Genomic DNA, 57,671 nt, shown 5'->3' with positions numbered 1-57,671 from the left:
CAAGGCGTCGCATAGATGCGCCGGCCGCCGTGTCGCGCTTCACGAAGGCAAGCGGGCTCTTCTTTTCCTCGGCCCTGTTCGCCGTCTCGATCTGAATCAAGCGACGCAGCACCTTCTCGTCGTATTCGCTCAGCCTGTCTTCCATCGTCAGCGCATCTCCTCGTATCCGCCGTCATCGGCGGCGGCCCATCCCGAATCGTGAATCAGTCGGCAGTATATCGCACGCAGAGAGGATTTCGCCATTTCGTGCCGCAGCGCTCCGCCCTTAGGCGATGCCCGCCGCCTCGAGCGATCCAGTCTCCAGCAGCCGCAGCAGATCCGCTTCGGAAAGCACCGGAACGCCCAGCGCAACGGCCTTGTCGTACTTGCTGCCGGCGGCTTCGCCCGCGATCACGTACCCCGTCTTCTTCGACACGCTGCCCGACACCTTGGCGCCCATGGCTTTCAGCCGCGAGCCCGCCTCATCGCGCGTCATGCCGCTTTCGACGAGCGACCCCGTCAGCACGAACGTGATGCCCGCAAGCGTCTGGGGCACGTCCTCGCCCTCTGTCCGCACGTCTTCCATGCGGACGCCGAGCACCCCCAGCCGATGGATGACTTCGCGGTTGTCGGGCGTCTCCAAGAACGCGCGGATGCTCTTGGCGATGATGCCTCCGACGCCGTCGATGGCCGCCAGGTCTTCCTCGGATGCCTGCATGAGCGCGTCCATCGAAGGATACGCGGCGGCGATCTGCGCGCCCGTGGTCTTGCCGACATGACGAATGCCCAGGCCGAACAGCACGCGTCCGAACGGTCGCGCCTTGGATGCCTCGATCGACGCAACCAGCTTGGCGGCGATGGTCGATCCCAGATGAACGGGTTCGCCCTCCTTGTTGATGCGCCCCGTCTCAAGCGTGGCCAGGTCGTATTCCGAAAGGTTGTAGTAATCCGCAACGTCGGTCAAGCGCCCCGATTCCACCAGGCGCGCGACGATCTCCTCGCCCATGCCGTCGATGTCCATGGCGCCGCGGCTCGCCCAATGGATGAGGCGTTCCGTCGCCTGAGCAGGACAGTCGATGGAAACGCACCGGAACGCAGCCTCTCCGTCCTCGCGCACGAGCGGGCTTCCGCAGCTCGGACACATCGCAGGCATTTCCCAAGGAATCGCGCCTTCCGGACGCAGCGAAAGCACCGGGCCCAGAACCTCGGGAATCACGTCCCCGGCCTTGCGCACGATGATCGTGTCGCCGACGCGCACGTCTTTGCGGTGCACCTCGTCGAGGTTATGCAGCGTCGCACGCGCAACTACGGAACCGTCCACGCGCACCGGATCGAGCTCGGCCACCGGCGTGATGGCTCCTGTGCGTCCGACCTGGACCGATATGTCGCGCAGCACCGTAGTCTTCTCTTCGGGCGGGAACTTGTAGGCGATGGCCCACCGCGGCGCGCGGGCCGTGAAGCCCATCTCGCGCTGGATCGCGAACGAGTCCACCTTCACCACCACGCCGTCGATGCCGTACGGAAGCGAGTCGCGCCGGTCGGCCACCTCTTCGCAGAAGCGATGCACCTCTTCGGGCGTGTCGCAGCGCTTGACGTCGGGATTCACGTGGAAACCGCAGTCGCCGAGCCATTTCAGCAGATCCCACTGCGATTCGGCGCGCACCGGAGCGTCGTCGGCGATGGCGTATAGGAACGTGGAGAGGTCGCGCCCTTGCGTGACGGTCGGATCCTTCTGGCGAAGCGAACCGGCGGCGGCGTTGCGCGGATTGGCGAACCCTTGCCTGCCCTGCGCGGCTGCGGCCGCGTTCAGCGACTCGAAGCTCCGTTTCGGCATGTAGACCTCGCCGCGGACCTCGATGCTCGCATCGGGATCGACAAGTCCCTCGATGCCCGCATCGCGCAGGCGCAACGGTATGTCGCGCACCGTGCGCATATTGACGGTGACATCTTCGCCCGTGGTGCCGTCGCCGCGCGTCGCAGCCTTCGTCAGCACGCCCGCCTCGTACGTGAGCGCGATGGACGAGCCGTCGATCTTAAGCTCGCAGCAGAACGGCACCGGATGCCCGATGGCTTCCACGGTGCGCGCGAGCCATTCGTCGAGCTCTTCCAAGCCCATGGCGTTGTCCAGCGAATACATGCGCACCGCATGGCGCACGGGCGAGAACTGCTCGCCCACGTACCCGCCGACGCGCTGCGTCGGGCTGGTCGGATCGATGAGCTCAGGATGGGCTTGCTCGAGTTCGCGCAGTTCGCGCATCAGCGAATCGAACGCCGCATCGGAGATTTCCGGCGCATCCTTCGCGTAATAGAGATACGTGTGGTGCTCGATTTCCTTGCGAAGCGCCCGAACGCGCGCACGGGTCCCGTCGGCGTCCAGAGCCTGGCCGTCCGACCCGAAAAGGCTGTCCTGATCCATGATTGAAGAAATCCTCCGTTTGAGGGCTACCAGAGCCGGTTGGTGTGATCGATGCCGATAGGCAGGCTGAACGCGACGAGCGAGATTCCGTAGACGATGCCGACGAGCCCGATGATGAGCCCCAAGCTGCCAGGCCAGATGCACATGGCTCCGCCCAGAACGATCTCGAAGACGCCCGACGCGAGCTCGACGACGCACATGATGCCGCCGAAAGAACGAAGCTGCACGCCGACGAACATCTGCACCAGGCCGAATACGACGAGCCCGAGGCCGACGATCCACGCGGCGATCGTCACGCCGATGAGCGGATGCGCGCAGAGCACGATGCCGAAAACGAGCACCGCAATGGTCGTGAACAGGGATATCCCGCCTTTTTCCTGCAGCGTTCCCCGCACGCGCAGATACGAGACGAGCATGACGGCGCCGACGAACAGGAACCCGACGCCCGCCGCGTACGACAGGCCCGCCAAGAACGTTTCCGGATTGAGAACGCTCGCGATGCCGAGCAGGACCAAGACGATGCCCGAGATGAGAAGCGGTGCGTTCACGGGCCCGCCGCTGCGCCCCGGCAGGAACTCGTCGCGAGAATCCAGAAGCGTGACTTTGATATCGCTCATGACGTTCTCCTCATGAATCGGCCCGCAGCCTGCGGCAAGCGGTCGAGCACATCTTCGGCCGTCGGCCCGAAGGCCAGGCCTTCTCCCGCCATCCGTCCCGCGCACGCATGGATGTGCGCGCCGAGCACGGCCGCTTCGAGCGGCATCATGCCGTACGCAAGCAAAGATCCGACGACGCCGGCAAGCACATCTCCGGTGCCCGCCTTCGCAAGCGCCCAGGTGCCCGCATCCACGATATAGGTCGAACCCTCGGGCGTCGAAATCCAGACATCGGATCCCTTCAGCATGCAGATCGTCGAAGTCGCTTCGGCGATGGCCTGGGAAAGCGCCACGGGCGCGAGATCCCCGTCTAGACGCATCACCTGGGCGATGCGCGCCGCCTCGCCCAGATGCGGCGTGATGACGGCGGTCGTGCGGCCGGTGCGCTTTTCGAGCAGCGCACGCACGTCGCCCGATCCCATGGCATCCAAGGCGCCGCCGTCCAGAAGCACCGGACAGTCGGAACGTTCCAGCACGCGTGCGATGCTCTCGGGCGAACATGCCGCGGCGGGCCTTTCGGAAACCGAAGGGACCCCTTGGGCGCACGCACGGCTCAGCTCGCGCAAGAGGCCGTCGCGCGCCGTCGAAGAGGGAAATCCGCATCCGACGACCACCGCGCGCGGGCGACGCGGCCCATCCTCATGCCGTGCCTCGGCGAACGACGCATGGTCGCGCACCACGATCGAGGGGCTCTGCGCCCGCAGGGCCGCCCGCGCCCTCGATGTCGTGTACGCGATAACGTATCCGCAAGCCAGCTTATTGGCGGCACAGGAGGAAAGCACCGCCGCGCCAGGATAGTCCTTGCTTCCGACATACAGCTCGCACACGCCGCGCGAATACTTATGGGCATCGGCAGGTATCCGAGGCACGAGGTCGGCCACCGCTTCGGGCGGCACCACGCAGGAACTCCCGCGCGCAGGACGGATGTCGTCTAGCAACGTCACGCCCGATCACATCCTTCGATGGCTTCCGCGGTTTCCGAGCCGAGCTCGTCAAGCATGCTGCGCGCTTCCTTGAATCGGCTTGCGAGCTCGGCCTTCACATCGCGCCGACGTTCCTTGTCCTCTTCCGCCGCCTTCGTGATGGCGACCGCGTTCGCGACGACGACCGCATGCGTGTATGAAATCGAAAGGGGGATATCCGTGATTCCCTGCTCCCGGGCGAGCTCGGCCGCCCGCCCATGCAGCACCGCGACGGGCTTGCCGCGCCGGTCGTGCGAGACCTCGACGTCCTTCATGCCGATGCCGCAGGCCAGAATGCCTGTTCCAAGCGCCTTGCACACCGCTTCCTTCGCCGCGAAGCGGGCGGCGAACCGCGCGGCGGCATTGCCCTTGGATTCGCAATACGCACGCTCCTCGTCGGTGAAGACCTTCGAGACGAACGACGACGTGCGCGCAAGCACACGCTCCATGCGCTCGATTTCGACGATATCGACCCCAAGTCCGACCGGCATGCCGCGCCCCTATTCGACCGTGACCGATTTGGCCAGGTTGCGAGGCTGATCAACGTCGCAGCCACGTTTGATGGCGATAGCGCGGGCGAAGAGCTGCAGCGGCACGCTGACCGTGACGGCGCTGAAGCAGTCGCGCACCTTCGGCACATAGATCACATAATCGGCGTGTTCCTTGATGTCCTCGTCGCCTTCGGTGGCCACGACGACGATGCGCGCGCCGCGGGCCTTGCATTCCTGGATATTGGAAACCACCTTGTCGTACGTAGGGCTCTGCGTCGCCACCGCGATGACGGGGAACCCCTCGTCGAGCAGGGCGATCGGCCCATGCTTCATCTCGCCGGCGGCATAGGCCTCCGCGTGCAGGTAGCTGACCTCCTTGAGCTTGAGGGCGCCTTCGTAGCAGATCGTGGCTCCGATGCCGCGCCCGACGAACAGGGCGCTCGTCGCGTCCTTGCAGGCCTCGGCCGCCTCGTCGATGGGCGCGAGGTCGGACAGGATCTCTTCCACCTGCAGCGCCGTGTCGGCGAGCTCGCGGAAGAGCATGCGGATCTGCTTGGTCGTCAGAAGACCGCGCACCTGGCCGAGCAGCATGGACAGGAGCGTCAGCGCGACGACCTGGCCGAGGAAGCTCTTGGTGGCGGCCACGGCGATTTCCTTGTTCGCCTTGATGTAGATGACGCCGTCGCTTTCGCGGGCGATCGGGCTGCCCACGACGTTCGTGATGCCGAACACCTTCGCGCCGCGGATGCGCGCGTCGCGGATGGCGGCGAGCGTATCGGCCGTCTCGCCGGACTGGGATACGGCCACGACCAGCGTGGACGGCGTGACGATCGGGTTGCGGTAGCGGAATTCGCTCGCCACCTCGACTTCGCACGGAATGCGGCTCCAGCCTTCTATCAGATTCTTCGCGACGAGGCCGGCATGGTAGCTGGTGCCGCATGCGATGATGTAGACGCGATCGATGGCCGCGAGCTCTTCGAAATTGAGCGTGAGCTCGTCGAACTTCAGATGGCCGTTCACCATGCGCCCCGCAAGGGTGTCGCGGATGGTGCGCGGCTGCTCGAAGATCTCCTTCATCATGAAGTCGGGGTACCCGCCGCGCTCGGCGGCCGAGATATCCCAGTCGACATGCATGACCTCGGGTTCGATCGCCTCGCCGTCGAAGTCGCGATAGGAGATTGAAACCTCTCCGTCCACGCAGGCCATGCGCGCGAAGGTATCGTTCTCCAAGACGACGGCATCGCGCGTCTCGTCCACGATGGCCACGATATCGCTCGCCACGATCGCGCCCGTCTCGCCGGCGCCGATGATGACCGGAGAATCCTTGCGCGCGGCCACGATGACGCCGGGCTCGAACGTGCAGGTGACGGCCAGGCCGTACGCGCCGACGAGCCTGCGAGCGGCCATGCGCACGGCATCGAGCAGATCGCCTTCGTATGCCTCCTCGATCAGGTGCGCGATGACCTCGGTGTCGGTGTCGCTTCTGAACTCGTGCCCGCGCCCGGCAAGCTCTTCCTTCAGCGCGGCGAAGTTTTCGATGATGCCGTTATGGACGACGGCGAAGCGTCCCGAGCAGTCGGTATGGGGATGCGCGTTGCGCTCGCTCGGGCGGCCGTGGGTCGCCCAGCGCGTATGCCCGATGCCGCAGGTGCCTTCGATATGCTCGGACGCGACGATGGCTTCAAGGCCGGATACCTTCCCCACCTTGCGCCTGACCACGAGACCCGCATCCGTCTGCACCGCGATGCCTGCGGAATCGTAGCCGCGGTATTCCATGCGCTTCAGGCCGTCGATCAGGATATCTGTGGCCTGCGAGGTGCCGGTGTATCCAACGATGCCGCACATCTTACGGTTCCTCCTTCAGGCGCCTCCGCGATCGCGGACGCGCTCGGATCAATACGCCCCGATGGGCTCGATGCGAGAAGCGACGACGTGCGTCGGCGCACGGCCTCGTGAAAGCCGGCTCGCATGCGTTTCGGTCGATAGGATATTGTAACGCCGAAGACGGGCGCCCATCTGCCCGTCTGAAAACATCCTGAATCACGCCAGACCCGAGAGAAGCGGGGTCGCCGGACCCTTCGAAAGGACCGTCAGGCGGCGCGTCGCACGCGACAGGGCGACATAGAGGCAGCGGCGCGCGATATCGTCGTCGGGCGGATAGGCCGAAGACGATGCGTCGGGGATGACGACGTGGTCGAATTCGAGCCCCTTCGCAAGGGAGACCTCGAGCGCGACCATGCCGGATTCGGGAAGGGGCTCGTCGCCGCGCATGACGCGAGGCGCGTCCTCGCCCAGGATGCGCTCGATACGCTTCAGCTCCTGCTTCGACCGGGCCACGAGCGCCACGAGCCCGTCGCCCGACCGCGCATCGCGAACCGCTTCGCAAAGGGCCTGCGCATACGCTTCATCGGATGCCGCCTCCACGAACGCGGGCGCCATGCCTTCGGGCTGCACGGAATTGACCTCGATGCGCGCGTCTGCATCCAGAAGACCTGCGAACAGGGCCGTGATCTCGGGAGACGAGCGATAGCTCGTCATGAGCCGGCATTCATCCGCCGACCCGAACGCACGCGTGAACAGGCGGCGGATCTCGCCGTAGGTCGCGGTATGCGCGACGACGGCCTGATTCTCGTCGCCCAGCAGCATGAAGTGCGCCGAGCGGAAGTACCGCGCCAACACTGCGAGCTGGGCCGATGTATAGTCCTGCACCTCGTCCACCATGACGTAGCGCGCCCAAGGATCCCCCATGCCCGTGATGGCCGTCTTAAGGTAGAGCCATTCCGCCGTGGTCAGATTATCGCGGCCGATCAGGCGGCGCGCGACGCGGTCCACGTTGAGCCATCCGAAGGTCTCGAGCGTCTTGAAGGCATCGGCATGCAGGTCGTCCAGGTAGATGCGGATGCGCGATGCCGTTTCCTCGTCGGACAAAGGGTCGCCGTATTCGTTGAACAGGCGGCGCTGCTCGCCTTCGTCGAGCCCGAGCATCTCGTCTTCCGCCCATTCGGTATGGGCCGCCTGCTTCACGCGGTTGGTCAAGCGATCGAAAAGCTCTTCCTCGACCGCAGCGAACAGACGCGGACCCGCGGGTATGCGCCCGAATTTATCGAAGACGCCCTGGATCTGGGCAGCCGTGAGCACCGCGCGTCCGGTGCGAAGCACGACGGGACGGAAGTCGCCGACCTCGAAGCGGAACCCGTCGAGCATTTCATCGATGCGCGCAAGGTCGTCCGCGGACAGCTCGTCGGCACGCATGCCGCGATCGGTCGCGCCGAGGGATCGCGCGAACCGCGCCCAGGTCGTCGAATGCGGATTGCTCTCGCCCATCTGGGGAAGCACGTCGTCGATATAGCGCCTGAACACCGGGTTCGGCGTGAAGAGATGCACATCGGACGGATCGAGCGTCTCCCGTTCGCGGTAGAACAGATAGGCGATGCGCTGCATCAGCACCGACGTCTTGCCGGATCCCGCAATGCCGTCGACCAACAGCACCGGTACGTCTTCATGGCGGATGACCTCGTTCTGCTCCTTCTGGATCGTGGCCGTGATGGCCTGCATCCGAGCGGACCGGTGCTTCTTGAGGGAAGCGAGCAGCAAAGGATCCTCGATCGCGACCGACGTGTCGAAGTACGCGTTCAGACGGTCGGCCTCGATATCGAATTGGCGACGGTTCTCCAAATCGACGACGATGGTGCGCCCGTTCGCCTCATACGAGGTCCGCCCCATGTCGCGGTTGTAATACGTCTCCGCGACCGGAGACCGCCAATCGATGACGAAATGCCGCCGGTTCTCGTCGGTCATGCCCGTCGATCCGATATAGATGTCCTTGACCGGGTCGGTCGGCTTGAACCGAAGCTCGACCTTGGCGAAGTACGGCTGCGCAAGGAGCTGGCGCGCGCGGGAGAGGTTTTCGGAAGCCACGCGGGCCGCGGCGTTGTATTCGTCGATGACCTGGTTCATTCCCTCGAGTTCCACCTGAGCTTCGAAGGAATGGTCCAGATCGGCCGTGTCGAGGCCGAGATCGTCGCTCATCGAGCTCTTATCCGCCGCAGCGGCGCGCATGATGTTCGCAAGCTTCGCGACCTGCGCATCCTCTATGCGCTTGAGCTTCGCATGCGTCTCGCTCAGATGCTCCTGCTCTTTGACGAAGATCGGATCCGCAGCGCTTCCCGGTGCGTTCATTCCGCATCTTCTTCCGAGAGCTTCGCCGCCACGATCTGGCTGATCTTGTCCACATCGAAGAACACGTCGCCCTCGTCGATGATGTCCTTCAGCATGACGCCGTCGACGTAGTCCTCGATGACGCGGTCGAGGCCGATCCAGAACTTCACCGAAGCGCAGTCGGCGATGCGCGCGCAATCGAAGGTCACGCCGTCGCATGACGACACGGGAAGGATGTTCCCCTCGGCCGCGCGCAGGATGTCGCCCGCACGGATCGCGGCGGACGGCTCGGCGAGCACGTAGCCGCCTCCCTTCCCGCGCACGCTTTTGAGCAGGCCTGACCTGACCAGTGGACGGGCGAGCTGCTCGAGGTACTTCATCGAGATGCCTTCGCGTTGGGCCACGGCGCGCAGAGAAAGGGGCGTTCCCTCTTTCTCGAAATGGTGAGCGACGTCCGCCATGAGACGCATGGCATAGCGCCCTTTCGTCGTGACAAGCATCCTCGCTCCTTCGATCGAAACGCACCTAGATGCGTAGCAATTGTGTTTCGGTCGTGCGCGACGCGGGTTTTCCCGCCTTTTGCGCGCTGTCCATATTGACATATGGAGCCGTCCGTTTATTTTAATCATATAATTTTTATAGGAATTAAAGCTCTCCGGAAAGGCTTTCCCATGGCGCAACCGCTTCTCAAGATCAACGACCTGTTCGCATCGGTCGACGACAAGCTCATCCTGAAGAACGTCAACCTCGAGCTCGCCGCCGGTGAGACCCATGTCCTCATGGGCCCCAACGGCACGGGCAAGTCGACGTTCGGCCACGTGGTCATGGGCGATCCCGTCTACACCGTCAATGGCGGCTCGATCGAATTCGATGGCCAAGACATCACCGGCCTCTCCCCCGACAAACGCTCCCGCGCCGGGCTCTTCCTGAGCTTCCAGGCTCCGGTCGAGATTCCCGGCGTACCCCTGTCCAGCTTCCTGCGCGCATCCGTCGCGGGCCGAGAAGGCGCCGACCTCAAGGGCAAGCAGTTCCGCAAGCTCCTGAAAGACCTCTGCGAAGAGCTCGACATGGATCCGGCCTGGCTCGATCGCGAGCTCGGCGTCGGCTTCTCCGGCGGCGAGAAGAAGAAGGTCGAGATGCTCCAGCTCCTGCTCCTTCAGCCTAAGCTCGCCATCCTCGACGAAACCGACTCCGGCCTCGACGTCGATGCCCTCGGCGTCGTGTCCCGCGGCATGGAGGCCTACCGCCGCCGCTGCAACGGCACGCTGATGGTCATCACCCACAACACGCGCATCCTCGAACACCTGAGCATCGACCGCGTCCACGTCATGATGGGCGGGCATATGATCGCCGAAGGCGATGCGAGCATGGTCCAGTCCATCGACGAGAACGGCTTCGAGCAGTTCGCCGCCGCCGAAGCGGAAGCCGCATCCCATGACGAAGAGCTCCTGGCCGCGCTCATCGAGCGCGCCGCGGCGGACGCCGAATAGGAGGCTTCCCCATGCCTAAGAAACGCACCGAGGTCGCCGACATCGACCGTTCGATGTACGATTTCCGCTACGAAGAGAAGGATTTCGAACGCGTCGACGCCGGCCTGACCCCTGAAATCGTCGAAGAGATCTCGAGCCGCAAGGACGAGCCGCAGTGGATGCTCGACTTCCGCCTGAAGTCCCTCGAAACCTACCATCGCATGGCGACCCCCGACTGGGGTCCGTCGATCGCCGGGCTCGACATGGACAACATCGTCACCTACGTCAAGCCCAACACCGACCAGAAAAGCGACTGGGAAAGCCTTCCCGACGACGTGAAGAACACGTTCGACCGCCTGGGCATCCCTCAAGCCGAACGCGCCTACCTCGCGGGCGTCGGCGCCCAGTACGACTCCGAGCTCGTCTATCACAGCGTGCAGGAATCCGCCGCCCAAATGGGCATCGTGTACTCCGGCATCGAAGAGGCCCTGCACGAGCCCGAATGGGAGAAGCTCATCCACGAGAAGTTCATGACGCTCATCCCGCCCACCGACCACAAGTTCGCCGCGCTCCATGGCGCCGTATGGTCGGGAGGATCGTTCGTCTACGTCCCGAAGGGCACGCGCCTTGACTTCCCGCTGCAGTCGTACTTCCGTCTGAACGCCAAGGGCGCAGGCCAGTTCGAGCATACGCTCATCATCGTGGAAGATGACGCCGACCTGCACTTCATCGAGGGGTGCTCGGCGCCGAAGTACAACGTGGCCAACCTCCACGCCGGCGCGGTCGAGCTCTTCATCGGCAAGGGTGCCCACCTGCGCTATTCGACGATCGAGAACTGGTCGAAGAACATGTACAACCTCAACACCAAACGCGCCCGCTGCGACGAGGGCGGCTCGGTGGAATGGATATCCGGGTCGTTCGGCAGCCACGTGGGCTACCTGTATCCGATGTCCATCCTCGCAGGACGCAAGAGCCGCTGCACCTTCACCGGCATCACCTTCGCCGGCCAGGGACAGAACCTCGACACCGGCTGCAAGGTCGTGCTCGCGGCCCCCGAGACCTCGGCGGCCATCGAGACGAAGTCCATCTCCAAGGGCGGCGGCGTATCCACGTTCCGCAGCTCGGTGGTGGCCGCGCCGAACGCGACCGATTCCGCAGCCAGCGTCTCCTGCCAGTCGCTCATGCTCGACGACGTCTCCCGATCCGACACCATCCCCGCGATGGACGTCCGCTGCAAGAAGGTGGATATCGGACACGAGGCGACGATCGGCCGCATCGGCGACGACACCATCTTCTACCTGATGAGCCGCGGCATCTCCGAGGAAGAGGCCCGCACGATGATCGTCAACGGCTTCGCGGACCCGGTCTCCAAAGAACTCCCGCTCGAATACGCGGTCGAAATGAACAACCTGATCAAACTCGAAATGGAAGGGGCGATCGGCTAGCATGGACGCCATTACCCTGCAAAACGCCAGCCCGATGCCCGCTCCCACGTGGCATCGCCTGAGCATGAACGGCGCGGACATAGAAACCCCCGCCGACCTTATCCAGGCGCATGACGCCGTCGTCGAAGTGCCCGAGGGCGAAAGCGCGCTTTCCGTGACCGCCGTCGCGCTCACAGGCCTTGAAGGCGATGCGTTCGATACGGCCGTGGACGCGCTTTCGGCGCGCACCTATGCGACGCACGTCAGCGCGCAGGATCTTGCGGGCGAAGCCGACGACGACACCGACGGCGTGCGCGACACGGCATATTCCCGCTATCAGATCGATGCCGCCGAAACCGAGCGCGCAGCGTCCGTCGCCGCCGCGTTCGAGACGGGCATGGGCGCGGATGCGCGAGCATTCCTGCTCCAAGCCGCCGGCGAGGCCATCGTCGTGGAAGCCCCCGAAGGCTCCGAAGGCGCGGCGACCGTCCGCCTCAACGGCATCGACGGGGCGGTCAACGCGGCCGCCGTCGACGTCGTGGCCCACGAGGGCGCGCACGTCGATATCGCGATCGCCTTCGACACCCCGACCGAGGGAGTCGGCGCCATCGGTGCGACGCTGCGCGTGTTCGCCGGCAAGGACGCCGTCGTCCGCGTGACCACCATCCAGACGGCCGACGATTCCTGGCAGTGTTTCGACGACGAGGGCTATGTGCTCGACGAGTCCGCGAAGGTCGAGGTCAGGCATACCGTTCTGGGCGCCGGGGAATCCTACACGGGGCTTGCCTGCGACCTGCGGGGCGCCTCCTCCGACATCGACGTGGACACCCGCTACCTGGGCCACGGAGAAAACGAGCTCGACTTCAACTACGTCATCCGCCATCACGGCCAACGCACGATGTCCGAACTGAACGCCAACGGCGTGCTGGCCGGCGAAAGCGTCAAGACGCTCCGCGGCACGATCGACCTGATCCGCGGCTGTAAGGGCGCCAACGGCCATGAATCGGAAACGGTGCTCATCGCCGATGACGGCGCGCACAACCGCACGGTTCCCGTCATCCTCTGCTCCGAAGACGACGTCGCCGGCAACCATGGCGCGACGATCGGGCATATCCGTCCTGAACAGAAGTTCTATCTGGCATGCCGCGGCCTTTCCCCCGATGCGGCCGAAGCTATGTTCGCGCGTGCGCAAATCGAAAACGCCGAGATCAATGCCGTCGACGAGACCATCAGGGCCAGTGTCGTGCGCCTCGGCAAGACGCTCCTCGGAGATTACGAGGGGGTCGAGCAATGAGCGGCCCCAAGTGCATAGCGTTCGATCCGACCGACCTTTCCACCAGCCCGTTCCGCTGCGATTTCCCGCTGCTTTCCCTGCACCCCGAGCTCGCGTTCCTCGACTCGGCGGCCACGGCCCAGCGGCCCTCCGTCGTGCTGGATGCCCAACGTTCGTTCTACGAGACCATGAACGCGAACGCCCTGCGCGGGCTGTACAAGCTGTCGTTCGAAGCGACGATGGCCATCGGCGATGCCCGCAAGAAGACCGCGGAATTCATCGGCGCGCATGAAGCGAACGAGATCGTCTTCTGCCGCAACGCGTCGGAAGCCCTCAATATGGCGGCCAAGGCGTTCGCACCCACCGTGCTCGAACCGGGCGACGAGGTCTGCATCTCCATCATGGAGCACCACAGCAACCTCATCCCCTGGCAGCAAGCCTGCCGTGCCGCAGGCGCCACGCTCGTCTACCTGCGCCCGGACGACCAAGGCGTCATCACGGATGAAGAGATCGCCGCGAAGATCGGGCCGAAGACCAAGATCGTCTCCGTCGTGCACATCTCGAACGTGCTCGGCGTGCTCAACCCCGTCGATAGGATCGCCCAGGCGGCGCATGAGGCTGGAGCGTACATGATCGTCGACGGCGCGCAGTCGGTCCCCCATATGCCCGTCGACGTGGAGAAGATCGGCTGCGATTTCTTCGCGTTTTCCGCCCATAAGGCCTTCGGTCCCATGGGCATCGGCGTGCTCTGGGGCAGGAAAGAGCTGCTCGACGCTATGCCGCCGTTCCTCACGGGCGGCGAGATGATCGATTCCGTCACCGAGGAAGATGCCGTCTGGTCCCCTGTTCCCGAAAAGTTCGAGGCCGGCACGCAGGATGCGGCGGGAATCTATGCCGCAGGCATGGCGCTTTCCTATATCGATTCGGTCGGCTTCGACTACATCCAGGCGCGCGAGGCCGCGCTCGTGGCGGAATGCATACGCCGGATGGCCGAGCTTCCGTTCATCGAGATCGTGGGGCCGGACGACGCGGCCGCGCATCACGGCGTGGTCAGCTTCAACGTCAAGGGCGTGCACCCGCACGACGTGTCGGGCATCCTCGACGGTGAAGACGTCGCCATCAGAGCCGGACATCACTGCGCCCAGCCGCTTCTCACCTGGCTCGGCGTGCCGTCCTGCTGCCGCGCGTCATTCGCGTTCTACAACGAGCGCCGCGATATCGATGCGCTCATTCATGCGCTCAAGACCGTTTGGAGTATGTTCAATGCCTAGCATCTATACCGCCGCGCTCATGGAACACAACGCCCACCCCGACTACAAGTACGATCTGGAAAACGCGACCCATGAACACGAGGGAATCAACCCGAGCTGCGGAGACGAACTCGTGCTGAAGCTTCGCCTCGGCGATGACGGCCGCACGATCGAAGAAGCGGCGTTCACCGGGCATGGCTGCGCCGTTTCGCAGGCGTCGGCCGACATGATGGCCGATCTCATCACCGGCGAAAGCGTTGAGGAAGCCCGAAGGCTGTGCGGGCTGTTCATCGGGATGGTCCAGGGCAAAGAGCTTTCCGACCAGGACCGAGAGGATCTGGACGAAGCCGCCGAGCTCGAAACCATCTCGCGCATGCCCGCACGCGTCAAATGCGCCGAACTCGCCTGGCGCACGCTCGAAGGGATGCTTGCCGAGCAGGTGTAGAGGCTTTTCCCTTCAGTCCGACCGCCTCGTCTGCGGATACATACGACGGTGCCCATATGTCCAAGCGATCGAAAACCTTTCTTGTATAAAAATAGCATGATTCATGTCATAATAGTGCCCATTATCATGACATGAATCAGGAGACCGTATGCCGACGTGCGTTCCCATCAAAGACTTGCGAGACACTGCCTCATTCGACAAGATGGTCTCTTCCAGTTCGTCCCCCATCATCGTGACGAAGAACGGCTACGACCGCTTCGTCTGTGTGAAGAGTTCTGATTTCGCCCGGTGGGAGCAAGCGGATGCACGGGCGCGCCTGCTTGAGCGAATCATGATTTCAGAACACGAGCGAACCGAAGGCCTGCATTGCGATGCACTTGAGGCGACCGCAGCTCTTAAGGAAAAGCATGGCCTGTGAGGTGCGCATCCAGCCTTCCGCTTTGCGAGAGCTGGAGGATATCGTCATGTATCTTTCGAGCTTCGGCTCCGCAACGGTGAAATCGTTCCTTGTCGAGTGGGAGAAAACCCTTGAAGAGCTACGCGATGGCACCGTGAAACATAGGCTCTCGAGAATGGATGTTCTCGCCCGACTGGGATACCGCACCGTCTTGCTCGGAGGCTACGTGGTCCTTTTCTTCCAAGATGGCACCGACATGATCGTCATCGCACATCTCTTCCATCAAAGCCAAGACTACGCCGATCTCGTGCTTCATGGAATCTAGACTCGAGCTCGTTGCTTCATTTCTCTCCCATTGTTCAAAGGCAGGAAATTGACCTGGCAATATAAACACGCCATGCATCATGCAGCCTGAAAGTTCCCTTGATAACGCACCTGCCGAACCTTAGATGCAGCCTCACGATTCGAGCGGCAGCATGACGAGCTGCAGCACGTCATCCACAACAAAACGCTTGGCGGACATCCGGTAAACCTTCTCTATAAGATCCGCGCGCAGTATCTCATTCGGAGTGCCCGTGTCGACTACGGCACCATCGTCAAGAACAGCCAGGTAGTCGCAATACCGAGCAGCAAGATTCAAGTCATGCAAGACGACCACCGCCGAAAGGTTCTTCTTGCGCACGGTTTGAAGGATCTTATGCTGCTGAAAAACGTCAAGATGATTCGTCGGCTCGTCTAGAAGAAGAACATCGGTTTGCTGAGCTAGGGCTCGTGCCAACATAGTGCGCTGGTATTCGCCGCCGCTTATCCCCGTGATCGGACGGTTCTGGATTTCTTCTATCCCCAGCTCAGCAAGAGCCTCATCCACAATGGACTCATCCTTTGCGGTGAAGCCTTCGAACACGTTGCGATACACCGCGCGCCCAAGGCGCACATACTCGCGAATCGTCAGCGGGATCGATGCAGATTCCGTCTGCACCACGACGGCCATCCGTTTTGCCAGCCGCTTCGTGGAGTAGCTGCTCAGCGCATCGTCCATGAACACGATATCACCGGATGTCGGGTTCAAAGAACGGTACAGGCATTTCAAGAACGTGGATTTGCCCGATCCGTTCGGCCCGATTATCCCGAAGACGCAACCGTGCGGGATAGAGAGGCAAACCCCACTCAGCGTGGGATTTGCCTCTCGGGTTCCCGCATAGCGGAACGTTACGTCTTTGCAGTCGAAGAGCGCCATGAATTCCTATTTCAGAGCATCGGAAATGGTCTGCATCGCATCCATCATTTCCGGCGTAGGCCAGGTGTTGTGGTTGGAGATGCCGATGATCTTGCCGTCCTTGACCGCCTTCATGGTATCGGCGCCCGGCTCGGTGAGCAGTCGAGCCTTATCCTCTTCGAAGGTAGAGCCGGTGCGGCCATATTTGACGATGATCACATCCGGATCTTTTTCAAGCACGGCTTCCCAATTCACCTCTTCGAGATACGGAGCTTCTTCATTGGCGAAGATGTTCTCCAGTCCCAGATGCTCCATCATCTGGCCCTCGATGCTTGCATTGCTGACCGACATCACGGGATATTCCGGAGAGAAGTAGAACAGCATCACTGCGGTCTTTCCCTTACCGGGCTTCGACTTATCGAGCTCTGCCATCTGCTGTTCGAACTCTTCGGCCTTCTGCTCGCCGCGCTCGGGCTGTCCAAGCACCTTGCCAAGTTCACGCAAATCACTGCTGATAAGCTCGAACGGAGTCCCTTCCGGAACCACCAGGGATCCAGCGCCGTCGGCCTTCGCGTGCGCGACGCCTGAGTTCGGCATGATCACTTTGATTCCGGCAGCTTCTACCTTTTCAGGATCGAATCCGGTAAACGTATCCGTAATGACGAGATCGACATCTTGGGAAATAATGCTCTCGGTGCTCAGCTCGCTGTCCGAAATGATTTCGGCTCCCATGGCATCGGCTTCCGGATTCGGATCTTTGAACTCGCCCGAGCGATACGCGAACTGTCCCTTTTCTGCAAGCTCGGCCGCATAGATGGCCGAAGTCGGCCCGGAAGTGAGAATCTTCTTCGGAGCCTCGTCGAACGTGACTTCGCGACCACCGTAGGTATACGTCACCGGATACGCGGCATCCATCGACGCCGACGACGCTTCAGTCGAGTTGTCGGCAGAATTCGAACAGCCCATAAGGCAGCCGACAAGCACGGCGCTGACGGCCAACGCTGCTCCCACTTGCTTCATCATCCTTGTTTTCATCATCTTCCTTTCTCAATCCCTTCCCTGTTTCCCTGACTTCCTTTTCGTTTCCAACCCGCCGCTTCGGCTATACTGCCGGCGCACCAATGCGATGAGGACGGGGGTCCCGACCAGTGCGGTAATGATGCCGATAGGAATCTCCCTCGGTTGGAAAGCGATTCGTCCGATGACATCCGCCCAGACCATCAGCGTCGCGCCGAGCAGCGCCGATACGGGAATCACGGATCTGTTGGTGGCGCCCACCAAACGGCGTGCCGCATGCGGAATCACCAGGCCCACAAAACCGATCTGACCGGCCACCGACACCAGTACGGCGACGCATGCCGATATCAAAAGCATGCTCGCCATCCGCAGATGTTGCGGATGAAAGCCGCTGACCTGCGCGGTTTCATCAGAGACCGATATGGCATCCAGGCCCGATCCTATTCCCATTCCGACGATCATCGTTGCCAGCAGCGCAAGAACCGGAAGCAGCATCTGGTCCCAGTTCGCAAGCGCCAGAGATCCAAGCATCCAGAACATCACCGAGCGTGCAGCGCCTTCGTCACCGGATGCGAAAACCATCAGGTTCGTGAGCGCCGTCATGGCAAAACCGATCGTAATGCCCGCGAGAATCACGCGACTGGATGTCAGGGTGCCGCCCGTCGAGGCGATCGCGAACGCCGCGACTGTGGCGATGACGGCACCGATGAATGCCGCACCGGCCAATCCGAACGCGCTGCCGATTCCGAACACCAAGATGAGGGCTGCACCAGCAGACGCACCCGATGCAGTGCCCAGCAGATACGGGTCTGCCAGCACATTGCGCACCAGGCTTTGCATGATGGCACCGCAAATAGAAAGACCTGCTCCGACGATTGCGGCGAGCACTATGCGCGCGCCGCGGACATCCCAAACGATCACTTCGTCACGTGGGCTGAACGAACCCTGGCTTCCGGAAATCTTGCACCAGAAAACCTCCAGGACAACACGTGGCGAAATATCCGCGAGCCCGATTCCGAAGGCCGCGAATATAGAGGCGATCAACAGCAGAGATCCCACAATGACCACTAAGACCGCACGTCGGTTCATCCGCAGATCATCCTTATTCGCACATCCTTCAAACTAGGTATCTGAACGGTCGGATTCGATTATTTTATTCCAATAGACCTAAAAAAGTTAGACATGTCTAATTTTTTTAGGCGAAAAAGAGCGCTGACGGCATGGAGCAGCCCTACGTCATCCCGTTACGGGCTCCATGAAGGCACGGTATCGTGGGCAATCCCGTAAGAGCTGTTCATGGGTGCCGAAAGCCGAGAGCTTGCCGTCCTCGACGAATGCCACCGAATCTGCCGAACGTATGGTCGAGAGGCGATGCGCGATGGTGATCGTAGTTCGACCCTCATACATGAAACGACCTGCTGCGACGAGCTTCTGCTCTAGATTCGGGTCGAGATTCGACACCGCCTCGTCAAAGATCACGATCGGAGAATTCTTCAAAAACGCCTGGGCTAGACTGAGACGCTGACGCTGTCCGCCCGAAAGCGTCGCGCCACGTTCGCCGATCAACGTATCCAGCTGGTCCGGTAGCGCACGGATCGTTTCATCCAGCTGAGCGATCTCGAGAGCCTGCCAAAGCTCGCCGTCGGAAGCGCTCGGCTTGGCCATGCGCAGATTGTCCCGTACCGTGCTGCGGAATATATACGGATGCTGCGGGACAAGCGTCACAAGCGTGCGCAGTTGGCTGAGCGGAATGGAATCGATCGGCCTGCCTCCGATGCAGATGCTGCCGGATTGGGGCTGATAGAGCCTCATGGTCAGCGCCGCCATCGTGGACTTACCGACTCCGGTCCGTCCGACGAGCGCCACCGACGAACCTGCCGCGATCGAAAGGCTGAAATCATCCAGAATCTTGGCATCATCGGTATATCCGAAAGTCAGATCCTGGTATTCGATGCCCAACGCTTCGTCAGGGAAGTCTGCCGATTCGCCGTTGTCGGGAATCTGCCGAGGCATGTCGACCAATTCGAAGAACCTGCGCGTCGCGCCTGAAACCTCTCCGAGCTTACGGAGCATGCCTGAAAGGCTCAGGCATGCTTTGCAGGATGCACTGAGCAGCATCATTGCGGACGGTATATAGGCAAGCTCCACGCTGCCGGCCTGATTCAGCGCAAGCAGCCAGGCCAACGTACCGATGGTTGCAGTTGAAATCATGAGCTGCGAAACCGCGATCTCGATGCCCGAGCGCACGATATACCGGCGCTTGCATCGTTGGACCTCCAGGGTTGATTCTCGAATCACGTCCAGCTGCCGATCGATCAGCCCGAGGCTGATGATCTCTCGCGACCCTTGGATCATTTCCAGAGAGCGGCTTTTCTGCCTGGCAAGACTCTGCCGAATGCGTTCACCCTGTCGGGTTTGCAAGGGCAAAGTGAGTATCGGCACAAGCAGAACCGCCGTAGCGGTTATGAAAAGGATCATCCCGGACGGACCGACCAGAACGATCATGACGATCGTGAAGATCGCATTCGCCGCAACCGTGGCCAGGAAATCGATGACGGTATGGGCGTAGAACCACTCGGTAATCTCGACATCGGACATGGCCGCGGCAGTGACGTCCCCGGTCGTCCTGTGCTGCAGCCCAGAAGGGCTTACGCGATTGATGGCATCGAAGATCTCGATACGCAGATCCGCGATGATCTTATAGCTGTAAACGTGCGCGAACCACATATCCAGCCACCAGGTCACTCCCACCGATAGAACGAGAACCGCCAGGCTGGCCAGCGCCCACCAGGCGATGCCGTCTATGTGATTGACGAGCATGATATGGGAGACGAGCGCCGCTCCCAGCACATTAAGAACCGTCACGCAGATGCGATGCAGCAGAAGCATCACGAAGATGAGCGCGACGTATTTCTTATACTGCGTCAGTCTCGGCAAAAGCCGCGCAAGCGGATCGAAGGCTTCACGAAATGCATTCTGCTTCATGATCGAATCAGCTCCTGGGCGGTAGCGACGAGGGCCGCATAGGTACCGTTTCGGAGCAGCAGGCTTTCGTGGTCGCCGATTTCAACGAGGCTGCCTTTCGATAGGACGACGATCCTATCGGCCTGACGAACGGTTTCCAGACGGTGGGCGGACACGATGACGGTCAAGGTTCTGCCTTCGCTGGATAGTTTCTTGCGATGGTTCTCGATGGTGGACAAGACGAGCTGCTCTGCTCCAGAGTCAAGAGCCGACGTGGCTTCGTCCAGCAGCAGAATCGGGGTATTGCGAAGCAGCGCGCGGGCGATGGCCAGACGCTGGCGCTGGCCGCCGGAAACGCCGCTGCCGCGTTCTTGCACGCGAATATCCAGCAGCTCGTCGATATCGGCGATATCATCGAGTCCAAGCGAGAGGCAGAGTTCGCGCAGCTGCTGGTCGGAGGCTTCCGGTGCGCAGGCTCGCAGATTGTCGGCAATGCTGCCGTCGAAGATGACCGGCTCTTGAGGAACGAGCGTAATGAGCGAAGACAGGTCCTCGCGAGAAAGCGCGCGGAGATCGATGCCGCCGATGCTGATCTTCCCGCTGGACGGATCGCCGAACCTGAGCAAAAGACCGAGCAGGGTTGATTTACCGCATCCGGACTGCCCCACAAGCGCAACCGTCTCGCCGGACCCGATGGCCAAGGAGATATCATCGGTTGCGCGAGACTTCGTCGACGGATAGCAATACGAGACCTGATCGAAATGAATATCGAACACGGTCGGAGGCGCCTGGCTCGGCAAGTCGTCGTCATGAGGCGTTCGGGCCTTCAGCAACCCAAGCGCTTGCTGCGCAGTTGCATAGCCATGGAAGCCGGCATGCCAATTGGAGCTAAGATCCTGAAAAGGACGGAAGAGCTCGTAGCTCAGGAATAGGCACCAGAACAGCTGCGCGATGTCTACATGCCCATGCCAGACCTGGACGATGCCCAGCGCCAGCACGATCACAGGTCCGCCGTTCACCATCCAAGATGAAATCGCGGACCCCAGAAGCGAAATCCGCATCTGCGACAACGTGGCGGACAGGAGGGTCCGGGCAGCGTGGATGATCTTGCTCCGCTGCTGCTCCACGTTGTTGAAGAGCTGCAAGGTCGTCATGCCCTGCATCGCATCGACCACCTCGGCATTCATTTGAGAATACTGTTCCCAATGCTGGTAGCCGCGACGATCCAGCACCTTGTTCCATAGATTGGGAAGGATCGGGGTAAGCAAAGCCGCGCATCCGCCCACGAACGCCACCAAAGGATCCAGTCGGAATAGCAAGACGATGGCCACGGTCACGGTTACGATGGTGACGCCGAGCTGCGGAATGTATCGTCCGTAGTAATCTTCCAGCAATTCAACGCCATCGGTCACGAGCGCCTCGACCTCGCCGGTGCGCTTCGAAGATAGGCCGAACGGACCCATCTTGTTCAGATGCTCGAGAAGCCGCACCCGGACATCGAGCTTGATGTTTCTGCCGACCCGACTGACAAGCAGCTCCTGAACGAGCATAACGAGCGGACGCACCAGAAGAACTACGGCGAATAATCCTAAAAGCAGCGTTATGTGAGAGAAATCCCATGCATATAGCATGGAGAAGATGCGCGATATGAGCCAGGCCTGGAAAAGCAGGATGCCGGATAAAGCCAAACCGATGAAGAAGGACGCGACCATGGGCAACCATCCGGCACGACCGAGCCTGAGGATGTCGTAATGGGGCATGCTCTTCCTCTCCGATAAAAGTTAGATATGACTAACATATCGGAAAATTAGCAGGTCGCATGCATCCTGTCTAGCTCACGTTCCGTTTTGGGAGCGACGAGGGCGTGACTGGACGAATCCCTTTATCCGGTCTCAACGGCCCTAAAACTTACGCCTTACGCACCATGCGCCGCTGAGCGAGCCGCACGACGACGGCGACACCCGCGACGATGACCATGACCGGCAAGGTATTGCCGACCGGAAGGCTCCAGGCAAGCGACCAGCGATAGAGCGCGAAGCCGCCGATCCACAATGCGAGGGCTACCACGTCGAACGGCTCATCCGACATATCGCGCTCCAGAATGAAGAAATCGGCGACGACGAGCGCGGCCATCGGCGCGAACACGGACCCGATCAGGTAGAGGAACGCCTCGAAATCCCCCACGGGAGCGAACGCCGCCAAAACCGCGCCCACGACGGCGGCCGCAACGCCTACGATGCGCGCATCCAAACGCGATGTTATGGCAGACGCGGACTCGCCTGCCGACTGCGCATCCAGAAACGTTGTCGTCACCGTGGAGAAGACGACGATCATGATGCCAACGATGCCGAAGCCCGCCGCGTTCAGAATTCCTGCGATATCGCTCGTGCCTGCGATCAGGGCCATTCCTAGGCCGATCATATACATCCAGCAGCTGCCGAGCAGATAGGCGACCGTGGCCGCACCGCTGCCCGCACCGGGCTTCTCCGCGAAACGCGTATAGTCGCCCGCGACGGGAAGCCATGAAAGGGGCATAGCGACCGCCAGCTCGACCCCGGCACCGAACGTCATGGTTCCGTCGGCGGCGAAGGAAGCCGGAAATCCGTCGAGGCTCCCGAACACGACGTAACTCACGATCAGCGTGAGCACGAACAGAAGCGCCGCCGCGATCGATTGCAGCCGCCCCATCCAACGCACGCCGAACGCGATCCACGCCACGATAAGCGCTGCGATCACGACGCACCATCCCGCAGTGCCCAGCGCCGGGACGATCTGCGTCGCCGCCACGGCGCCCGACTGGATCATGATGGCCGTCCACCCGACCAGCTGAAGGACGTTCGCCGCCGAAAACAGCACCGACCCGCGCGATCCGAACGTGCGTTTGGTCGCATCCATCGCCCCGACGCCGGTGCGCGCGCTTACGAGCGAGACCAGATAGAACATCGCACCGCCGATGAGATGCCCTAGAAGAATCGCCGCAAGCCCTTGCTCGATTCCAAGCGGCGCGAAATACGTTCCGGTGAGGATTTCCGCCAAGGATACCGCTGCGCCGAACCATATAAGGCCGAGCGTGGGGGTTGAAAAAGATGCATGGCGATCGGCCATATCGGCTCCCTTCGTTGGCATTACCCACATCAGGTTCTTCGGGTCGAAGCGACGTTACGCTTCCTCTCAGCCCGCATGGCGCGAGCTCCCCGCCTCCCGTCTTTCGAGAGTTCCGATAATCTAGCACAATCGGCCGCATCCGTCGGAGTCCGCGAAAGACGCGGCCTATAATCCTTGCCCGATCGTACTCTAAAAGCACCCGTGCGCTCGAACGGCCTTCGACGCCTCGGCAGGAGCTATACGCATGACAGACGGAACGCCTCAAGATATCGATGCGAAGATGCCGGAAGAAGCATCGATGCATGCCGACACGAACCGGCCGGACACGATCGCGCGCTTCGAAGACGGCGGGGATGCGTCGGCGCATGCCCGCACGAGCCAGGAGCGCATGAGCGCCTCGGGCAGGCCGCTTTCATCCCGCTGGCTTCGCATCGTCTCGATCATCTGGTCAGGACAGGCCGTTTCCATCGTAACGAGCGGCGCATCCGGCTGGGCCATCATCTGGCACGTCACCCAAACCGAGCAGAGCGCCCTCATGCTGTCGCTGCTCATGATGTTCAGCATGCTGCCCTTAGGGCTTCTCTCCCCGCTGGGCGGGGTCGTCGCAGATCGGTTCAACCGCAAGGCGGTCATGATAGTCGCCGATCTGGGAGCAGGCGCATCCTCGCTCGTGCTCGCCCTGCTTGTCGTCGCAGGCACTCGCTCATTCGCGCTCATCTGCTTGTTCGCCACCATCCGCAGCGTCTTCTCCGCATTTCACGCCCCGGCGATGACGGCGGCCATGCCCATGCTCGTCCCGGAACGGCACCTTCTGCGCATCAACACCCTCGACCAGCTGCTTGAAAGCATCTCGAGCATCTGCGCGCCCGCCGTGGGCATCGCGCTCTATACGGCCTTTGGACTGGCGCCCACGCTCATCATCGAATTCATCGGCGCCCTCGTCGCCTGCGCGGCGCTCAGCCTTGTCAAAATCCCCACCGTGAAGGTCGAGGAGGAATCCACCGTCGCCGAGCAGATGCGCGTCGGCTGGGATGCGCTGCGCGTCCATAAAGGACTCGTCATGCTTCTAGGAGGGCTGACCGTAGGGCTTATGGCCTTCGCGGCGCTCGGCGCGATCTATCCGCTCATGGCCACGCAGCACTTCGGCGCGGACGGAACGATGGTCTCTGTCGCCGAGGCGATTTCGGGAACGTGCATGCTCGTCGGATCGATCGTCATCATGGCCTGGGGAGGCGGCAGGCGGCTCGCGCTGCTGCTCTGCGCCTCGGCCGTCCTCATCGCCGTGCCCATCATCGCCGCAGGGCTGCTTCCTTCCACCGCGTTCTGGATCTACGCAGGCCTCATGGGGCTCGCATCCGTCTTCATGGCGTGGTTCAACGGACCGCTCATGACGCTCATCCAGCAGCGCGTTCCCGAAGAGAAGACGGGGCGCGCCATGGGGTTCTTCTATGCGCTCATCGGCCTTGCCATGCCGGCAGGGATCGCAGTCGGCGGCGTCATCGCCGAATGGATCGGCATCCCGACGTTCTTCGTCGCTTCGGGAATCCTCTTCCTCGTCATCGGGCTCTCCGGATACCTCTTCAAGGACATCCGCGCATTGGATGCGCCGTCCCAGGCCTTGAAGGCCTCGTTATGAACGGGCTGCGCGACGCGCGATAAGGCGCGCGATCGCGTCCATGAACGCAGCGTCGGCGCCAAGGGCGGGCACGTAGGTGAATGACGGGTCGGAGATCCCCGCGGTCGCGGCCGCATCCAGGTACGCGGCCTTCGCCTCGAACCGGATGTCGTGATAAGTCTCCAGGCAGTCGACGGAGAAGATGGGCGAGGCGACGGCGATGTCGCGCACGCCTTCGGCCGCGAGGCGACGGACGGTAGGCACCAGCATCGGCCCCACCCACCTGCGGCTATCGAAGCGCGACTGGAATGCGATGACCTGGTCTTCTTCAGGAACGCCCAGGATTTCCGCCGTGCGCCTCAGCGTCTCCGCCGCCGCGTCGGGATACGTATCCCCGCCCTTCGTCACATATGAGACGGGAATTGAGTGATACGACATGACGAGCTTCGATCCCGGACGGTACGACCAGCATCGCCTGATGGAGCCGGCAAGCGCATCAAGATATCCCGGTTCGCGCCAATATTCGTCGATGCGCAGGACCTCGGGCGCCGCATCGGCGGACAGGCTGCGCGCCTTCGTCAGAGCGGCGAACTGGGCGTCGAATTCGTCCAACACGCTTCCCGCGCAGGGAATGGTCTTCTGCGGATACATCGGCAGCACGATGATGCGATCGACGCGCGCGTCCAGGAATGCTTCGATCGCGCCGCGGATGCTCGGTTGGCCGTAGCGCATCGCGAGCCTGACCTCGTGCGGCTCGTCTATCAGATGCGCAAGGCGACGGGCTATCTCGTCGCGCTGCGCCTGGGACTCCAGCATGAACGGGCTGCCTTCGGGAGTCCAGAAATCGATGTAACGATCCAAGGTTCGACGCGGACGCTTCGGCAGTATGAAGAGCTCGAGGATCGGGCGCCAGATCAGAGGCGGCACGTTGATCAGATGACGGTCTTGGAGGAATTCGCGCAGGTGCGCACGAACGGCCTCTTCGGTCGGCGCGGCGGCGGTGCCGGTATTGACGATCAGGATGCCAAGCATGCGGCGGTTCTCTTCCAGCGCGAGAAACCGCGCGTGACGGGGAATGAAACCCGTTCTTTATAGCATCGGGACGCCGAAGAATCACCCGTCAGATTGCAGGGTTCCCCAAACACGCACGTCACAGCGTATCTACCACCTATCCGAACGCGCCTGATGGCGACGCGCGAGCGCGACGGCGAAGGCGAGGACGCCGGCTGCCAACGCAGGTGCCGAAACGCCGAACGCGAGCGCATGGGACACGAACCCGCCCCCGAGAACCAATCCCCCGATCGCTGCGGCGGACAGGATGGCCGTTGCGGCCGCGATGCCGAGCGCGAACAGAAAGAACGATCCCCGCTGGCGCGAAAACGAAAGCACGGCCGCCGCGACGACCCACGACGCCGCGGCAAGCCATATGGCGGGATCCGACAGCAAGGCGACCGCATGCGTATCCATGGCCTGGCCGAACGACAGATGGTTCAGCGCATCCCATCCCGCAAGGCTGAAGGATCCGGCGCAGGCGAGACAGAAGCACAGAACGGCCGATGCGGCAGCAGTCGCCGCCGCTTCTTTTACGTCAAGCTCGCATCCGCAGGCCATCGGCGCAAACGCTGCCACACCGAACCCGCCGGCGAGCGGCGCCGCCAGCAGGCAGAGCGAAGGCGCGCGCCCACGACGCCCGATGAAAAGCCACCAGACGGCGCCGACGGCGGCGACCGCAGAACCCAAGCCGTAGGCGCCGGTCATGAAGAGCGCTGCGGAAAACGCCGCCAGCGCGACGAGCGATCCTGCAGCAGGAAGGAGCAGCGCCGCCGCGGCGGCCACCCCGACGACGGCCCAATACGCAAGGGCCGCAGATCCCGTGCCCCCTGCGATCCGAGGCATATTCCCCAATGAAACGACAACGAGGAACAGGCAGGCCGCAAGCGAGAACAGACGGGGTGCGACCTGCGCGGCGCGGCCGCCCAGCCCATCGAGGTCGGTCATGTCCAAGCCATCGTCCTCGGATGCCTCGTCCGGCATGTCGGCGGCATCGTCGGTCGCATCGCCTACGATCCGCGCAAGCTCGCGCTTGCCGCGGCGAACGTCGCCTAAATACGGCATGAGCTGGCCGGAAAATTCCTTCACCGTATCGAAGCGGCCTTCGCGCTCGATCGTCAGGGCATGGAACAGCACGTCGTCGAGCTCAGGCGACACATCGCCGCGCACCTGGGACGGGATGACGATCTCCGCTTCTTCGATCGCGCGCTCGGCTTCGGAGAGCGTGTCGGCGTAAAACGGGTTGTCGCCTGTGAGCATCTGGTAGGTAAGGGCCGCAAGAGCCCATTCGTCCGTTCGTTTATCAGGAGACTCGAGCCGCATCTGTTCGATCGGCATGTAGCCGATGGTACCGCCGGCGGCGCGGCCGAAGCCCGCCTCGTGCGAAAGCTCGGCCAGGCCGAAATCGGTCACCTTCACCTGACCCTGCCGGTTTATGAGCACGTTGTCGGGCTTGATGTCCAGATGAAGCACCAGATTGTCGTGCGCCGCCTCCAATGCGTGGGACACGGCGTCGAACACGCAGGCCGCCGCATCGATAGAAAGCATGCCTTCTTGGCGCATGAGCTGCGTCAGCGTGATGCCGTCCACGTATTCCATGATGAGATAGGCCATCTCGCCTTCGATTTCGAAGTCGAGCACGCCCACGATGGCGGGGTCGATGAGCATGGCCGCGGTGCGTGCCTCGGAAAGCCCGGGCGCCTCGTACCCGACCGAATCGGGGTCCACGCTCGCAAGGGGCAGGCACTTGATCGCGACGCGTCTCTGGATGCGCGTGTCCCACGCCACCTGAACCGTTGCATATCCGCCTTTACCTGCGGTCGAGATGGGGCGGTATCTGTTCAAGATGAGATTTTGCACCTGCCGCCCTTTCGACTAGAATGAGTCGTTATTATATGCTTTGAGCTCACGAACCAAAACCGCAGAAAGGCTTGAGGTAACCACCCATGGGATTGTTCTCCAGGTCCGGCAACCCGGAAGAATCGGGCGGCAAAGTCTTCGATACCCCGCTTTCCCCCGTGCAGATCGTCAAAAAGGCTGAAAAGCAGATGCGCAGGGAGAAAATCCTCAGCGCCGGACGGGAATACGCCCCCACCCTGTACACGGTTCTCGTGAACGGCGACGACGACCAGCGCCTCTTCGGCTTCTATCCGACGCTCGCAGGCGAATGCGAGACGCGCCTTTCCGCCACTGCGGCGGCCGACGGCCTGACCATGGACGGCCAGCCGCTCGTGCGCTTCATCGTAGACGACACCTTGCGCCGCGGCAAATTCGACATCGTCGCCGAAGTCGTGAGCGCCTCCATCGTCAAGCAGCTTCGCGCCGAGGAAATGCAGCGCTACAGCATGTCGCCCGCATCCGCGCAGGCATCCGCCCCGGCGCCGCACCAGGCCGCAGGCGACTTCCCGCATCCCGCGCAGCCGATGCCGGCTGCGCCCGCCGACCCCTACGCCCGCTCCGGCGCCTATGAGACGCCGTATCGCGCCGACCAGAACGCCGCATACCCGCAGTACGACGCCTACGCTCCCGAAACCCGGGAAAAGCCGCCGCTGCCGCGCGTTCCCAAGGAAGAGATCGACTATTCGCTCGATTACGGCGAATACACCTTCGACAGCAAGAACTTCACCGACTATGACGACAAGGACGCCGCGGCAGCGCCTCGCGATGCGCAGGCGAATGACGGCCAAGACGCCTTCGACGTTCCCTCGCCCGTCTCCAACCCGCTCTATTCCAGCCATAAGGCGGATTCCGTGCCGCTCGTCTTCGACAAGAAGCCCCGCGCCGCCGCCGACGCGCCCGCCGCTGCGGCAGCTCGTGCGGAAGGCGAGCCCGACCAGGCGTCCTATCAGGCGCATGGCCAGGTCTTCGGCCTGCCCGAAATCTATCCCGCAGGCGCCCCTGCCCCTGCTCCCGCGCCTGCCGCGCCGCGCCCGGCCGCGCCCGCACCCTATACGCCCGCCGGCCGCGTGCCTGAACACGCCACCACCGCATTCACGGGCGGCGCCCAGGCCTCCGCGTACGCGCCCTCCCAGGGTTCCGCCCATGCACGTCTGGTCAACACCGTGTCCATGCGCACGTACGACCTTGCCACCAACCGCATCCTCATCGGCCGCGAGACCTCGAACGACATCGTCGTGAATGACCTCAACACGTCGCGTCATCACGCCGAGATCCGCTTCGAGCCGCAGGGCGTCTGGGTCATCACCGACCTCGGATCGACCAACGGCACCTACGTCAACGGCCAGTTCGTCACCCGTAGAGGACTGCAGGAAGGCGACCGCATCACGCTCGGCGTGACCGACTTCGTCTTCACGCTTCGTTAGGAGCCCGGCCGTGATCGACATCATCCTGCTCGCCGGCCGCCTGCTCTTCGTCGCGCTGCTCTATCTGTTCCTGTTCGCCATCATGCGCACAGGAATCGGCCTGGTCAAAGGCCAGCGTAAGAAGGAACGCAGCTGGGGTGTGTCCGTCGAGAAGGGCCCGAAGGAACTGCGCGGCGTCAAGATGTCCGTCCACGGCCCCATCATCGTCGGCCGCTCGCCCGGCGCCGATATCGTCATCGGCGCGAGCTACGTCTCCGCCCGGCATGCGCGCTTCGTGCTCATGGGCCAGAACCTCTTCGTCGAAGACCTCGGCTCCACCAACGGCACCGCCGTCAACGGGCAGCGCATTTCGGCGCCCACCGCGCTCCGCAACAACGATGTCATCAACATCGGCGACGTCGTCATCCGCGCGAGGTTCGAATAGTGGCCTCGCGAAGCACACGGGGCCGGCACGAGCGCACGCCGCTCCCCACGTACGGTTCGCGGACCGACGTGGGCCTGGTGCGCGAGCATAACGAAGACAGCCTGGTCGTGCGCCCTCCCCTGTTCGCCGTGGCGGACGGCATGGGCGGCCATGCGGCAGGTGAAGTCGCAAGCGAAATCGCCGCCCAGACCCTTATCGAAGACACTCCTGACAACGCCGACGCGCAAGAGCTCGCGCGGGTCGTCGTCCAAGCGAACCGCAATATCATCGTCGCCGCACGGCAGGGCCGCGGGCGCAAAGGCATGGGCACAACCCTCACCTGCGCGATCGTCGACCGAGAACGGCTGCTTGTCGCACAGGTCGGAGATTCTCGCGCCTATCTGCTGCACGACGGCGTGCTCCAGCGCCTGACGCGCGATCATTCCCTGGTCGCCGACCTGGTGGAAAGCGGACAGATCTCCGAAGAGGAGGCGCGCGTCCACCCGAACCGCAGCGTCATCACGCGCGCTCTCGGCTCGGACCCGCATACGCTGCCCGACATCTACGAGATCAACGTGAAGGCGGGCGACCGCCTGCTGCTCTGCTCGGACGGCCTGACCAGCATGGTGCGCGACGACGACATCGCCAAGACGATGCGCCGCATCCATGATGCCCAAGACTGTGCGGACACCTTGGTCGACCAGGCGCTCGATGCAGGCGGGCACGACAATGTGACCACCATCGTCGTGGACATCCCCGGCAACGCCGAAGCGAAGCGCAAGAAGATCGCCCTGAAATCGCGCTTCGCGGCTATTCTCGGAGCCATCGCGCTCGCGGCGATTTTCATCGGCTCCGCCTTCGCGGGGCATGCCTATCTGAACCATATCGCGTTTCTGACCGTCAACGAAGGCCAAGTCGTCATCTGCCGAGGCCTTCCCGGAGAAGTCCTCGGCATAAAGACCTGGTCATACGATCACTCGACCGGCGTCGACATCGCATCGCTCGACCTGCCGCCCAACACGCTGTCGCGCCTGACCGACGAGGGCATCCGCGTGGATTCCGTCGAAGCGGCCGAAGATCTGGTCGCAACCTGGCAGTCCCAGGACACGAATCCATCTTCCTCCAAGAGCGCGGCTGCCCGCTCGTCGAGCGGCCCATCTTCGAAGGGAGGCGCCTGATGTCGCGTCGCAACACCGAACTCCTGCTCCTCCTGCTGGCGGCGCCTCTCGTGCTGCTGCTCTTCGCCATGGTGCTCATGCACGACGGCACCGCGCTCAACACCCAGACCCTCGCCGTGCCTATCGGCCTGTTCGGCGCCTTCGTCGTGGCCCACGCGGCCGTGCGCTTCTTCGCGCCGAATGCCGATCCGGCCATCCTGCCCGTCGTGTTCGCGCTTTCCGGCATCGGCATCGCGTTCGTCACCCGACTGGCCCCCGACCTGGCAGGACGTCAGGTCATCTGGCTGTTTGCCGGTATCATCTGCATGATCGTCGTGCTCGTGGTCGCGCGTAATCTCGACCGCATCGTGCAGCATAAGTACGTCTTCATCGGCATCGGCATCGTGCTTCTGCTTTCTCCGATGCTGCCCGTCGTCGGAACCGAGGTGCTGGGCAGCCGCATCTGGCTGACCATCGGCCCCTTCAGCCTCCAGCCCGGCGAGCTTGCCAAGATCGCCATCGTGCTCTTCCTCGCCGGCTATCTAGCGGAGAACCGCGAGCTCATATCGGTGTTCACCGTGCGCGTCGGCCGCTTCCGCCTGCCCGACGCCGAAACGCTGCTTCCGCTGCTCGCCATGTGGGCGATCTCGTTCGCCGTCGTCGCCCTTGAAAAGGACCTCGGTTCGGCGCTCGTCCTGTTCGTCCTGTTCATCACGATGCTCTACGTGGCATCCGGCAAGAAGATCTACCTGGTCATCGGCTTCGGCGCCGCAGCCATCGGCGCCGCCATCCTGTACATGCTCTTCTCTCACGTGCAGATCCGCGTCGCCACCTGGCTCAATCCCTTCGCCGACCCATCCGGCACGGGCTATCAGCTCTGCCAGACGATCTATTCGCTCGCCGACGGCGGGCTGTTCGGCGTAGGAATCGGCAACGGCCTGGCGAAGAACATCCCGGTCGTCGAATCAGACTTCATCTTCGCCGCCATCGCCGAAGAGGCGGGGCTTCTGGGCGGCGCCGGCGTGCTGCTGCTGTATCTTGCGCTTGCCATCAGGGGATTTGCAACCGCTGCGCGCGCCAAGAGCGACGTCAGCTCCTTCGTGGCCGTAGGCTCCACGATCATCATCGTGCTGCAGGCCTTCGTTATCGTCGGCGGCATCACGCGCCTCATCCCCCTGACCGGCATTACGCTGCCCTTCATCAGCCAAGGCGGATCGTCCCTGCTCGCCAGCTTCATCGCCATCGGCCTGCTGCTGCGCGCGGGCGACGAGGGCACTGGCCTTTCGTCAGAAATAGCCGACGGCACGTCGCGCATGGCGCCCATAGGCAGCCACGCCGCCGCGGAATCCGGCGTGCTCGGACGCGTTGCGCTTGGAAAACGCCTGACCGCTACGATGATCGCCTTCGCCGTGCTCTTCGCCGTGCTCGTGGCCAACCTCACCTACATCATGGTCGTGAAGGCGGACGACTACCAGAGCTACCCGGGCAACAACCACACTCTTTATAAGGAAGCATCCACCGAGCGCGGATCCATCTCGACTTACGACGGGGTGGTTCTCGCCGAAAGCGAGGCGCAGGGCGACGGCACGTACGAGCGCGTCTACCCCGAAGGCTCGCTCGCGAGCCATGTGGTCGGCTATTATTCGCAGCGCTACGGCCTCTCGGGCATCGAAGCGTCCATGAACGACTCGCTCAAGGGCCAGGCGAACTTCGCGTCTTGGCAAGACGTGATCGAAAGCGCCGCGGGCATCGAGACGCCGGGCAACGACGTCACGCTCACGTTGAATTCCAATATCCAGGAAGCTGCCGAAAAGCAGCTCGCCGGCTACAAGGGCGCCGTCGTGGTCATGGATCCGAAGACCGGTGCGATCCTGGCCATGGCCTCTTCGCCGAACTACGACGCCAACGACGTCGAAGACCTTCTGGACACGAGCGCCGACGACGATACCGGCACGCTGATCAACCGTGCGACGAGCGCGCTGTACGCCCCGGGTTCGACCTTTAAGATCGTGACGCTCTCGGGGCTGCTCGAAAACAATGTCGCAACTCCCGAGACCCAGGTCGACGCGCCGGCGTCGGTCGATATCGGCAACGCGAAGGTCACTAACGACGACGGGGCCGAATACGGCTCGGTTTCCCTCAAGCGCGCGACCGAGGTGTCTTCCAACACCGCCTTCGCCAAGCTCGGCGTCCAGCTCGGGGCAGACAAACTCGTGAAGACCTCGGAGGCGTTCGGCTTCAACAAGAGCTTCGGCGGATTCGAGCTGCCCGTCACGACGAGCCTCATGCCCAATCCCTCGGTCATGACCGAGTGGGAAACCGCCTGGGCGTCGGCCGGACAGCCCGTCGGCGAGCATCCCGGAAGCCCGGCGGGGCCCCAGGCGACGGTGCTGCAGATGGCGCTTGTAGGCTCGGCCGTCGCCAACGACGGCGTGCTTCAGAAGCCGTACTTGGTCGACGGCGTGTACAACGCCAAGGGCGAGCGCAGCTACACGGCGACCCCTTCGGCGATGTCGACCGTCATGAGCAAGCAGACCGCCGACGAGGTCACCGACGTGCTCGAAGGCGTCGTCGATGAAGGCACCGGCTACGGCGCATCCATCCGGGGCGTGCGCGTCGCCGGCAAGACGGGCACGGCGGAGACCGGCAAGGACTATGCGAACAGCTGGTTCGTGGGCTTCGCCCCGGCCGACGACCCATCGGTCGTGGTGGCGGTTCTCGTGGAGGAGGGCGTCAACCATTCGACCGACGACGATTCGGGCCTGGCGAGCGTCCGCGCGGGCGCCATCATGCGCAAGGCGCTCGAAGTGAACGGGACGTTGTGATTTTCGTACGCATCGCGCGAGAACGCGCGGTGTGCGCCATAATAGGAGTTTGACGAATATTCGCCTGATGAATCGGTGTATATTCGGGCAAGGCCAGTATATGTCGGCGGACCTTCGGGGGCGCCGTTGGATTCGCGAGACGGAGCATAGGAGAAAACGTGATAGATAGGGTTCTCAACGGCCGCTACCGCATCACAGAGCGCATCGGCATCGGAGGCATGGCGGAAGTCTACAAGGCGCAGGATGAAACCCTGGGCCGCACCGTCGCCGTCAAGGTCATGCTGCCTCAGTATGCTTCCGACCCCGACTTCACCGCGCGCTTCCGCCAGGAAGCCGCGTCGGCCGCCAACCTTCAGAGTCCCTATATCGTCAACGTCTATGACTGGGGGCAGGACAACGGCACGTACTTCATCGTCATGGAATACGTGCGCGGCATCGATCTGAAAAGCGCCATACAGGAACGCGGCGCCATCCATCAGCGCAAGGTGGCCGAAATCGGCAGCCAGGTCTGCCAGGCCCTGTCCGTCGCGCATGGCCAGGACATCGTGCATCGCGACATCAAGCCCCAGAACATCATGATCCAGCCCGACGGCAACGTGAAGGTCATGGACTTCGGCATCGCACGTGCGAAGAACAGCGTGAAGGACCAGACCTCCAGCGTCCTCGGCACGGCACACTACATCTCCCCCGAACAGGCGCAGGGCAAAGACCTCTCGGGCACGAGCGACATCTATTCCCTCGGCTGCGTGCTCTACGAAGCTGCCACGGGCGTGCTGCCTTTCGACGGCCCCGATGCCGTCAGCGTGGCGATGAAGCAGGTCAACGACGAACCTGCTCCGCCTTCGCAGGAAAACCCCGGCATCAACCCCGACCTCGAAGCCATCATCCTCAAGGCCATGGCGAAAAGCCCGTACCGCCGTTTCACCACGGCGCACGACATGAAGGCCGCGTTCGACGAGTTCCTGCTCGGACGCCCCGTCATGCTCGCAGGCGCCGCCGCCCCGAGCGCGGCGAGCGCCGCGACCAACGTCATGGGATCGGTTCCGCCTATGAGCGCGACCGATGTCGCGGGCATGCCCGGAGGCACGGCCGTCATCCCTGCGGTCGATTCCGAAAACGGCTCCCCACACGGCGCAACGGCATATCGCGCGAACGAAACCGCCAAGAAGAAGCGCGGTCCTATCGTGGCGGCCGCGGTGGCGGTCATCGCCGTGCTCATCATCGCCGGCATCGCGGTCTCTTCCCTCTTCGGGGGCAATGCCGTCGTGCCCGACCTGACGAACAGCTCGCAGGACGAAGCGAAGGCCGCGCTCGAGAAGGCCGGCCTCAAATTGGGCGACGTTTCTGAAGACTACAGCGCCGACGTGGTGTCCGGCCACGTCATGAAGCAGGATCCGAAAGCCGATTCGAAGGTCAAAGAGGGCACCAAGGTCAACATCGTCCTTTCCAAAGGGGCTGAAGAAGGCAAGGTTCCCAAGCTCGACGGCATGACGGCGAAGGAAGCCGAGAAAGCCATCACCGACGCCGGATTCGTCGCATCGTTCGGCGGCAATGAAAGCTCCGATGCCGACAAGGACACCGTGAGCTCCCAGAGCCCCGACGCAGGCACCAAGGCCGAGAAAGGCACCACGGTCACGTATAAGATCTCTTCGGGCCCTGAAACCGTCACCGTTCCCGACGTGACGGGGTATTCACGCGATAACGCCACATCAAGGCTTGAGGACGCCGGATTCACGGTCAGCGCGCTCGACGGCGATCACAGCACGAAATACGCAGCTGGAACGGTCATGCGCCAAGATCCTTCGTCGGGCAAGCTCGAAAAGGGCTCGACGGTCACCATCTACATCTCCCTCGGAGCCGAATCCTACGACATTCCCAATGTCATGGGGTTGTCCAAATCGGAGGCTATCGGGAGATTGCGCGAGAAAGGCTTCACCAACGTCGGAACGACCGAGGCTTATAGCAGCGAGTACGCATCCGGCACGGTCATGGGCATGAGCGATTCAGGCTCGACCGATTCCCAAGATACCTACATCGAACTGACCATATCGAAGGGGCCGCAACCTTCGCAGAACGGAAACGGTGACAACGGCCACGGCAGCCACGGCAACGGCGGGAACGGTTCCGATTCGAGCGGCGGCGGCGGAACGGGATCGAACGGAACGGGGCAGGCAGCGTAAGGAACACGCGCCAAGGCCCTTCGAGTCACAGCGGTATTGAAAGGGTCGGGTCAGCACACCATGAGCAAGCGTTTCCATATTCCTTCCTGGGGCTACAAGCTCTTGCTGCTCGTAGCGGCGGCGGTCTGGGGGCTTGGAACCGTCGTCCTGAAGGACACCGTGGATGCGCTTCCGCCATTCTGGCTGGTCGGCATAAGATTCCTGTTTGCAGGGATCATCCTGTCGGCCATCTTCGCGCGCCGCATCGCGCGCAACCTCACGACCGAGACGCTTATCGCGAGCATCTTCCTCGGAGCGCTGCTCGGGCTCGCCTACGGCGCGAACACATCGGGGCTCCTGTACACCACTGCTTCTAAGAGCACGGTTATCACCGCCATGCAGTGCGTTGTGGTGCCGTTTCTCGCCTGGGCCATCTCGCGCACACGCCCGACCCTGTTCAACCTCATCGCCGCCGGCATGGGCATCGTCGGCATCGCCTTCGTATCGCTCGATGGGACGGAAGGATTCACCCTCGGGCTCGGCGAGGCCATCACGCTTCTGTCTGCCCTGCTCTTCGCCGTTCAAGTAGCCTTCATGGCGAAGCTCGGCGACGGGCGCGATGCCGTCGTCATGACAGCCGTGCAATTCCTGGTGGGAGGAATCGCCTGCCTGGCCGTAGGCGTGTGCTTCGAGCCTCTGCCTGATTTCACCGTGCTGGCCGACCCCGAGGTCGCACGCAACATCGCCTATATCATCGTATTCGCCTCGGTGCTGGCGCTCACGCTCGAGAACGTAGGGCTTGCCCATGTGGCCGCAGGTCCGGCATCGCTGATTCTCGCAACCGAAAGCGTCTTCGGCGTCGGCTTCGCCATCCTGCTCCTAGGCGAGGCCCTGACCAGCAATATCCTTGCCGGTTTCGTGCTCGTGACGCTTGCCATCGTCCTCAACGAGACCATCCCGATGATCCGACGCAAACGCCACGTGGTCATGCATCTGGGAAACGAAGGGGCGTTGCGGTAGCGCGGGATGTGCGGGCGGAAGAGCGCACGCGCCGCCCATCCCGCAGCTCGCGCTTCGAAAAGCGGAGAAGCTTGATACATATCGTCCAGCCGGCATCGACGCGCAAGAAAAACCCGAGAAATTGGATGCGTACCGCCTGACAAGCATGGCCAGACAAACGCCTGACAAGCATAGGTAGATAAGAGAAGGCCGAGAAGAAGGGGGGGCGTCGCCCCGACCAGGGCGACGCCCCCCCCTCATTGTAACCACGCAGAGACCCTCGTGCCGTTATTCGCGCTCAAGCGGAAACGTCATGCAGTGGGGACCGCCGCCGCCCTTGAGGATCTGCTCGAGATGCGGCTTGATGACGGTAATGCCCAGCGCCTCCATTGCATCATTGACCTTCTTGTTGTTTTCGAAGGAAATAACGCGTTCGTTGCCGATATTCTGCAGGTTGCAGTGATGGCGATACACGCCTTCCTGAGGAACATCGATCAACGTGAAGCCTCGCTTTTCAAGCATGGCGAGGAAATTGGCGGGAAGGGCATCCTTGCACACGACCGCAACCCTATCGGCAACGATATTGAAGCACATGTCGAGATGCAGGTTATCGCGCGTCGCCGGAACGCCGTACATGGTGTAGCCCTTTTCCTCCATCTGGCGCTTCACGTTCTCAAAGCCATCCCAATCGGTGCGGGCGATAACGCCATGAACGATGGTGTAGGGGTCTAGGAACCAGAAATCCCCGCCTTCGAATGCACCCGCCGTGCAACGGGCGACGATAGGAACCCCAAGTTCCTTGAGCTTCGCCTCGTACTTTTCGGATTCACCCTGACGGCAGGGCTCACGGAAACGGCCCATGATGACGCCTTCGGCCACCGAGGCGCCGAAGTCACGCGCATACACTTCGTACGGCAAGCCAGGCGTCGGATCCATCAACACCACATCCACGCCGTTTTCCTTGTACGCCTGGATCAGCTCGGCATGTTCGCGCTTGAATGCCTCGAGATCGGCCGTTTCGCCCTTTTCCATCCAATCTTCCGTGATGACGTTGATGGGCTCGAAGTTGAAATACGTCGGCGGACATAGGATGACGCGTTTCATCGGGCTGACCGCGCTGTCGTTGTAATGCTTCTTAGACATTTCGAATCCTCCTCTATACGTAGACGGCATTCTTTCCAACCACCTTGGAAACCAATGGATCCTTAAGGCAATCACGGGCCTGCATTGCCAGTCGGCTCGAAGCTAGCTGCCTCGGCCTGGACTCTATCGGCTATATCCTGCTGCTCCTTTATTTCCGCAAACAGCCTCTTGGTGTTCGTTCCCGGCGGTGTCGATTTATCCCTTACCGCATAGAGAACGACACCGATGCACAGCAAGATCAACAAGAGCGGATACTCGACGACGGGATCTGGCAATGCCGCCGGATTACCCGGGAAGGGAATAAGGATCAGCAGGAAGAGAACTCCCGCAATGGCAAGGCCCATATACATAAGCGGCTTTCCACCGGGATAGCGCGCCGGACGCCTTAGGTCGGGATACTTGCTGCGAGCCCTCAGAACGGAGGCGAGCGTAGAGCCCCAAAGCACGATGTAGGAAACGGCAGCGACATCGATCAAGGGAACGAACATCGACTGACCTAAGAATAAGATCGCTGCAGAAATCACGGAGACAAGCAGTATGCACGATGTCGGCGTCTTGTATTGAGGATGAAGCCTTCCGAATACCTTCGGCACCAAGCCTATCTCACCCATGGCATACAGCTGTCGAATCGCTGCGAAGAACACAGCATTGTATACGCCCACGACACCGAGGCAAGCGGCCACGATCAAAAGCGCTCCCAGCACAGGGAAACCGATGGATCCCATCGCCCAGGCGAATGGGGCTGTGTGCAAGAACGCGCCCGTAGAATCTTGCTCGATCAGATCGGTCCAGGGCACGATAAGCGTCGGAGCCAGCACGGTCAGGATGTACAGAATCGTCGCGACCGCAACCGCAAGCACGAGCATCAAACCGATTTTCTTATGGCTTACCGAAGCGGACGCCTCTTGCGCGCCTTTCGCAACGCTTTCCCATCCTGCGACGGAAAACGGAAGCATGGCGAGCAATCCGATAGAGCCCGAGAACACGTCTTTGCCGGCGGAAGCCACTGCCGGATCCGCCATGCGCTCCGCCAATCGAGCGGAAATATCAGCGGGATTCCAGTTGGCAAACGAAACGATGACCATAACAGCGGCGATAGAGCTGACGATGATCGTGATCGTCGTGCCGAAGTTCGCCGAAATCTTCGCTCCTTTGTGCGCTATCACCCCGATGCCGCAGATGAGCAGCAAACCGAGCACGACGGCAGGAAGCGTTATATTGGATCCGAGGACGTTGTACATCACGCCCTGCGTCGTTACTCCTGGCCACAGATTGCCTATCAGCCTCGATAAAGCAAGTGCCTCCCAAGCGCACAGTATGATGTTGACAAGCACGCCGAACCATCCGACGATCATGCCCCAAAATCCTCCGAAGCACAGATACGCATATGACATCTCGCCGCCCGCAAGAGGCATCATGGGAACCGCTTCGTAGTAGGCCAAGATCATGGGAAGCTCGACTAGGAAACACAGGATGAACGCGATGACTGCGCATTCGGGGCCGCCGGCGCGCGCAAGCCATGAATTCGTCGTGAGCAACCATGATGTCCCGAATACCGCCGAAAGTCCCAAGCCGAAAAACCCTATCGTCGTAATGGACTTCGCAAGCTTGACCTCAGTTTGCATGCCATCAGAGGTCTTATTGCCCTTCATTGCGTTCTCGCCTCCTCTCCTTCCTTTCGGATAACCCTCAGTCGACCTGAGGCCGTTCACCAGACTGCCGTTACGAACGAATCGTGGTGGCGACCAAAATGGCTTTCACCGCATGCATGCGGTTTTCCCCTTGATCGAAAATCACCGACTGGGGGCCTTCTTTCACTTCTTCGGTCATGTCCTCGCCGATATAACCCGGCAGGCAGTGCATGAAGACGGCGTTCTTATCCGCCTTGGCCATCGCGGAGGAATTGATCTGGTATGGCATCCAGTCTTTGATGCGCTTGTCCTTCTCTTCCTCGTTCTCGCCCATGCTGTGCCATGTATTGCCGTACACGACGTCTGCTCCATGAAGCGCTTGGTCGAAGTTCTGGGTAACCTCGATTTTGGAGCCGGACACTTCCGCCTGCTTCAAAGCACGCTCCCAAATGACAGGAGGAACGTCGTAGCCTTTGGGCGCCGCGATGCTCATATCCATGCCGAACATGGTGGCACCCAGCAGCAAGGAGTTGCACACGTTGTACACATCGCCCGCGTAGCAGATCTTCACGCCCTTGAAGTCACCCTTTTTTTCCTTGATGGTAAGGAGGTCGCACAAAGCCTGGCAGGGATGCTCCAATGCAGTCAGGGCGTTTATGACCGGATGCTTCATGTTCTGGGCGAATTCCTCAACGATTTCTTGACCGAATGTGCGAATGTACAGCCCGTCGAAATAGCGGTCGAGAATGCGCCCCGTGTCGGCGATCGATTCGCCACGGCTTGTCTGCAGCTCGTCGGGACGAAGGTAGAAAGACTGCGCACCGAGCGCCGTCGCGGCCGCATGAAACGAGTTGCGCGTGCGGGTTGATTTCTTCTCGAAGACCATCGCATACGCCTTGTCGCGCAGGTACGCATGAGGTTCGCCCATGACCCATTTGCGCTTCAGATCCTGAGCGATCTCGATCAGCTCGTTCATTTGCTCGGGGGTGTAATAGAGCAGTCCGAGGTAATCTTTCCCAGCCAAGTAGTGCTTCATGATGAAACCTCCTACGTCTTTCAGGGGGATGTCCCATACAACCCCTGTTCAAAGGGTACCGACTGATGCACCGAAACATAGCTGTTCGAATCTCTATATATGATGCTGATTGCTGTTCGGTTCTATAGATCGTCTTTATTAATGTCGGCATCCTTGATTCGAGAATCGAGCAACGATACCGAGACCATGATTGCACCGCTCACGGCAAGGCCGATCATGATAGGCTCCACCGCGGTCGTCCCCATAAGGCCCAGACCGAGCAGGATGACGACGGACGAAACGACGATGGAGGCGAGCGCCGCCTTCGCCGTCGCCTTTTTCCAGAACATCCCTAAGATGATGGGAAAGAACAGTGCTCCGGAAAGAATCGCATATGAAGCATCCAACGCAGCGATCACGTTGTTCAGCCATACCGCGACGACTATCGCGACCGCCCCGACGCATGCCGTCATTCTCCTGCTGGCTTTCAGAAGCATTCGATCTTCTTCCAAATACTCCTTCGCGACAGCCTTCGACTTCGTCCTCAGGTATGCCGAAGCCGGCTTTATCACATCATTGGTGAGCAGCGAAGAAGATGCCAGCAATGTTCCTGACGCCGTGGACATAAGCACAGCAAGAACCGCGGTGAGAACCAAGCCGAGCGCACCCGTCGGAAGAACTTCGTCCGCCATCTTCGCGAAAACGAGCTGCGCATCATCGATTCCAGGCATATAAACGGCTGCAGCCATACCCACCAACGTGCACGCGATCGCGTAGAACAGGATGAATGCTCCGGATGCGATTCCGCTTCGCCTCGCCACCTTCACCGATCGCGCGGTTAGGTATCTTTGCCATAGGTCTTGGCCGACAAGGGCACCAAGGCAGTAGAGGAAGAAGTATTGCACGATGGTCGGGAATCCTATGCTTGTGATGTCGAAGTATGACGAAGGCAATGTCGCCCCCATCGCCGAAAGGCCGCCGGCGGCATGCACGCATGCCGGCATCATCACAAGCGTCACGCCAGCAACGATTAAGATGAATTGAATGAAATCGGTGAGCGTGATCGCCCACATGCCGCCAAGTATCGTATAAGCGACGACAACGACGCCCACAACGAGCATCGACATCGCGGAATCCCATCCGGCAAACCCCTGCAGGATGGTCCCCATGGCGATAGCCTGCGTCGCACACACCATCATGGTGTACAGCGCCGATACCAAAGCCGTGACTACGCCGGCCTTCGCGCCGAACCGTTTCGTCAGCAGCTCCGCCACGGTGAGCACCTCGAGTTCTCGAATGCGCTTCACGAGCAGAATGCCGACCAGCATCAATCCGAGTCCCAGCATGGACACGAGCCAGATGCCGGAAATGCCGTACCGATAGCCCAGCGCCGTGCTCCCGATAGTCGAAGCCCCGCCAAGCAAGACCGCGCTTAGGCAGGCGAATGTGATGCCATATCCGAGCCGGTGCCCCGCGACAAGATAATCGCTCGACGCCTGGGCCTTTCGCGAGGAATACACCCCCACCGCGATTATCACGAGAAAATAGCCGATCACGATTCCGATGTCTAACCCGGTCATAGGAGTGACCTCCGATCATTCGGTCATGACATGTCGAATCATTTCGATGTTCTGAACGGCGCGCTGAAGCCTACCGTTATTTTCCCATCGGAAAACAAGCTCCTGCGCCTGTAAAAACCTCTAACCGTGGAGCGTGATTCTGTACATATCCACATTCGTCGGGGTGATTCGGAGACAAAGCGCTATGGAATATACCGAGCAAGCACTGAGGCGATGAACAGCTCCACGCGCCCGAACGATGACTTGAAAGACCTGCCGCTGAGCGACTCGATCGACTTCAGACGAATCCTCAACGTGTTCTCGTGAATACCGAGCGCACGTGCCGTATCGGGTATCGACTCGTCGTTGAAAAAGAACTGATGGAGGGTGGCCTGGAGCTGAACCTTGCTCTCCTTGTCATGCAGAGCCACCTTGCCGAGCACGTCTTCGAAGAAATCGGAGATGAATTCCGTCTCCATGGACCGGGCATTCTTCGCCAGAACGCGCAGCAGCCCCAAATCATCGTAGAACAGGCATTGGTCATTGACGAGGCTCATGAAGTCTAGGCAGGACAAAGCCTCTTCGCAGGCAGATGCGATGCGTGCCACGGAGTGCACCCTACTCACGGCGAATCGAACGTCGCCATCGCCTATATAGCGCCTGACCTCCTCGCAGACAGAACGCACGCGCTCGCGATCTTCTTTGCTCACGACCGGACAGAAGAAAACCGCCTTATCATCCTTCACGCAGTACATCACGTCTTTGACGAGGGCGTCGTCGTGGGCCTTCAAGGTCCGTGCGAACCCGTCGTAATCCACCCGCACGGCGGAATCGGATGACGAGACGATAAGCTGGTATGCATCATGAACGTTCCGACGCAGACGGCTTGCCCGTGCCTTGATTTCCCCCGTGGTTTCAAGCGCGCCGTCGATCAGCTCGCTGAGAAACTCGTAATAGTAATGCTCTTCGATCTGCCTAAGCGCCCGTTCCTTGATGAGGCAGAGCATAAGGGCGGAATTCACCTGGTCGATATCGAAATCGCTCACGGAAAGCTCCGGCGACCCAAGGCTCCAGTAGACGGCGTAATACCTGCTCGTCCTTTTATCGACGCGAACGACTTTGCAAGAACCTTCGATGTCGCGAAGAACAAAGGCACCGGGAAGACTTGAGGATCCGCGCGCCTGCCCCTTGAGAAGGCCCGACACCGAATCCCAATCCATAGGGGACGACCCTCCGAGCACGTACCATCCATCGCTCGCGAATACAGCGACACCGCAGCCGAGGTGGCGACACGCCACATCGCATACCTGTGCGAGTTCTCCCCCGCGAACCATCGCGTCATTAAGGGCGTCACCGAGCTTCAAAGCCTCGTTAACCAGGTAGAACTGCTCTTTAATGATGTATTGCTGAATGGGAGTGCTCAGCCTGACCCATGAATAGCAGTTCGGCACTACCACGATAGGCAAATCAAGGCGCTTGGCGTGCTCAACGGCATCTTCCGGAATCGAATCCACGTAGTACTGCAGCTTGATGAACAACCCTGCAGACCGCTTCTTCGACAGCCCTTCGAAGAAGGCCTTCCATTCCATGGAATTCAAGGAGGTCAGCGACGCGCCGTTGGAAAAGAGGATTTCATAATCGGACATCCAGTTGAAGATCTCAGGATTGTCCATGATAGTCACTGACTTCACAGGCTGGGAAAGAGACACGCCAGGATTCAGCAGGCGGCATTCCTTGAGCTCCGATAGCGAGAGGATTTCGGCGATCGTCGCATCCATCGGACCCTCTTTCCTGGTTTGATTCGCTGGATGCTTGCAATCGCTGCTCAAGCATCCCTTCCGTCGAAGAGTATATCCTCTGCCGGGAGCATGTGTTTATCGAGACGGAAGATGCGACGTGCGCATTCGATTCGCGTACAGCGGCTCAAGGTTGCTACAATCGCGCGCATGAAGATCGTGGCGCCTACATCCATCTGGTTCTATAAGACGCTCCTCGTCCTCGCGACGCTGTTCTGGGGCTTCTCCTTCGTCGTTGTCAAAGGGGCCTTGGACGACATGACTCCGGGATGGCTCACGAGCATCCGCTTCCTGCTGACCGCGATGATAGTCGGATTCGTCTGCCGGAAGACCATCCGTCGCCATTTCAACCGCGAGCACATCCTATACGGATGCGTGCTGGGCATCGTCGCGTTCTTCGCCTTCTGGGTGCAAAACGTCGGCCTGACCGACACGACCCCCGGACGCAATGCGTTCCTAACGGGCACGTATTGCGTCATCGTCCCATTTCTGTACTGGGCCATCGATCGCAAGCGTCCGACTATCTTCAACATCGTCGCCGCGCTGCTCTGCATCGGCGGCGTCGGCTTCATCTCTCTCGGACACGACCTGTCTTTCGCCTTGCGCTGGGGCGACGGTCTGACGCTCTTCTCCGCCTGCTTCATCGCATTGCACATGGTGTTCGTCGCGAAATTCGCCAAGGGCCACGACATGTTGACCCTGACGTTCTTCCAGCTGCTCTCGAGCTCCGTCTTCGGCATGCTCATCAGCACCTTCGCAGAACCTCTTCCCGCCATGGCGGCATTCGCGTCAACCAGCTTCCTCGTCCAGATGGGCTACCTCGTCATCTTCGCGTCCGCGCTCGCAATGGTGTTCCAGAATCTCGGGCAGACACGGGTTCCGCCCACGCAGGCCTCGCTTATCCTGTCGCTCGAAAGCGTGTTCGGCGTGATATTCAGCGTGCTGCTCTACGGCGAAGACATGACCTTGCAGCTCTTCGTTGGATTCGCGCTCATCTTCACCGGCCTCGTCATCTCCGAAACCCTGCCGCGCCCGAAGAAATACCCCGATCCGCCGGAGAAATTCACCGGAGCCCTTGCTAACGACGAAGACTAGCGTCGCCTCTCCCGGCGGATCTCGACGCTGGCATACGCGAGCGGAAGCCCGATGGGAGCCCATGGCTTTTTGAGCTGCACCTCAACGGCTTCAACCATCGGGAATTGCGCAAGGATTTCAGATGCCAGGCCCTCGGCCGCCGCCTCGATCAGCTTGAATGCGCGAGCACGGAGGAAACCATCCGCAAGGCGGCACACGGCGCCGTAGTCGACGCTGGCAGATAGGTCGTCACGTTCCCCTGCCGGCCTCAGATCAGCCTCAAGGCGCAGCGAGATCAGAAACTTCTGACCAAGGGCGTTCTCTTCGGGAAACACCCCGTGATGCGCGAACACTTCCAAATCGGATATGACGATGGCGTCCATAAGACCTCCTCTATTCAGCGCATTGCGACAGCCTCTAAATTTTGACCTCGAGATTCTTCTCGGTATCCGACCAGGAGCATTCCGCGCGCGCGGCGCAATCGAAGCAGAGCCTCGATGCCTTGTCGGCAGCATAGAGGATGCGTCCCAGCTCGGAAGAATCCTCGGAAAAGCGCCGATGCTCCCGCACGGCCGTCACGATGGCATCCTTCTCGTCGGCGGTGAAGGCATCGATGCCTTCCAGAATCTCCCACGCGTAGCGGGCGCCTGCTTCTTCATGCGGAGTGCCGTGCTCGTACTGGTCCGCCTTGCCGATATCATGCAGAAACGCTGCCGCATACACGACGTCCTTGCGATAGGAAATCCCCTGTTCAAGCACGTGAATATAGGCGATGCGCGCAACGGAGGCCAAATGATCGGGACCATGCGTGCAGAAGGCGCGCCGTTCCTCGCATGCGGCCAGCCGCTCCATCTGGAAACGGTAGATCGCATGCGCACGAATCTCGGCAATGACGGGCATTTCCGCGAAAAGCGTCTGCACGCGCGACATGAGAATCGTCCTGCGTCCTAGCGCACCATGGCGAAGAACTCGGTCACCAGGGAGGAATCGGTGGTATATTCCCCTCGCTTGGCGACCGTGACGGTCTTGGTGCCCGGTTTTGAAACGCCGCGCATGGACATGCACATATGCTCGGCTTCGATCATGACGATCGCGCCGCGGGCGCCCGTGTGCGCCATGATGGCGTCGGCGACCTGCGCGGTCAGACGCTCCTGCAGCTGAGGACGACGGGCGTACACTTCCACGGTGCGTGCAAGTTTCGAAAGCCCGACGACCCTGCCGTTCGGAAGGTAGGCGATATGCGCGCGACCGAAGAAGGGAAGCAGGTGATGCTCGCACAGCGAATGGAACGGGATATCCCGCTCCAGCACGACCTCGTCGCTATCGACCGTGAACGTTGTGCTCAGGTGCTTCTCGGCGCTCTGGTCGAGACCTCCGCACACCTCCGCATACATGCGCGCGACGCGCTCCGGCGTTTCAAGCAAGCCCTCGCGGTCGGGATCTTCCCCGATTCCCTCAAGAAGGAGCCGCGTGGCGGCTTCGATTTTCTGCTGATCGATCATGGCACCCCTCATGCACGGGTTGAAATGACGTTCGGACGCACGTGTCGTTGATGCGAAATGCAAGGGTACCACCCTGGGCAGGCGGGCATGATCGAATCGTCGAATCCACATGCCGCGTACGCCGAACAGGAAAAGCTTTGATAGAATGGCTTGCGCGCCTCAGTAGCTCAGGGGATAGAGCACCGCTCTCCTAAAGCGGGTGTCGGCGGTTCGAATCCGCCCTGGGGCACCACCTCGCACCATCGCGGGCCGTCTTGCAGAAGGCGGCCCGTTTTCATGCTTACGTATCGCGGCGCGGATGGATGATGCCGCCTATATGCAGATCGATGCCGGGAATAGGCACGATCGGGAAGTCATGGCATCTTCGATACGACCGCCGCGATGAGAAGTTCTAGCCTTCGAAGCCATCGGGGTTCATCGACTGCCAACGCCAGGAATCCTCGCACATGCGGTCGATGCCAAGCTTTGTCTGCCAACCCATCTCGCGCTTCGCCTTGGCCGGATCGGCCCAGAACGCCGGAAGGTCCCCGTCGCGACGGCCGCCCACTATATAGGGAATATCGTGGCCGCAGGCGCGTGAGAACGCGTGGACGAGCTCGAGCACCGAGGTGCCTTCGCCGCTGCCCAGGTTGAACGCCTCGATGCCATGGCGCCCCTCCATCCACCGCAAGGCTTCGACATGGCCCTGCGCGAGGTCGACCACGTGGATGTAATCGCGCTGGCAGGTGCCGTCGGGCGTTGGGTAATCGTCGCCGAAGACGTGAAGCACGTCGCGCTTGCCGATCGCCACCTGCGTGATGTAGGGCATGAGGTTGTTCGGGATGCCTTTGGGGTCTTCGCCGATGAGCCCGGACGGATGAGCGCCGACGGGGTTGAAATAGCGCAGCAGCACGGCGCTCCAGCGTCCGTCGGAGGCGCAAAGATCGGCGATCATCTGCTCGATCATCCATTTCGTCCAGCCGTACGGGCTGCTGGGAGACCCCTTCGGCATGGTCTCTTCGTACGGCACGGGATTGCCGCCGTACACGGTTGCGGAGCTGGAGAACACGATGGACCGGCAGCCCGCCTCGTTCATCGCATGGAGCAGCTCCATCGTGCCGCCCAGGTTGTTGCCGTAATACTCGAGCGGCTTGGACACGCTTTCGCCCACGGCCTTGAAGCCGGCGAAATGGATGACCGCATCGATCGGAAAGCGCTCGAAGACACTGCGCATGGCCTGCGCGTCGAGCAGCGTCGCACGGATGAAATGGAGGCGCGCCGATGCGCCGGCCGGTGCCGCGCCCGCCTGCTCATCGGCGGCGACGATATCCCTGATGCGGTCGATCGCGACTTCGCTCGAATTCGAGAGATCGTCCACCACGACGACTTCGAAGCCCGCATCCAAAAGCTCGACGCAGGTATGGCTGCCGATGAATCCGGCGCCGCCGGTCACGAGGATGGTCTGCATGATGCTTCCGCCTTCCCTATCAGCTACGTTCGATCCAGTATATCCCGCGCGGCCAACAAGCCCGCCCTCATGCACGCGACATCGCATAACGCCCTTTTCGAAAGGAGTGGAACCGTTACAATCCGATATGAGACACGACACGCACGCCGAGCACCTTTGGAGGCCGCCATGGCATACCGCAACTTCTCCCCTGACATGCAGAACCGTATAGAGCACGACCGAGCGCACGGGATCATGAATCCTCATCGCTGCCTAGATGATGCCGCCGTCAGGCGCGATCAGAAACGCGATGCGTCGCCGAGGCTGCATCGCCCGCCGTTCGTCCGCGACGTGGACAAGATCATAAACCTTGCGCCGTACAACCGCTATGCAGGAAAGACCCAGGTCTTCAGCTTCGTGCGCAACGACGATATCTCGCGCCGCGGCCTGCACGTGCAGCTCGTGGCGCGTACCGCCCGCTCGATCGGGCGCGTGCTGGGGCTGAACGAAGATCTGATCGAAGCCATCGCGCTCGGGCATGACCTGGGCCATACGCCCTTCGGCCATGCAGGAGAAGCCATCTTGAACGATCTGTCCATGCAGAGCATGGGTCGCGCGTTCAACCACAACGTGCACAGCGTGCGCATCCTCGACGCGCTGTACAGCCGCAACGTCAGCCTGCAGACGCTTGACGGCGTCATCTGCCATAACGGCGAAAGCAGCCAGAAGGTTTTCCGTCAGGGAACCATCCATGACTTCGGCGCCTTCGACGACATGGTGGAACGCTGCTACACCGACCCCGAAAGCATCGGCACGCTGCGCCCTTCCACGCTCGAAGGCTGCGTCGTGCGCATCTCGGACATGATCGCGTATGTAGGCAAAGACCGCCAAGATGCGATCAACACCGGCTCCATCGAGTCGGACGACATGTTCTCCGGAGGCGTGATCGGCGTGCAGAATGCCGAGATCATCAATAACCTCACAGTCGACATCGTGGAACACAGCTACATGAAGGATCGCATCGAAATGAGCGACGAGGCCTTCCGCAGCCTGAAGACGGCCAAAGCCGAGAACTACGAGCGCATCTACCTGACCGGCGAGCAGGGCGATGTCTACCGCGATGAAATACGCCCCATGTTCGAAGAGATGTTCGAGGTCGTCGTGCACGACGTCCGGACGCGCAACGAGTCCTCGCCGGTGTGGCGCCATCTGGTCTTGCCGCTTGAACGCCAGCGCAGCTGGTACGACAACCTGGAGCCCTACCGCGATGAGCGCCCGGAGCAGATCGCCGTGGACTACCTGGCCGGCATGACCGACGAGTACTTCCTGGCGGCGCACGCCTTCATGTGCCCGAACAGCACCCATGGCGTTCGATTCCGCAGCTACTTCGACGGATTCGACTACCGCCGCTAGGTATTCGTGTGCCAACAGGCCGTTTGCGCCGGCATGTACCCTGGACCTCGCAGAGGCGAAGGCGGCTTCTCCCGCGTTGCGACAGCGGTTGGCGAAACGGGCCTGCGCGACGAATAGCGGGGTATCCCGCGCTCTGCGGATTCCTTCTAGTAGCGGCTGTCGAAGATCCGACGCGTCTTCTTGGTCGAGCGCGGAAGCTCGCCCAGAGGAACGCCCCTCGCCTCGGGCGTGCATCCGATCTTCGCCTTGAAGACGGCGGCCAGCTCGGATTCGCAATGCTCCTTGGCTTCGCCTTCAAGCTCCGTCTCGAAGATGAGCGTCAGGATGTCGTGGCCGGATATGGTCTCGATCAGCACCTGGTATTCGGACGACGCGCCGTCGACGAACTGCAGGCATTCCTCGATCTGGGCGGGGAACATATTGCAGCCCTTCACCTTGATCATGTCGTCGGTGCGCCCGACGAGCGTGTCGATGCGCGGGAATTCGGCACGCCCGCACGGGCAGTCGCCGGGAACGAACCGCGTCAAGTCATGGGTGCGATAACGGATGAGCGGGGCGCCCTGCTTGCGCATCGTGGTCAGCACCAGTTCCCCAACCTCGCCGTCGGGCACGGGAACGCCCGTCTTGGGGTCGACGATCTCCGCGTATACGTAGTCGGTGAACAGGTGCATGCCCGCATGCGCGTCGCAGCTGATGCCGATGCCGGGTCCGTAGATCTCGGTCAGCCCGTAGATGTCGTAGATGGTGATGCCCATCTCGTGCTCGATGCGTTCGCGGGTCTTCTGGCCCCAACGCTCGGATCCGATGATGCCGCGCTTCAAGTGGATCTTGTCGCGCAGGCCGCGCTTGTTGATCTCTTCGGCGAGCAGCAGCGCATACGAGCTGGTCGCGGTAATGACCGTGGATCTCAGGTCTTGCATCATCTGCAGCTGCTTGTCGGTATTGCCTGGACCGGTCGGGATGGCCATGGCGCCCAGGCGCTCGCAACCGAATTGAAAGCCGATGCCGGCTGTCCACAGGCCGTAACCTGGGGTTATCTGCACGCGGTCTTCATTCGTGACGCCGGCGATCCGATAGCAGCGGGCGAACATGTCGGCCCAGTCGTCCACGTCCCGCCTCGTGTAGGGAATGACGACCGGCGTGCCCGTCGTGCCCGATGAGCTGTGGATGCGCACGACGTCGGCATCGGGAACCGCCTGGATGCCGAGCGGATAGGCGTCGCGCAGATCGGCCTTCTCGGAAAATGGCAGCCGCTCGAAATCCTCCTGGCTCCGAACATCGTCGAGATCTATGCCCTCGAACTTCTTCGCATAGAAGGGGGAGCGCTCCTTGATGGTGGAAAGCAGCGTTTTGATCTGCGCAAGCTGGTCAGCGGTCATGTCCATGGGAAGATCCTTTCGAACGGCGCATCGCATCAAGCGCCGATGCGAGAGACGACACGGTCGACGGCGGCGAGATTCATGTCCCTGAATCGGGGTTTCACGCAGGCGGCAACCGCGCTTTTCAGCTCGTCCGCCGTCAGGCCCAAGACACCTTTGGCGCAGGCCGACGCGAGCAGCACGACGTTCAGCGCCTTCGGATTCCCGATATCGGCGAGCAGCGGCGCCTCGTCCACGACAATAAGGGAATCACACCGTTCGCGCAGGGCGGCAAGGGCGGATGCGGACGAATACCCGCTCTGGGCAAGCGCGGCCGTGACGGGCTGAATCGCACGCGATGCGGTCACAAGCGTTCCGGCGGAGGAAAGGAACCGCAGGCACCGAGCGGCCTCGCCCGGTTCGAACGCGATGACGAGATCGGCCTGGCCCCGCGCGACCAGAGGAGATGAAACCGTCTCGCCCGCATTCCCCATGCGCACGTGGCTCACCACGCTGCCGCCGCGCTGCGACATGCCGATCGTCTCGGCGGTGCGCACCTGCCATCCACGAGCCTCGGCCGCCTGGGCGAGCACCTTCGCGGCGAGCACCGTGCCCTGGCCGCCGACGCCCGTGAGAACGATATTCCTCATGCGTGCGCCTCCTTGCCCGTCCGAACCTCGACCGGCATGCCGTCAGGCACCGTCATGGCGCCGTATGGGCAGACCTGCACGCACTGGCCGCAGCCCATGCAGATGGTTTCGTCGATCGTGATGCGACCGTCCATGAAGCCGATCGCGGGGCACCCTATGGCGGTGATGCAGCGTCGGCACTTCGTGCACGCATCTTGATCGACGATGCAGGCGGATGCCGGGCGAATCAGATTCACGCAGGGCGCCTCGAAGATAACCGCGGAAGGGCCAACGAAATCGAGCGAGCGCTTCACCGCGTCGATGCTTTCATCCAGGCAGTGCGGATTCGCATGCTCGATCATCCTGACTCCGAGGGCGGACAGCACGGCCTCCACATCGAGCGGATCGGATTTCGTGCCCATGAGCGTATCGCCGGTACCTGGGTGGGGCTGATCGCCCGTCATGGCAGTCGTACGGTTGTCCAGCACGCAAATCACGATATCGTGCGCGTTGTACACGGCATTCGCGACGCCCGTCATGCCCGATGCGAAGAAGGTCGAGTCCCCGATGAAGGCGATCTGCTTCGCATCGGGCTCCGCAACCTTCAGGCCCTGAGCCATCGTGATGCCCGCGCCCATGCATAGGCAGGTGTCGATAGCGTCCAGCGGCTTGGCATTTCCCAAGGTGTAGCAGCCGATGTCGCCCGAGAAGACGACCTTGCGGCGGCGTGCCGCCCGCTTCGCCGCGTAGAAGGCGCCGCGGTGCGGGCACCCTGCGCACAGGACCGGAGGGCGGACCGGGACTTCGATGTCGGGAAGATCGCGCTTCTCCGCGGTCTCGGTACCGGCGCGATCGGCCGCCGCCGCCATTGCCGCGTCCGCCGCGGCGGCCACACCATCTGCAGCATCCGGTGCGAACCCGAGCATCCGTTCAAGCTGGGACAGCACGTTGTCGACGAGGTTCTCGCCCGCCATCTGCGTATCGCCCGTGCGCTTGCCGCGCACGCGGGCGACGGCGCGGCCGTCCATCGCACGACGCCCCATGAGCGCGCACAGTTCGTCTTCGATCACGTAGTCGAGCTCTTCGAAGACGATGATCTCGTCAAGGCCGTCCACGAATGAGTCGACCAGGTTGGCAGGGAACGGATACGGCGTTCCGATCTGCATGAACCGATAGGCGGGCAGGGCGTCGGAATGCATTGCGGCCAGAATCGCAAGCGCTTCACGCGTGTATGCAGTCGAAACGCCGCCGCACACGATGCCCAGGCGAGCGCTCTCTCCGTGATGTTCGACAGGGTTGAAGCGGCCGAGGCCGCGCGCATCCGAGAAATCCTCGGCAATACGCGCGAGACGCTCGACGATCTCGAGGTGGCCGCGATACGACCGCGCGGGGAAGATGACCCAGCGGCTATCGTCCTTGGTGAAGCCCCGCGCCGGACGGCCATACGTTTCATCGGGCACATCGACATACGTAGACGAATGGCAGACCCGCGTGGTGGGCCGTACGATGACCGGCGTGCGATAGGCCTCGGACAGCTCGAAAGCCGCCGCCATCATATCCATGCCTTGTTCGATGTTCTCAGGATCGAACACGGGAACCTTCGCGAAGGACGCGAACCGCCGCGTGTCCTGTTCGGTCTGCGACGATATGGGACCCGGATCGTCGGCGACATAGAGCACGCAACCACCCTCGACGCCGACGTAATTCAAACTCATCAGGGGATCTGCCGCCACGTTCAGCCCCACCTGCTTGCAAGTGAAAAGCGTGCGGGCGCCGGCATACGACGCACCGGCCAACATCTCGAGCGCAGCCTTCTCGTTCGTCGACCATTCGACATGAACGTCGTGAGCGCCGCCGGAAGCGACGCGCGCGGCGACGGTCTCAATCACCTCGCTCGACGGCGTGCCCGGATATCCGGCGATGACGGATGCCCCCGCCGCCAACGCCGCATGGGCGAACGCCTCGTTTCCCATGAGAAGCTTCTTGGGCATGCGATTAAGCCTCCGCCATGCCCTGCTTGAAATCCCTGATCTTCCGACGGGCCTCCGCATCCCCCGTGCCGAGCATCTGCACGGCAAGGATGGCGGCGTTCTTCGCGCCGTTGATGGCGACGCAGGCTACCGGAACGCCCGAGGGCATCTGCACCATGGACAGCAGCGAGTCAAGCCCGCCCAGGTCGGACGTCTTCATAGGAACCGCGATGACGGGCAGCGGCGTGTACGCGGCAACGACGCCGCCCAGGTGAGCTGCCTTGCCCGCCGCAGCGATAATGACGCGCAGGCCGCGGGCCTCGGCGGATTCCGCCCATGCATGCACTTCGAGAGGCTTGCGATGGGCCGACGCGACTTTAACCTCGTAGGCGATGCCGAATTCATCGAGCTGCTTCATGCACGGCTCCATCGCCGGCATGTCCGATACGCTGCCCATGACGATGCCGACGAGCGGGGTGGCGCTTTCTCCCATGGGTTCCCCTTTCCAAGACGGTCGGTTACTCCGATGCGAGCTCCGGCATGGGCTCGCGATACGCCGCGGCCGATTCCTTTCCGACGGTGGCGCGCAGCACGAACAGCGTGCCGATCGTAAGCGCGATGCCTACCGGGAGCACGATGATCCAGTTCTGCACGAAGCCGGCGAGCACGTACATCGCGAACGAGATGCCGGCGACGGTCAACGCATAAGGAAGCTGCGTGGAAACATGGTCGATGTGATAGACGTTCGCGCCGGCAGACGCCATGACCGTCGTGTCGGAGATGGGCGAGCAGTGGTCGCCGCAGACCGCGCCCGCCAAGCAGGCGGAAATGCCGATGGTCAGCAGCGTCGGGTCGCCCTGGAAGATCGGCAGCACGATCGGGATGAGAATGCCGAAGGTTCCCCAGCTCGTGCCGGTTGCGAAGGCAAGACCCACGGCAACGAGGAAGATGATCGCGGGCAGCATGGACGCAAGCCCGGCCGCCGCACCCTCCATCAGGCCGGCAACGTAGACATCTGCGCCCAGCGAGTTGGTCGCGAGCTTGAGCGTAAGCGCGAACGTCAGAATGAGCAACGCGGGAACCATGGCGATGAAGCCGTCGGAGATGGCGGCCGTCGCCTTCTTGAATGTGATGACGCGGCGGGCAAGCAGATATGCGAACGTGATCACGAGCGCGCAGAGCGTGCCGAGCGGCAATCCGACCGACGCCGTGGTGTTGGCGAAAGCGCCGGATACATCGCCGTAGCCTTCGGCGGCGGGATCCCAGAATCCGCCGACGTACATCATGCCGATAACGCAGCCGACGATCAGAACGATGACGGGAACGATCATGTCCCAGAGGGACGAGCGTTTGTTCTCCATGCTCTCATCGTTGCCCAGGCCGCCCAGGTCGCCCGTGCGATACGCTTCGAGCTCCTTCTTCGCCATAGGACCGTAATCGAAGCCCATGACCGAAAGGCCGATGACGAAGACGATGGTGAGCAGCGAATAGAAGTTGTAGGGAATGGCCTGGATGAACAGCTGGATGCCCGTGATGCCGCTGTCGAGGTCGTGAGCCGTGGCGGACACAGCGGCGGCCCACGAGGAAATCGGCGCGATCATGCAGATCGGAGCTGCGGTCGCATCGATGATGTACGAAAGCTTCGCGCGGGAGACGCGCCCGCCGTCGGTCACGGGACGCATGACCGCACCGACCGTCAGGCAGTTGAAGTAGTCGTCCACGAAGAGCAAGACGCCCAGCGCGAAGGTGGCGAGCTGGGTGCCGATGCGGCTCTTGACGTGCTTCGCGGCCCACGAGCCGAACGCGGCAGAGCCACCGGCGTTGTTGATCAGCGCGACCATGATGCCGAGCATGATCAGGAACAGGAAGATTCCCGCATTCCCCGGATCTCCGATGGCGTTGACGAAGCCGACATTCGCCTCTTCCCCGCCGGCCGTGGTCACGGTGCCGGAGATGATGTAGGTAAGGGTGTTGACGGGATCGAACCCCGCAAGCAAGGCGGCGCCGACCACGATGCCGACGAACAGAGACGTATACGTCTCTTTCGTGATGAGGGCCAAAACAATGGCCACTAGAGGCGGGACGAGCGCCCAGAACGTTCCGACGAATTCCATGTCCTTCTCCTTCTACCCTGGCAGTGCAGGCCATGACGAATCACGGCCCGTGAGGAGGAATGGCACCCATCCGCGCCGGCCCTGATAGCTCATCCGCATCGGCGGCAGTCCGCAGGATATTGTCCTGCGTCCCAGGCTCGCAGCGTCGGAAACCGCTGCGCCCTTCGGCGGTCCGTCCCTTTCGCCCCGCGTCTTTCCGGACATGCATGCGGAGCTACTGATGAAGGCCGCGCCTCTATCACGCCTGTCACTTACAACAAGTCTTTACATTATATCCGCTGCCAAACGAAGGAACGGCGCATTTTCAATGCTTCGGGGAAAGGCATCCTGACCTGAAAGCGGTATCGGATGATCCCGCGAGAGACGGCGCTTCCTTGCATATATCGAACGGTCAAGGTATCATTCGAAGGCATCTTTCACGGAGAGATGACCGAGAGGCCGAAGGTGCTCGCCTGCTAAGTGAGTATGCCCCAAAAGGGCATCTGGGGTTCGAATCCCCATCTCTCCGCCAGAACACGCAACGGCCCGAACTGCGTTCCTGCAGTTCGGGCCTTTTTTGCTCAAAACCCGACGAACGCCCGGTTCTTTCGACCGAACTCCGTCTATCGGCGAATCGAAGCCACGGATGGCGCCATCTCCTCGACGGCCGCTGCGGACGCGCCTTCCCCCTCCTGCTTCACGCCGACGAGCCGCGAGAACACCTTCATCGCCACGGCGATGTTCGCGTCGGGGAAATCGTACGGGGTCGTATGCACGTCGGGATAGTCGAACCCGTTGCCGATGTAGAACATGCATCCCGGAGCTTTCTGCTGATAGTAGCCGAAGTCTTCGGATGCACGCACGGGCGACGGGTCGGGCAGGGTATGCCACGCAACGCCTGCGGCTTCCGCTGCGGCGCGCACCGCATCGGCGCACTGCTTCGCATTGATCGTCGCCGGGAAGACGTCGCTCAGCTCGAACTCGACGGCCATGCCCGCCTCGGCGGCATGCTCGCGCGCCAGGGATTCGAGCGCGGCTTGCAGCTCATCGATCTCTTCTTCGTATTGGGCGCGCAGGGTCATGAGCAGACGACCTTCGCCGGCGTTCACGCCGAAGTTCGCCGACCCGACGTCCACCTGCACGATCGTGCACATGACGTATCCCTTATGGTCCTCGGGCCGCGTCAGCCCCGGCACCGCATCCACGACCTTCGCGATGGCGAACGCCGGATTGATGCCGTTCTCAGGTTCGGCGGCATGCGAGGTCTTGCCGTGGAACGCGATGGCGAGCCCGCGGGATGCCGGCATCGTGGGGCCGTCTATCACGTTGACGGTCCCCGCCTCCATCCGAGACCAGTTGTGGAACGCGTACACCTCATCGACGCGTTCGCGCTCGATGACCTCGCACGCCACGCGTGCGCCGTCGCCGACCTCTTCGGCATCCTGGAAGATGAAAACGACGTTCTTGTCGGCGCCCTTCTGGTCGACCTCGAGCGCAAGCCCGGCAAGGGACGCGGAATGCCCGTCGTGCCCGCACTTGTGCGAAACGCCGGGGTTGCGCGATGACCAGGGCATCCGGATCCCTTCATCGATCGGCAGCGCATCGAAGTCGGCACGCACGGCCACGGTCTCGCTCGAACCGTGGCAGATGTAACGCGCGTAGAAATATCCTTTGCCCTCGTCGATGATCTCCAGGTTGCGCGTATGGGCATGCAGGAAATCGATCAGGCGCCGGCGCGTCCAGACCTCATGGTTCGAGAGTTCGGGATGGGCGTGCAGCTCGTGACGGAGCTCGGTAACCAGTTCCACGTTGTCCATGCGCATTCCTCGATTCGGAAACGCAGCCTCGCGACGCGGCGGCTTTCACCTGCGCCCCGTCTGAGGCATCGTTTTATAGAATGCGCAATTCTATGCACGCATGCAGGGTGATGAAAGGAGAAATATCCATCTGCACGTATATTTTTCGCAACGCATACAGATTTGCATCGCGAATTCGACATGAGACGAGATCGCGCCGCTCCCTTACCACGCCCGCTTCTGGGCGCCGAGATTCGAAGAGCGTTCCTCGGGCATCACGCGCACGCCGGCCGACGAACAGGCGCAGCTGCGCGCCCACCAGCCCTTGAGCTTCGCCGCAGACACGATGGCCAGCGCCGATGCGATATCGTCGACTATGGCGAAGGTGGCCGATCCGCTTCCGGAAAGCAGGACTTCCGGCGCGCCCGTCGCGGAGATGCCGACGCCTGGCTGGGCAGCGAGCCATGCGCGTATCTCGGAAAGCTCGGGAAGCACCCGCTCGGATGCCTGCGC

48 protein-coding genes, 2 tRNA genes and 2 riboswitches (2 of these 52 cut by a window edge) are annotated in these 57,671 nt (G+C 61.8%); of the genes, 18 read left to right on the top strand and 32 right to left on the bottom strand.

Annotated elements, in window-relative coordinates:
- The 8 genes from HMPREF1155_RS08365 to HMPREF1155_RS08330 all read right to left on the bottom strand — a co-directional run.
- Window positions 1-145, bottom strand: the 5' portion of a protein-coding gene (locus HMPREF1155_RS08365; protein WP_006362551.1) for a hypothetical protein. It extends 233 nt beyond the left edge of the window; 145 of the gene's 378 nt are visible here — the first part of the coding sequence; the start codon lies at window positions 143-145; the stop codon falls past the left edge of the window.
- 120 nt (window positions 146-265) lie between these two features.
- Window positions 266-2,395, bottom strand: a complete 2,130-nt coding sequence (ligA, locus tag HMPREF1155_RS08360) for an NAD-dependent DNA ligase LigA (RefSeq protein WP_009079306.1) — start codon at window positions 2,393-2,395, stop codon at window positions 266-268.
- A gap of 26 nt (window positions 2,396-2,421) precedes the next feature.
- On the bottom strand, window positions 2,422-3,012 hold the full coding sequence (locus tag HMPREF1155_RS08355; RefSeq protein WP_009079195.1) for an HdeD family acid-resistance protein: 591 nt from the start codon (window positions 3,010-3,012) through the stop codon (window positions 2,422-2,424).
- Window positions 3,009-3,995, bottom strand: coding sequence for an NAD(P)H-hydrate dehydratase (locus HMPREF1155_RS08350; RefSeq protein WP_009079373.1), 987 nt, complete (start codon window positions 3,993-3,995; stop codon window positions 3,009-3,011). The genes HMPREF1155_RS08355 and HMPREF1155_RS08350 overlap by 4 nt, the downstream gene beginning before the upstream one ends.
- Window positions 3,992-4,504, bottom strand: coding sequence for a holo-ACP synthase (gene acpS / locus HMPREF1155_RS08345; RefSeq protein ID WP_006362547.1), 513 nt, complete (start codon window positions 4,502-4,504; stop codon window positions 3,992-3,994). Before acpS ends, HMPREF1155_RS08350 begins: the two co-directional genes overlap by 4 nt.
- A 9-nt stretch (window positions 4,505-4,513) precedes the next feature.
- Window positions 4,514-6,349: a glutamine--fructose-6-phosphate transaminase (isomerizing) gene (gene glmS, locus HMPREF1155_RS08340; RefSeq protein WP_009079358.1), complete on the bottom strand. Its 1,836-nt coding sequence runs from the start codon at window positions 6,347-6,349 to the stop codon at window positions 4,514-4,516.
- 195 nt (window positions 6,350-6,544) lie between these two features.
- The gene (locus tag HMPREF1155_RS08335) at window positions 6,545-8,683 is read right to left on the bottom strand and encodes an ATP-binding domain-containing protein (protein WP_009079214.1); all 2,139 of its coding nucleotides are present in this window, start codon (window positions 8,681-8,683) and stop codon (window positions 6,545-6,547) included.
- Window positions 8,680-9,162 carry an Rrf2 family transcriptional regulator gene (locus HMPREF1155_RS08330; protein WP_009079221.1) on the bottom strand — a complete coding sequence of 161 codons (483 nt, stop codon included), beginning with the start codon at window positions 9,160-9,162 and terminating at the stop codon, window positions 8,680-8,682. Before HMPREF1155_RS08330 ends, HMPREF1155_RS08335 begins: the two co-directional genes overlap by 4 nt.
- 171 nt (window positions 9,163-9,333) lie before the next feature.
- Here HMPREF1155_RS08330 and sufC point away from each other — a divergent pair, with 171 nt between their 5' ends.
- The 7 genes from sufC to HMPREF1155_RS08295 all read left to right on the top strand — a co-directional run bounded on the left by sufC (window position 9,334) and on the right by HMPREF1155_RS08295 (window position 15,245).
- Entirely contained in the window at window positions 9,334-10,152 is an 819-nt protein-coding gene (sufC, locus tag HMPREF1155_RS08325; RefSeq protein WP_009079265.1) for a Fe-S cluster assembly ATPase SufC, read from the top strand.
- 11 nt (window positions 10,153-10,163) lie between these two features.
- Complete coding sequence (gene sufB, locus HMPREF1155_RS08320) at window positions 10,164-11,576, top strand: Fe-S cluster assembly protein SufB (RefSeq protein ID WP_009079236.1); 1,413 nt, start codon at window positions 10,164-10,166, stop codon at window positions 11,574-11,576.
- Window position 11,577: 1 nt separating this feature from the next.
- Complete coding sequence (locus HMPREF1155_RS08315) at window positions 11,578-12,849, top strand: SufD family Fe-S cluster assembly protein (RefSeq protein WP_009079159.1); 1,272 nt, start codon at window positions 11,578-11,580, stop codon at window positions 12,847-12,849.
- Window positions 12,846-14,099 (top strand): aminotransferase class V-fold PLP-dependent enzyme, encoded by a 1,254-nt coding sequence (locus HMPREF1155_RS08310; RefSeq protein WP_009079212.1) that lies wholly within the window; start codon window positions 12,846-12,848, stop codon window positions 14,097-14,099. Before HMPREF1155_RS08315 ends, HMPREF1155_RS08310 begins: the two co-directional genes overlap by 4 nt.
- Window positions 14,092-14,523, top strand: coding sequence for a Fe-S cluster assembly sulfur transfer protein SufU (sufU, locus tag HMPREF1155_RS08305; protein WP_009079249.1), 432 nt, complete (start codon window positions 14,092-14,094; stop codon window positions 14,521-14,523). The genes HMPREF1155_RS08310 and sufU overlap by 8 nt, the downstream gene beginning before the upstream one ends.
- Window positions 14,524-14,671: 148 nt before the next feature.
- Window positions 14,672-14,941: a hypothetical protein gene (locus tag HMPREF1155_RS08300; RefSeq protein ID WP_009079142.1), complete on the top strand. Its 270-nt coding sequence runs from the start codon at window positions 14,672-14,674 to the stop codon at window positions 14,939-14,941.
- Window positions 14,931-15,245 carry a type II toxin-antitoxin system RelE/ParE family toxin gene (locus HMPREF1155_RS08295; RefSeq protein WP_009079258.1) on the top strand — a complete coding sequence of 105 codons (315 nt, stop codon included), beginning with the start codon at window positions 14,931-14,933 and terminating at the stop codon, window positions 15,243-15,245. The genes HMPREF1155_RS08300 and HMPREF1155_RS08295 overlap by 11 nt, the downstream gene beginning before the upstream one ends.
- 132 nt (window positions 15,246-15,377) lie before the next feature.
- Here the strand turns inward: HMPREF1155_RS08295 and HMPREF1155_RS08290 are convergent, their stop codons facing one another.
- The 6 genes from HMPREF1155_RS08290 to cytX form a co-directional block, all read right to left on the bottom strand.
- Window positions 15,378-16,157, bottom strand: a complete 780-nt coding sequence (locus tag HMPREF1155_RS08290; RefSeq protein ID WP_009079312.1) for an ABC transporter ATP-binding protein — start codon at window positions 16,155-16,157, stop codon at window positions 15,378-15,380.
- Window positions 16,158-16,163: 6 nt separating this feature from the next.
- Complete coding sequence (locus HMPREF1155_RS08285; protein WP_009079310.1) at window positions 16,164-17,171, bottom strand: ABC transporter substrate-binding protein; 1,008 nt, start codon at window positions 17,169-17,171, stop codon at window positions 16,164-16,166.
- 12 nt (window positions 17,172-17,183) lie between these two features.
- A complete protein-coding gene (locus HMPREF1155_RS08280; protein WP_006362526.1) occupies window positions 17,184-18,242 on the bottom strand; it encodes an iron ABC transporter permease in 1,059 nt (352 codons plus the stop codon).
- 147 nt (window positions 18,243-18,389) lie between these two features.
- Window positions 18,390-20,138: an ABC transporter ATP-binding protein gene (locus HMPREF1155_RS08275; protein ID WP_009079205.1), complete on the bottom strand. Its 1,749-nt coding sequence runs from the start codon at window positions 20,136-20,138 to the stop codon at window positions 18,390-18,392.
- Window positions 20,135-21,877: an ABC transporter ATP-binding protein/permease gene (locus HMPREF1155_RS08270; RefSeq protein WP_009079274.1), complete on the bottom strand. Its 1,743-nt coding sequence runs from the start codon at window positions 21,875-21,877 to the stop codon at window positions 20,135-20,137. Before HMPREF1155_RS08270 ends, HMPREF1155_RS08275 begins: the two co-directional genes overlap by 4 nt.
- 148 nt (window positions 21,878-22,025) lie before the next feature.
- Window positions 22,026-23,222: a putative hydroxymethylpyrimidine transporter CytX gene (gene cytX, locus HMPREF1155_RS08265; protein ID WP_039993664.1), complete on the bottom strand. Its 1,197-nt coding sequence runs from the start codon at window positions 23,220-23,222 to the stop codon at window positions 22,026-22,028.
- Window positions 23,211-23,324, bottom strand: a riboswitch (TPP riboswitch). Its footprint overlaps the gene before it by 12 nt.
- Window positions 23,325-23,466: 142 nt before the next feature.
- Here cytX and HMPREF1155_RS08260 point away from each other — a divergent pair.
- A complete protein-coding gene (locus HMPREF1155_RS08260; protein ID WP_009079360.1) occupies window positions 23,467-24,858 on the top strand; it encodes an MFS transporter in 1,392 nt (463 codons plus the stop codon).
- Here the strand turns inward: HMPREF1155_RS08260 and hemH are convergent.
- Window positions 24,853-25,869 carry a ferrochelatase gene (gene hemH / locus HMPREF1155_RS08255; RefSeq protein ID WP_009079223.1) on the bottom strand — a complete coding sequence of 339 codons (1,017 nt, stop codon included), beginning with the start codon at window positions 25,867-25,869 and terminating at the stop codon, window positions 24,853-24,855. The genes HMPREF1155_RS08260 and hemH overlap by 6 nt on opposite strands.
- Window positions 25,870-25,998: 129 nt before the next feature.
- The gene (locus tag HMPREF1155_RS08250) at window positions 25,999-27,747 is read right to left on the bottom strand and encodes a serine/threonine-protein kinase (RefSeq protein WP_009079300.1); all 1,749 of its coding nucleotides are present in this window, start codon (window positions 27,745-27,747) and stop codon (window positions 25,999-26,001) included.
- A gap of 86 nt (window positions 27,748-27,833) precedes the next feature.
- Between HMPREF1155_RS08250 and HMPREF1155_RS08245 the strand changes: the two genes are divergently transcribed.
- The 6 genes from HMPREF1155_RS08245 to HMPREF1155_RS08220 all read left to right on the top strand — a co-directional run bounded on the left by HMPREF1155_RS08245 (window position 27,834) and on the right by HMPREF1155_RS08220 (window position 36,774).
- Entirely contained in the window at window positions 27,834-29,210 is a 1,377-nt protein-coding gene (locus tag HMPREF1155_RS08245) for a DUF3662 and FHA domain-containing protein (RefSeq protein ID WP_009079256.1), read from the top strand.
- 10 nt (window positions 29,211-29,220) lie between these two features.
- Window positions 29,221-29,634 (top strand): FHA domain-containing protein, encoded by a 414-nt coding sequence (locus tag HMPREF1155_RS08240; protein WP_006362517.1) that lies wholly within the window; start codon window positions 29,221-29,223, stop codon window positions 29,632-29,634.
- The gene (locus HMPREF1155_RS08235; RefSeq protein ID WP_039993661.1) at window positions 29,631-30,791 is read left to right on the top strand and encodes a Stp1/IreP family PP2C-type Ser/Thr phosphatase; all 1,161 of its coding nucleotides are present in this window, start codon (window positions 29,631-29,633) and stop codon (window positions 30,789-30,791) included. Before HMPREF1155_RS08240 ends, HMPREF1155_RS08235 begins: the two co-directional genes overlap by 4 nt.
- Window positions 30,791-33,595: an FtsW/RodA/SpoVE family cell cycle protein gene (locus HMPREF1155_RS08230; RefSeq protein WP_009079162.1), complete on the top strand. Its 2,805-nt coding sequence runs from the start codon at window positions 30,791-30,793 to the stop codon at window positions 33,593-33,595. Before HMPREF1155_RS08235 ends, HMPREF1155_RS08230 begins: the two co-directional genes overlap by 1 nt.
- Window positions 33,596-33,753: 158 nt before the next feature.
- Window positions 33,754-35,775: a Stk1 family PASTA domain-containing Ser/Thr kinase gene (gene pknB, locus HMPREF1155_RS08225; protein WP_009079322.1), complete on the top strand. Its 2,022-nt coding sequence runs from the start codon at window positions 33,754-33,756 to the stop codon at window positions 35,773-35,775.
- 60 nt (window positions 35,776-35,835) lie between these two features.
- Window positions 35,836-36,774, top strand: a complete 939-nt coding sequence (locus HMPREF1155_RS08220; protein WP_009079245.1) for a DMT family transporter — start codon at window positions 35,836-35,838, stop codon at window positions 36,772-36,774.
- Between the two features lie 267 nt (window positions 36,775-37,041).
- Here HMPREF1155_RS08220 and HMPREF1155_RS08215 read toward each other — a convergent pair whose 3' ends face one another.
- The 5 genes from HMPREF1155_RS08215 to HMPREF1155_RS08195 all read right to left on the bottom strand — a co-directional run bounded on the left by HMPREF1155_RS08215 (window position 37,042) and on the right by HMPREF1155_RS08195 (window position 43,879).
- The gene (locus HMPREF1155_RS08215) at window positions 37,042-37,896 is read right to left on the bottom strand and encodes a dimethylarginine dimethylaminohydrolase family protein (protein ID WP_006362512.1); all 855 of its coding nucleotides are present in this window, start codon (window positions 37,894-37,896) and stop codon (window positions 37,042-37,044) included.
- A 71-nt stretch (window positions 37,897-37,967) separates the two neighbouring features.
- Window positions 37,968-39,521 (bottom strand): APC family permease, encoded by a 1,554-nt coding sequence (locus tag HMPREF1155_RS08210; protein WP_238319173.1) that lies wholly within the window; start codon window positions 39,519-39,521, stop codon window positions 37,968-37,970.
- 97 nt (window positions 39,522-39,618) lie between these two features.
- Entirely contained in the window at window positions 39,619-40,563 is a 945-nt protein-coding gene (gene argF / locus HMPREF1155_RS08205; protein WP_009079144.1) for an ornithine carbamoyltransferase, read from the bottom strand.
- A gap of 122 nt (window positions 40,564-40,685) precedes the next feature.
- Window positions 40,686-42,122, bottom strand: a complete 1,437-nt coding sequence (locus HMPREF1155_RS08200; protein ID WP_009079369.1) for a sodium:solute symporter — start codon at window positions 42,120-42,122, stop codon at window positions 40,686-40,688.
- 182 nt (window positions 42,123-42,304) lie between these two features.
- Window positions 42,305-43,879 (bottom strand): PucR family transcriptional regulator ligand-binding domain-containing protein, encoded by a 1,575-nt coding sequence (locus HMPREF1155_RS08195; protein ID WP_009079328.1) that lies wholly within the window; start codon window positions 43,877-43,879, stop codon window positions 42,305-42,307.
- Window positions 43,880-44,047: 168 nt separating this feature from the next.
- Between HMPREF1155_RS08195 and HMPREF1155_RS08190 the strand changes: the two genes are divergently transcribed.
- Window positions 44,048-44,992, top strand: a complete 945-nt coding sequence (locus HMPREF1155_RS08190) for a DMT family transporter (RefSeq protein WP_009079362.1) — start codon at window positions 44,048-44,050, stop codon at window positions 44,990-44,992.
- Here the strand turns inward: HMPREF1155_RS08190 and folB are convergent.
- From folB to folE, 3 genes are read right to left on the bottom strand one after another with little or no spacing between them, the layout of a single operon-like run.
- Window positions 44,989-45,354: a dihydroneopterin aldolase gene (gene folB, locus HMPREF1155_RS08185; protein WP_009079161.1), complete on the bottom strand. Its 366-nt coding sequence runs from the start codon at window positions 45,352-45,354 to the stop codon at window positions 44,989-44,991. The two genes, HMPREF1155_RS08190 and folB, sit on opposite strands and share 4 nt — an antisense overlap.
- Before the next feature lie 34 nt (window positions 45,355-45,388).
- Window positions 45,389-45,901 carry an HD domain-containing protein gene (locus HMPREF1155_RS08180; protein WP_009079289.1) on the bottom strand — a complete coding sequence of 171 codons (513 nt, stop codon included), beginning with the start codon at window positions 45,899-45,901 and terminating at the stop codon, window positions 45,389-45,391.
- A 17-nt stretch (window positions 45,902-45,918) separates the two neighbouring features.
- On the bottom strand, window positions 45,919-46,473 hold the full coding sequence (folE, locus tag HMPREF1155_RS08175; RefSeq protein ID WP_009079202.1) for a GTP cyclohydrolase I FolE: 555 nt from the start codon (window positions 46,471-46,473) through the stop codon (window positions 45,919-45,921).
- 156 nt (window positions 46,474-46,629) lie between these two features.
- Between folE and HMPREF1155_RS08170 the strand changes: the two genes are divergently transcribed.
- A tRNA-Arg gene (locus tag HMPREF1155_RS08170) sits at window positions 46,630-46,705 on the top strand.
- A gap of 159 nt (window positions 46,706-46,864) precedes the next feature.
- On the opposite strand, the gene galE is transcribed toward HMPREF1155_RS08170, so the two are convergent.
- On the bottom strand, window positions 46,865-47,920 hold the full coding sequence (gene galE / locus HMPREF1155_RS08165; protein ID WP_039993659.1) for a UDP-glucose 4-epimerase GalE: 1,056 nt from the start codon (window positions 47,918-47,920) through the stop codon (window positions 46,865-46,867).
- Window positions 47,921-48,088: 168 nt separating this feature from the next.
- Here galE and HMPREF1155_RS08160 point away from each other — a divergent pair, with 168 nt between their 5' ends.
- Window positions 48,089-49,312: a deoxyguanosinetriphosphate triphosphohydrolase family protein gene (locus tag HMPREF1155_RS08160; protein ID WP_009079332.1), complete on the top strand. Its 1,224-nt coding sequence runs from the start codon at window positions 48,089-48,091 to the stop codon at window positions 49,310-49,312.
- Between the two features lie 146 nt (window positions 49,313-49,458).
- On the opposite strand, the gene HMPREF1155_RS08155 is transcribed toward HMPREF1155_RS08160, so the two are convergent.
- The 5 genes from HMPREF1155_RS08155 to HMPREF1155_RS08135 are packed head-to-tail and all read right to left on the bottom strand — an operon-like array spanning window position 49,459 to window position 55,383.
- On the bottom strand, window positions 49,459-50,697 hold the full coding sequence (locus HMPREF1155_RS08155) for a phenylacetate--CoA ligase family protein (protein ID WP_009079200.1): 1,239 nt from the start codon (window positions 50,695-50,697) through the stop codon (window positions 49,459-49,461).
- Between the two features lie 29 nt (window positions 50,698-50,726).
- Complete coding sequence (locus tag HMPREF1155_RS08150) at window positions 50,727-51,320, bottom strand: indolepyruvate oxidoreductase subunit beta (protein ID WP_009079356.1); 594 nt, start codon at window positions 51,318-51,320, stop codon at window positions 50,727-50,729.
- On the bottom strand, window positions 51,317-53,290 hold the full coding sequence (locus HMPREF1155_RS08145) for a thiamine pyrophosphate-dependent enzyme (RefSeq protein WP_009079149.1): 1,974 nt from the start codon (window positions 53,288-53,290) through the stop codon (window positions 51,317-51,319). Before HMPREF1155_RS08145 ends, HMPREF1155_RS08150 begins: the two co-directional genes overlap by 4 nt.
- 4 nt (window positions 53,291-53,294) lie before the next feature.
- Complete coding sequence (gene purE, locus HMPREF1155_RS08140) at window positions 53,295-53,762, bottom strand: 5-(carboxyamino)imidazole ribonucleotide mutase (RefSeq protein WP_009079208.1); 468 nt, start codon at window positions 53,760-53,762, stop codon at window positions 53,295-53,297.
- A 25-nt stretch (window positions 53,763-53,787) separates the two neighbouring features.
- Window positions 53,788-55,383: a Na+/H+ antiporter NhaC family protein gene (locus tag HMPREF1155_RS08135; RefSeq protein ID WP_006362494.1), complete on the bottom strand. Its 1,596-nt coding sequence runs from the start codon at window positions 55,381-55,383 to the stop codon at window positions 53,788-53,790.
- 77 nt (window positions 55,384-55,460) lie between these two features.
- Window positions 55,461-55,629, bottom strand: a riboswitch (Lysine riboswitch).
- Window positions 55,630-55,803: 174 nt separating this feature from the next.
- Between HMPREF1155_RS08135 and HMPREF1155_RS08130 the strand changes: the two genes are divergently transcribed.
- Window positions 55,804-55,894: transfer RNA gene (locus tag HMPREF1155_RS08130), tRNA-Ser, on the top strand.
- A gap of 91 nt (window positions 55,895-55,985) precedes the next feature.
- Here the strand turns inward: HMPREF1155_RS08130 and HMPREF1155_RS08125 are convergent.
- Together HMPREF1155_RS08125 and HMPREF1155_RS08120 are read right to left on the bottom strand one after the other, a co-directional pair.
- Window positions 55,986-57,179 carry a M20 family metallopeptidase gene (locus tag HMPREF1155_RS08125; protein WP_009079247.1) on the bottom strand — a complete coding sequence of 398 codons (1,194 nt, stop codon included), beginning with the start codon at window positions 57,177-57,179 and terminating at the stop codon, window positions 55,986-55,988.
- Between the two features lie 204 nt (window positions 57,180-57,383).
- Window positions 57,384-57,671, bottom strand: partial view of a 4-(cytidine 5'-diphospho)-2-C-methyl-D-erythritol kinase gene (locus HMPREF1155_RS08120; protein WP_009079178.1) — the 3' portion only. Its footprint extends 777 nt past the window's final position; 288 of the gene's 1,065 nt are visible here — the last part of the coding sequence; its start codon lies beyond the right edge, outside the window; its stop codon occupies window positions 57,384-57,386.

It is taken from the genome of Slackia sp. CM382, assembly GCF_000293015.1.
Lineage (GTDB): Bacteria > Actinomycetota > Coriobacteriia > Coriobacteriales > Eggerthellaceae > Slackia > Slackia exigua.
Note: the sequence above shows the minus strand (reverse complement) of the source record. Positions and strands in the feature narration are given on the sequence as shown.

What these genes read in the sequence shown, in the direction of transcription:
- HMPREF1155_RS08270 (WP_009079274.1), bottom strand. Translation starts at nt 21,877, where the DNA reads ATGCCCCATTACGACATCCTCAGGCTCGGTCGTGCCGGATGGTTGCCC.
- galE (WP_039993659.1), bottom strand. Translation starts at nt 47,920, where the DNA reads ATGCAGACCATCCTCGTGACCGGCGGCGCCGGATTCATCGGCAGCCAT.
- purE (WP_009079208.1), bottom strand. Translation starts at nt 53,762, where the DNA reads ATGGGAGAAAGCGCCACCCCGCTCGTCGGCATCGTCATGGGCAGCGTA.
- HMPREF1155_RS08195 (WP_009079328.1), bottom strand. Translation starts at nt 43,879, where the DNA reads ATGGATGCGACGATCGCCGAAATCCTCTCGCTATCGGAGCTCAAGGAA.
- sufC (WP_009079265.1), top strand. Translation starts at nt 9,334, where the DNA reads ATGGCGCAACCGCTTCTCAAGATCAACGACCTGTTCGCATCGGTCGAC.
- folB (WP_009079161.1), bottom strand. Translation starts at nt 45,354, where the DNA reads ATGGACGCCATCGTCATATCCGATTTGGAAGTGTTCGCGCATCACGGG.
- sufU (WP_009079249.1), top strand. Translation starts at nt 14,092, where the DNA reads ATGCCTAGCATCTATACCGCCGCGCTCATGGAACACAACGCCCACCCC.
- HMPREF1155_RS08300 (WP_009079142.1), top strand. Translation starts at nt 14,672, where the DNA reads ATGCCGACGTGCGTTCCCATCAAAGACTTGCGAGACACTGCCTCATTC.
- HMPREF1155_RS08180 (WP_009079289.1), bottom strand. Translation starts at nt 45,901, where the DNA reads ATGTCGCGCGTGCAGACGCTTTTCGCGGAAATGCCCGTCATTGCCGAG.
- HMPREF1155_RS08275 (WP_009079205.1), bottom strand. Translation starts at nt 20,138, where the DNA reads ATGAAGCAGAATGCATTTCGTGAAGCCTTCGATCCGCTTGCGCGGCTT.
- acpS (WP_006362547.1), bottom strand. Translation starts at nt 4,504, where the DNA reads ATGCCGGTCGGACTTGGGGTCGATATCGTCGAAATCGAGCGCATGGAG.
- HMPREF1155_RS08260 (WP_009079360.1), top strand. Translation starts at nt 23,467, where the DNA reads ATGACAGACGGAACGCCTCAAGATATCGATGCGAAGATGCCGGAAGAA.
- hemH (WP_009079223.1), bottom strand. Translation starts at nt 25,869, where the DNA reads ATGCTTGGCATCCTGATCGTCAATACCGGCACCGCCGCCGCGCCGACC.
- HMPREF1155_RS08280 (WP_006362526.1), bottom strand. Translation starts at nt 18,242, where the DNA reads ATGAACCGACGTGCGGTCTTAGTGGTCATTGTGGGATCTCTGCTGTTG.
- HMPREF1155_RS08315 (WP_009079159.1), top strand. Translation starts at nt 11,578, where the DNA reads ATGGACGCCATTACCCTGCAAAACGCCAGCCCGATGCCCGCTCCCACG.
- HMPREF1155_RS08330 (WP_009079221.1), bottom strand. Translation starts at nt 9,162, where the DNA reads ATGCTTGTCACGACGAAAGGGCGCTATGCCATGCGTCTCATGGCGGAC.
- HMPREF1155_RS08210 (WP_238319173.1), bottom strand. Translation starts at nt 39,521, where the DNA reads ATGCAAACTGAGGTCAAGCTTGCGAAGTCCATTACGACGATAGGGTTT.
- folE (WP_009079202.1), bottom strand. Translation starts at nt 46,473, where the DNA reads ATGATCGATCAGCAGAAAATCGAAGCCGCCACGCGGCTCCTTCTTGAG.
- glmS (WP_009079358.1), bottom strand. Translation starts at nt 6,349, where the DNA reads ATGTGCGGCATCGTTGGATACACCGGCACCTCGCAGGCCACAGATATC.
- HMPREF1155_RS08160 (WP_009079332.1), top strand. Translation starts at nt 48,089, where the DNA reads ATGGCATACCGCAACTTCTCCCCTGACATGCAGAACCGTATAGAGCAC.
- HMPREF1155_RS08310 (WP_009079212.1), top strand. Translation starts at nt 12,846, where the DNA reads ATGAGCGGCCCCAAGTGCATAGCGTTCGATCCGACCGACCTTTCCACC.
- HMPREF1155_RS08145 (WP_009079149.1), bottom strand. Translation starts at nt 53,290, where the DNA reads ATGCCCAAGAAGCTTCTCATGGGAAACGAGGCGTTCGCCCATGCGGCG.
- ligA (WP_009079306.1), bottom strand. Translation starts at nt 2,395, where the DNA reads ATGGATCAGGACAGCCTTTTCGGGTCGGACGGCCAGGCTCTGGACGCC.
- HMPREF1155_RS08290 (WP_009079312.1), bottom strand. Translation starts at nt 16,157, where the DNA reads ATGGCGCTCTTCGACTGCAAAGACGTAACGTTCCGCTATGCGGGAACC.
- HMPREF1155_RS08155 (WP_009079200.1), bottom strand. Translation starts at nt 50,697, where the DNA reads ATGGACATGACCGCTGACCAGCTTGCGCAGATCAAAACGCTGCTTTCC.
- argF (WP_009079144.1), bottom strand. Translation starts at nt 40,563, where the DNA reads ATGAAGCACTACTTGGCTGGGAAAGATTACCTCGGACTGCTCTATTAC.
- HMPREF1155_RS08125 (WP_009079247.1), bottom strand. Translation starts at nt 57,179, where the DNA reads ATGGACAACGTGGAACTGGTTACCGAGCTCCGTCACGAGCTGCACGCC.
- HMPREF1155_RS08245 (WP_009079256.1), top strand. Translation starts at nt 27,834, where the DNA reads ATGGGATTGTTCTCCAGGTCCGGCAACCCGGAAGAATCGGGCGGCAAA.
- HMPREF1155_RS08285 (WP_009079310.1), bottom strand. Translation starts at nt 17,171, where the DNA reads ATGAAAACAAGGATGATGAAGCAAGTGGGAGCAGCGTTGGCCGTCAGC.
- HMPREF1155_RS08295 (WP_009079258.1), top strand. Translation starts at nt 14,931, where the DNA reads ATGGCCTGTGAGGTGCGCATCCAGCCTTCCGCTTTGCGAGAGCTGGAG.
- cytX (WP_039993664.1), bottom strand. Translation starts at nt 23,222, where the DNA reads ATGGCCGATCGCCATGCATCTTTTTCAACCCCCACGCTCGGCCTTATA.
- HMPREF1155_RS08190 (WP_009079362.1), top strand. Translation starts at nt 44,048, where the DNA reads ATGAAGATCGTGGCGCCTACATCCATCTGGTTCTATAAGACGCTCCTC.
- HMPREF1155_RS08335 (WP_009079214.1), bottom strand. Translation starts at nt 8,683, where the DNA reads ATGAACGCACCGGGAAGCGCTGCGGATCCGATCTTCGTCAAAGAGCAG.
- HMPREF1155_RS08215 (WP_006362512.1), bottom strand. Translation starts at nt 37,896, where the DNA reads ATGTCTAAGAAGCATTACAACGACAGCGCGGTCAGCCCGATGAAACGC.
- HMPREF1155_RS08150 (WP_009079356.1), bottom strand. Translation starts at nt 51,320, where the DNA reads ATGAGGAATATCGTTCTCACGGGCGTCGGCGGCCAGGGCACGGTGCTC.
- HMPREF1155_RS08200 (WP_009079369.1), bottom strand. Translation starts at nt 42,122, where the DNA reads ATGACCGGGTTAGACATCGGAATCGTGATCGGCTATTTTCTCGTGATA.
- HMPREF1155_RS08135 (WP_006362494.1), bottom strand. Translation starts at nt 55,383, where the DNA reads ATGGAATTCGTCGGAACGTTCTGGGCGCTCGTCCCGCCTCTAGTGGCC.
- HMPREF1155_RS08355 (WP_009079195.1), bottom strand. Translation starts at nt 3,012, where the DNA reads ATGAGCGATATCAAAGTCACGCTTCTGGATTCTCGCGACGAGTTCCTG.
- HMPREF1155_RS08220 (WP_009079245.1), top strand. Translation starts at nt 35,836, where the DNA reads ATGAGCAAGCGTTTCCATATTCCTTCCTGGGGCTACAAGCTCTTGCTG.
- sufB (WP_009079236.1), top strand. Translation starts at nt 10,164, where the DNA reads ATGCCTAAGAAACGCACCGAGGTCGCCGACATCGACCGTTCGATGTAC.
- HMPREF1155_RS08230 (WP_009079162.1), top strand. Translation starts at nt 30,791, where the DNA reads ATGTCGCGTCGCAACACCGAACTCCTGCTCCTCCTGCTGGCGGCGCCT.